The following is a 57671-nucleotide window of genomic DNA, read 5'->3' as shown; positions in this document are numbered from 1 at the left end:
GCAGTGGGATAAGGGCAAGCGCGTGCTGTTCTATGACAACCCAAAATACAAGGGCGCAACCGAGGTCCGGCTGTAAATGGTGACCCTCCATTTCATGCCCGCCTCCTAATGCTGAGTAGCCGGTGAACATGTATTCTCTCGACTCAGTGTGTATGCCAGCTTCGAAACGATTAAGATAAGAGTTGAATCGCGCTCTCCTTTCCAAGAAGTCAGCACTCCACGAAATTCGCGCAAGCCACCCGCTTTCGCCGACCTCAACCCAACCGATGTTCGCCTGATGTTTGCCCAATGTTTGCCTATACCCTCCGCCGTCTGACCCAATCCGGCTTTGTCCTGCTGGTGATGGCGATACTCGTGTTTCTGGGCGTGTACGCCATCGGTAACCCGATCGAGCTGCTCGTCAACCCGCAAGCCGACGAGGTGGAGCGGCTGCGCGCCACCGTGGCGCTGGGGCTGGACAAGCCGCTGTACCTGCAATTCGGCGTGTTCCTCAAGGGCGCGCTGTCGGGTGATCTCGGCCGGTCGTTCGTGTTTGGCGTGCCGGCGCTGGAACTGATTCTGTCCAAAATGCCCGCGACCATTGAGCTCGCGCTGGTGGCGATGCTGATGGCGGTCACGTTGGGCATTCCGCTGGGGCTGATCGCGGGACTGAAACCCGATGGGTTTATCGGCCGCAGCATCATGGCCGGCTCCATCGTCGGTTTTTCGCTGCCGACGTTTTGGGTGGGGCTGGTGCTGATCATGTTTTTCTCCGTTTACCTGGGCTGGCTGCCGTCCAACGGGCGCGGCGAGACGGTGAGCGTGCTGGGCCTGCAGGTGAGCTTTCTCACCTGGGATGGCATCACGCATCTATTCATGCCGGCGCTGAACCTGGCGCTGTTCAAGCTCTCACTGCTGATTCGCCTGACGCGCGCGCAGACGCGCGAGGCCTTGCTGCAGGATTATGTGAAGTTCGCCCGCGCCAAGGGACTTTCTCAATCGCGCGTGATCGGCGTGCATGTGCTGAAGAACATCATGATTCCGATCGTCACCGTGATCGGGCTCGAGTTCGGCTCGGTCATCGCCTTTGCCATCGTCACCGAATCGATCTTCGCCTGGCCGGGCACCGGCAAACTACTGATCGATTCCATCAACCAGCTCGACCGCCCGGTGATCGTGGCGTACCTGATGGTGATCGTGATGCTGTTCATCGTGATCAACTTCGTGGTCGATATCGTCTATTCATTTCTCGATCCACGGGTGCGGCTGGGGCAGTCGTCGGGGGCGGGGCACTGAGATGCAAACCCACGCACTGACTGTCGACGCACCGATAGCCGAAGAAACGCCGCTGCGCCGCGTCTGGGGCGAATTTGCGGAGTCGAAGCTCGCGTTGATTGGCCTCGCGATGTTGTTGCTGGTGATTGCGATTGCGCTCTTCGCGCCGTTCATTTCCCCGCAAAATCCGTACGATCTCGCGCAGATCGATCTGATGGACAGCAAGCTCGCCCCGGGCGAAAAATCCACGGCCGACAAGACCTACGTGCTCGGTACCGACGATCAGGGCCGCGATATGCTTTCCGCCATTTTCTACGGCGTGCGTATCTCGCTCGGCGTCGGTGTGGCCAGTACCGTTGTCGCCGTGTGTATCGGTCTCAGCTTTGGATTGATGGCGGCTTATTTCGGCGGGTGGGTGGATACGCTGATCATGCGGGTGGTCGATATCCAGCTCTCGTTCCCGGCGATCTTGCTGGCGCTGATCCTGCTCGCGGTTTTCGGGCAGGGCGTGGACAAAGTGATCATCGCGCTCATCACCGTGCAGTGGGCGTACTACGCGCGAACGGTGCGGGCATCGGCGCTGGTGGAAATGCAGAAGGAATATGTGGAAGCGGCGAAGGTGCTGTCGCTGTCGAAGACGCGAATCCTGTTCCGCCATCTGTTGCCCAATTGCCTGCCGCCGCTGATCGTGGTCGCGACCGTGCAGGTGGCGCATGCGATTTCGCTGGAGGCAACGCTTTCTTTCCTCGGATTGGGGCTACCGATCACCGAGCCGTCGCTGGGCTTGCTGATCTCCAATGGTTTTTCGTATTTGATGAGCGGGAAATACTGGATCAGTTTTTATCCGGGGCTTGCTTTGCTGGTGACGATCATGTCGATCAATCTGGTGGCGGATCAATTGCGCGATGTGCTGAATCCGCGGTTGAAGAAGTGATGAGCCGATCGCTAACTTCGCGTCAGGGAACTTCTATTAACCTCATTTCCGTTCGCCCTGAGGTATCGAAGGGCATTGCGGACGTAAGTGAATCAACGGCTTACATTGAGTGTGCTTCGATACCTCAGCACGAACGGGGAGTTATTCGAAGTTCCCGTCAGCCAAACACTAGCACTGGCGCGACTTTCGGAGCAATATTGCCTGAAACACCGCACCAGTGCTTGTGTTTGTCATTTTCGTGCTATGGGCCGCACCCATGAGTACCGTCCTGCAAGTCGACAATCTGCGCACGCATTTCTTCACCAAGGCCGGCATCGTGAAGGCCGTCGATGATGTTTCTTTTTCGATCGACAAAGGGCAAATCCTCGGTCTGGTCGGTGAATCCGGATCCGGCAAATCCATGACCGGTTACTCGATCATGGGGCTGATCGATCCGCCCGGCCGCGTCATCGAGGGCCGCATTGTGTTGAATGGCCAGGACGTGACGGCTTACCACAACGAGCAATGGCGGTCATTGCGCGGCAATCGCGTGGCGATGATTTTCCAGGACCCGATGATGACGCTGAACCCGGTGCTGCGCATCGACACGCAGATGATCGAGGCCATCACCGCGCACGAAAAAATCTCGCGGGATGCCGCGCGCGAGCGGTGCCGGAGCGCGCTTTCGCAAGTGGGCATTCCTTCGCCGGACGAGCGGCTGCTGGCGTACCCGCACCAGTTCTCGGGCGGCATGCGGCAGCGGGTGGCCATCGCCATCGCCCTCCTGAACAAGCCCGATCTCATCATCTGCGACGAACCCACCACCGCGCTCGATGTGACCATCCAGGGGCAAATACTTTTCGAGATGCAAAAGCTCTGCCGCGAATCCGGCACCGCGCTGCTGTGGATCACGCACGATCTTTCCGTCGTCGCCGGTCTCGCCGACAATGTGGCCGTGATGTACGCGGGCAAGATCGTCGAGCAGGGTGCAACCGGCGAGTTGCTGGATCATCCCCTGCATCCCTACACCAAAGGCCTGCTCGACTCGGTACCGAGCCGTAACGTCAAGGGCAAGCCGCTGAAACAGATTGCCGGCATGACACCCTCGTTGCTGAAGATCGGCGCTGGCTGTGCCTTTCGCGATCGTTGCGTGCGCCGCGCCAGCGAATGCGAAGCGGCACCCGCGCTCACTTGTCCCATTGGTGCTGAATCGCGCAAGGTGCGCTGTTTTCATCCACACGTTGAATCGCCAGCGGAATCGACGACATGAGCGAGCCCCTGCTGGAACTGAAAAATATTTCCAAGCGCTTCGAGAAAAAGCTCGATGTCGCGGGGCGGCTGGCGCGGTCATTGGGGGCCAACCTGCGCGAAGAAACCGTGCACGCCGTGGACCGCGTCGATCTGACGATACGCAAGGGCGAAGTGGTCGGGCTGGTGGGTGAATCGGGCTGTGGCAAATCCACGCTCGGGCGGGTGGTGGTGGGTTTGCATCATCAAAGCGATGGCGAGAAATTCTGGCGCGGCAAAAATGTTGCCTCCATGACCGGCGATGAAAGACGCGCCATGCAACTCGAGGCGCAAATGATTTTCCAGGACCCCTATGCGTCACTGAATCCGCGCTATCGGGTAGTGGACATTATCGGCGAGGCGCCGGTGGTGCACGGTATGGTCAGCTCCCGCGACAAGTCCTCCTACGTCGCCGACGTCATGCAACGCGTGGGGCTCGATCCGGTATTGTCGCGCCGCTTCCCGCATCAGTTTTCCGGCGGGCAACGCGCGCGCATCGGCATAGCACGGGCGCTGGCGGTGAACCCGAATTTCCTGGTTTGCGATGAAGCGGTCGCCGCACTCGATGTTTCGATCCAGGCCCAGGTGCTAAACCTGTTCATCAAACTGCGTGAAGATCTCGACCTCACGTATCTGTTCATCAGCCACGATCTGGGGGTGGTGCGGCATTTGTCCGATCGCGTGGTGATCATGTATCTTGGGCGCGTGGTGGAAACCGCGCTGGCCGAAGAGCTGTTCGCGCAACCGAATCATCCGTACACACAAGGCTTGCTCGCGGAAGTACCATCGCTGGTGGCGCGGAAGAAGGACTTTGTCGCCATCAAGGGCGAAATTCCGTCGCCGCTCAATCCGCCGACGGGGTGCCATTTTCACCCGCGCTGTCCGCACGCCGCATCGGTTGGCGGCAACAAGTGCGCAACCGAGCAGCCCATGCTCAAGGAAATCGCCGTGAATCGTTACTCGGCGTGCCACCTGAATCAATGAACATATTGGCGAATGTCATAGAATCAATTATCGAAAGCTGAATCTCATGTCTTTACTGACTACGTCCCCATTCCAGGCTTTTACGGCTACGTCTTCCCGAAGCACCCACAACCACGATGTACCGGTGGTATTTGATTCGCCGCACAGCGGTACGGCCTATCCTGACGATTTCGACACCGTCGTGCCAAGGCTGGTGCTGCGCCGCGCGGAGGACACGCACGTCGAGGCGCTATATGCCTCTGCGCCCGATCACGGAGCCGTGTTAATCGCCGCAAACTTCCCGCGCAGTTACATCGACGCCAATCGCTCACTTCTGGATATTGATGCCGCCTTGCTGGATGGCAATTGGCCGGGACCGATCAATGTCAGCCGAAAAACCGAGAAAGGCATCGGCCTGGTGTGGCGGCTGCTTGATACCGGTGAGCCGATCTATACGCGCAAGTTGACCGTAGCCGAAGTGCAGGCCCGGATTTCGCGCTGCTATGCGCCGTATCACAAGGCAGTGCGCGATGCGATCAATGGTGCGCACAAGCACTACGGCGCGGTCTGGCATATCAACTGCCATTCGATGCCGGCGACGTCGTCAGTCATTTCAGAAGAAGGGCCGGGTGTGGAACGTGCCGACTTCGTGCTCGGTGACCGCGATGGCACTACCTGTGCACCCGAGTTCACGACCTTCGTCGCGCTGACCTTGCGAGCCATGGGCTACGACGTCCGGGTCAACGATCCGTACAAGGGCGTGGAGTTGGTGCGTGCCTATTCTGATCCCGCTGCACACAAACATTCACTGCAAATAGAAGTAAATCGCAAACTGTACATGGACGAAAACAGCCGCGAGCGAAACTCGGGCTTCGACAAGCTTCAAGGCGACTTGGCGCGTCTCATCAGGGCCATTGGTGCCTTCGCTCGCGAACACCTGCCCGCTCGCGGACACCATCACGATTGCGGACACGACCATCACCACGACCACGATCACCACCACGGGCACAAACATCATGACCATTAAGCCGGGCGCCTCACCTTACGCCGTCGAACTGTCGCCACCAGATATTTCCGCCTATAAACAGGGCAACACGGGCATCGAATACATCACGACATTCGATTCCGGCAAGCCCGGGCCACACGTGATGGTCAACGCCATCACCCACGGCAACGAACTGTGCGGTGCGATTGCGATCGATCGCCTGTTCAAGATGAGTTTTCGTCCGGTGCGCGGCAAGACAACGCTATCGTTTGCCAACGTTGCGGCGTATCAACGCTTCGACAGGAACCTGCCGCACGCGAGCCGCTTCGTCGACGAAGACTTTAATCGGGTCTGGACGGCCGCGACACTGGACGGTCCGCGCCAATCGACGGAACTTGCCCGTGCGCGCGCCATGCGACCCATGATTGACCAGATCGACTATTTGCTGGATTTTCATTCGATGCACGATCCGCATGGCGCCGTGATGATTTCCGGCCCGCTGGACAAAGGCATTGATCTTGCCAGGCGTGTGGGCGTACCCGAATTTGTGGTGGCCGATGCCGGCCATGCCAACGGGACGCGGATGCGCGACTACGGCGGTTTCGGTGATCCCGCTTCACCGAAAGCCGCTTTACTGGTGGAGTGTGGTCAGCATTGGGAGAAGGCGAGCGAGTACCTAGCCTGGCAAACAGTTTGGCGCTTTTTGCGGACCCTTGACGTGGTTGATCGCGTTCAGGCTGATGCGGAAATCGACCAGGCAGCGGTGCCGGCACAGAAAATCGTTCGCGTCACGGACGCCTTGATTGCGACCTCGCTAGACTACAAATTTGCCGAGGGCCTCAAGGGACTTTCAATCGTACCTCGCCAGGGCGACCTGATTGCCAAGGACGCCGGTAGACCGGTGGTGGCGCCGTACGACAACTGTGTGCTGATCATGCCAACCCTGATTCACGTTAAACCTGGTCTGACCGCTGTTCGCATCGGGCGGCTCGAATAGCGTGCTGATTCGCCGTCTGCTTGCCCCTGATGCACGTGCATATTGGGAAACCCGCAATCGCGGCCTTAAGGAATTTCCCGACGCCTTCACCACAACGTATGAAGAAGGTTTCGCGACGTCGCCGGAGAAGCTCGCGCTGCGATTCGGCGGCGTCCATTCTGATGACTTTGTTTTGGGTGCGTTCACGGCGAGCGGCGGTCTTGCCGGTTGCACGGGGTTTCAACGCGAGCTGCGCCTCAAGAACCATCACAAGGGCACGCTGATTGGCATGTATGTCGTGCCCGAGTATCGCGGCCAACGCGTGGGACGGCTCTTGCTGGATCGGCTTATCGCTGAGGTTCGTTCCCTGGCGGGCATGGAGCAGTTGAATCTGACGGTGACCCATTCCAACGAAGGCGCCCGAAGGCTTTACCTCAATGCCGGCTTCATCACATTTGGTCTCGAAAAAAACGCCCTCAAGACCGGCGGCTGCTATTACGACAAGGAATACATGGTTCTGGCGCTGTAAGCGAGTCGGGCGTCAATCCGCCAGATTGCGCGCCTTATCGCCTTACTGCGCCGGCTCCTCGCCCTTCGCCGATGGGCGAATGCCTAGTTGCTTCAACTTGCGATAAAGATGAGTGCGCTCGAGCCCGACTTTGTCCGCCACGCGCGACATATTGCCTTCCTCGCGACGAATATGATGCAGGAAGTACTGATACTCGAATCGCTCACGCGCCTCGCGCAATGGCAAATCGAAAGGAATGCGCGTATGCGTGCCCTGGCGGTCGGTAAGATCGAGACCAAATTCCCGCGAAATGCGCCCAACATCTTCGGCCGTGATTTCACTGTTCAGGCTGGTCAGTGCCAGCGTTTTGATGGCATTCTGCAGCACCGGCAGATTGCCAGGCCAGTCAAGATTGCGTAGCGCATTCAGTGCACCGACATTCATTTGTCGCAGCGGACACTCATTGGCTTCCACCATTTGCAGCAGGATGGTACTGGCCAGCTCCGGTATATCCTCCGGATGCTCGCGCAGGCTGGGAATGCGTAACGTGACCCCCGCAAGCTGGGTGAGCAGGGCGCCGTCAAAATCACCACTCTCGGCCAACGGCAACAGCGGCTGCGCACCCGCCGCGACCAGGCGCACATTGAATTTATCAAGTTTGCCAATCAGTTGCAGCAGCCCCTTCTGTTCCTGCTTGTTCAGGCGTTCGACCTGATCGATGAACAACACGCCGTCACGCGCGTCGGTAAGGGGCGTAAACGGATTGTCCGCCAACCAGCCGTGGTCAGGCAATGAGATCCACGCGGTATTGCGCTGGTGAACCATGCGCGCCACCAGCTCAAATCCGCATCCTGCTTCGCCGGTAAGCAACAGTGGATTCTTCAGGCGGCCGATCTGCTCCAGCCGTTGTCGGAGTTCGACGATTATCTTTGCGCGGCCAAGATGCCCAAAGGTGAGCCCTGCCTTGGGAAGCGCCTTGCCGCCGGCCAGCGCCTTGCTGACCGTGGCAATCAGCTTCGGCAGGCTGATCGGTTTTTCCAGGAAATCGAAGGCACCGATACGTGTGGCTTCAATGGCGGATTCAATGGTGCCGTGCCCGGACATCATCACCACCGGCATCGTCAGCTGACCCGAGACCGCCCATTCCTTGAGTAAGGAAATGCCGTCCATATCCGGCATCCAGATATCGAGCAGCACCAGATCCGGCCGTGATTCTCGGCGCAGCGCGCGCGCAACCGCGGCATTTTCGGCGACCTTCACGTTGTAACCCTCATCCTTGAGTATTTCGGAGAGCAACTCGCGAATGCCGATTTCGTCGTCCACGACCAAGATATTGTTTGCTGTCATACGGGCTCCAGTACTGCCTTCATCATACGTCCAAGTCCCGCCCGGCGCGGTTCGATTCGATCAATCGCTCCGCCCGGATGGGGAGCACAATTTCAACGCGCGCGCCATGCGGCTTTACATTACCGATGGCAACAGTGCCACCGTGTTCATCAACGATCTTCTTCACGATCGCCAATCCAAGGCCGGTGCCTTTTGGCTTGGTTGTGACGTAAGGTTCGAATATGCGCTCAAGCATGTCATCACGTACTCCGCTGCCGTTATCCTCAACCGCCAGCGTGACGTTGCCATTGTCAAGTGTTGTTTCCATCAGCATTCGCGCACAAGCTGTCCCGGCCATGGCATCAAGCGCGTTCTGTGCGAGGTTGTGTATTACCTGCCGCAAAAGGGACGCATCGGCGAGGATATCCGGCATGTTCGGACTTAACCGGAGTTCGATTGACACATCCATGGACTCGTACAGCACGAGAACTTCACGTATCAACTCATTCAAGGAGACTTCGGCGGGAATCAGGCGGGAACTTCGCGAATAGAGGCTGAAGTCGTCAACCATGCCTTTCAACGCACCAACTTGCGCGATGATGGTATTGGTCGCGCGCAAGAGCATCTCCTGGTCTTCCTTCGGCAGTTTGGCCGACAGCTTGTGCTGCAGGCGCTCCGCAGAAAGTTGAATCGGTGTCAGAGGATTCTTGATCTCGTGGGCGAGTCGGCGGGCGACTTCGCCCCAGGCAGCGTCGCGCTGCGCTTGAATCATGCCGGTAATGTCATCGAATACGAGCACGAATCCGGAGTCTATCGTTGCCGGCAGCTTCGTGCCGCGTATCAGCAGCGTGCGCTTGCCATTCGGTCCCTCGTAGCTGATCTGCCGCTCCCAGGGTTTGTCGCGCGATGTCGACAATTGCGAAACCAGCTCTTCCACCAGCGGCGCGGCGCCCGACAATGCCGCCCCCCATTCGGGCAGCTTCATGCCTTTCAAAAGCTGCTGCGACAAACCCAACATCCCCTCTGCATTTCGGTTGATGGTCTTTACATACAGGCGCTCGTCAAGCGTCAATACACCGGAGGTGAGATTGCCAAGAATGGATTCAAGATAGGTTTTGCTGTTCTCCAGTTCCTTTTGCTTGTGCGCGACAACATCTGACGCCTCCGCCAACTGCCTGGTCATGGTGTTGAACGATTGCGTCAGGACACCGAATTCATCGCGGCTTTTCACCGGGTTCAACTTGGAAAAATCTCCCCTGGCGATGGCGCGCGTCGATTCAGCCAATGCCGAGAGCGGCTCCGACAGCCGCTCCGACAGAAGGAATGAAAGCGAAATCGCCGAAAATAGTGTGAGGAGCATTGCAAGCGTAAGTGTTAAGGCGAATAGCTGCTTCAAGCCCTGACGCTGTAGACCCAACTGCTGATAATCGCGTATTCCGGCTTCGACACTCTGCGCATCGGATGCGATGTTCCTGGGTGCAGCCTGCACCACCTGAAGTATCCGCGGTGCACCTTGCGCGGCGCGCGGTGCGACCGCCATTACCACGCGCAAATACAGCACCTTGTCAGACAGCGATTCGGCAGCCTTGACCGGAGCTTTTTGCAAGGCTTCCTTCGATTCGGGCGGTGTCGGCTTGTCGCTGAATAACCGGCCACGAGAACCGGCAAGTGCGAGCAATCTGCTGTCAGCCGCGAACAATGTCATTTCTTCAAATCCATATTGCGACCGCAACTCTTTCAGCATTTCTCGTTCTTCCGCCGTGCTTTCTGATAGGCGGAACGCCGCGTCCCGGCCCTTGCGCGCCAGCTCATTGAGGGAACTCTCAAGCGCGGTCTTGCCCAGGCTTAGCGCGCTCTCCAGCGCCTTGTCCACTGGCACGTCGAACCACGAGTCAATGGAGCGATTCAGGAACTGCACCGAGATGGCGTAAACCAGCCCTCCCGGAATCACTGCCATCAACGCAAACACGGCCATCAGCCGCAGCGCAAGCTTGGCGCCAAAGACGCGCGCGTTGAGCTTTCTCCACAATGAAAAAATCTGGTACGCGATCAATGCCAGCAGGCCTACCGTCAATGCGATGCCCACGCCGAAAAGCCAAGGGTATTGTTCGCTGAAAAAAGCGTTGTTGCTGCTCGCACGAAAGAGCAAACCGATCAGGGCAACGCCAAGTGCGACACATGCAAAGATGACGGCTCGAATCATGGTGTCACGTTCCACCGGTGCCAGTCAGACGCCAGGCTCCACTCTTTAGAGGTAATTACGTTCAATTGAAATGGCTTCGGCAATTGAGAGGTATCTAGTCTGAAACGCAGCGCCGCTTCATATTTCTCGCCGGGTTTTAGCTGTCCCTTTTCGGCCACCGTCCAGGAACGTATCCGCGAGAGCACTCGACGGACATCTTCGAACGAGGAGACATTCTGGGAAATCCCGGAGATCGCAATTCGATATTGGTCTGTCAGCGGCGCATACGATATTCGCCGGCCTCGGGTCGCGGAAATGACGCTCTGATCGAGCCAATACCAGCGTCCACGCGTCAGTTGAAATTCGACGATGAAATAAAGCGGCACGCCCTTGCGTACCGCCTCTTGCATACCGGTCGTCAGTTGAAGATCAATATCGGCTTCAAGCTGATATCCGTCGTCGGTGAGTTCCAGTTTTGCCGCCGCGATGCTCGCACTTTGCGCGCGCACTATCACTGGCATCAAAGTCAGGATCAGGCATGCGAACAGCCAAGCACGCATCGGTGGGGTCTTAACCCGTCTTCTCCAGTAACGCGTAATAGAATCCGTCGTGAACATGATCGGGGAGAAGTTGGCCGTCCTGGAATTCCGCGGTCACGGCGCCACCGGGCCCTGTTGCTTGAGGCAAGTGTGGCGGAAGCTGCAGTTGCCGTGCATTGGGTGTTTTTCGTTTGAATTGCTCGACGATATCGCGATTTTCAATTTGAAAAATCGAGCATGTGGCATATAGCAATCTACCACCATTGTCGAGGCAATTCCACAGGGCATTCAGCAGCCGGGATTGTTGGCGGGCAAAAGCGTATAGGTCAGACTCGCGTCGAATCCACTTAATGTCAGGGTGCCGTCTCACCACACCGGAACCGGAGCAGGGCACGTCAAGGAGAATACGGTCAAACGGTTTTCCGTCCCACCACGTATCGGGGAGACTCGCATCGGCAACTTTCATTGTCGCGGCAAGGCCAAGACGAGCGAGGTTTTCCGACACGCGCGCCAATCGACGTTTGTCGCTGTCGACCGCGAGCAAATCAACGTCCGCCAATTCCAGCAAATGCCCGGCCTTGCCGCCTGGCGCGGCGCAGGCGTCCAGCACGCGCATCCCGTCCGCTGGCGCGAGCATCAAGGCCGCCTGTTGTGCGCCCGCGTCTTGCACCGACACCATGCCTTCCTTGAAGCCCGGCAACTCATGAACCGGGACGGGTTTTCCAGCAGCACTGAACTGCCGGTGCCCTGTCGCGCTGACATGCCGTGTTCGGCAAGACGCTGAAGGTATTCCACAACCGTCGTCCGGCGTGAATTGATCCTTAACCACATCGGCGGGCGTTCTCGACCAGAAAGCAAAATGCTTTCCCAAGCCTGCGGATATTGCTTTTTGCAGAGTTCGATCCACCACCGTGGAAAATCATATTTCGCTGTATCCAGGCTGAATTGCTCGCGCCGGTATTTCTCGGGAGCACGCAGGAAATTCCGCAACACTGCGTTGACGAGCGGCTTCGCGCGTGCGAATCCTATCTGCTCGATTGCGGACACTGCGTGATCGACAATTGCATGGGCGGCCGCCTTGGAAAATTGTAGTTGCGATAGCGCGACAAGCAGCAAATGCCGTACCGGTGCATCGCTGACGGGTTGCGATAACAGCAAGTCGAGTTGTGCCGACAACAACCCGTAGTGCCTCAAGGTATCGAACGAAATGGAATGGACAGCGGCCCGCTCGTTTCCGGTCAATGTGCGCCTCTTGGATTGGACGAGTTCAAGGACGCGGTCGAGATTTTTTCCGGTCAATACCTGACCAACCACCTCTGCGCTGGCGGCCTGCACAGCGGTCATCCCGGCGGATTCCTCGGCGGTCATGAAAGCTGTGTCCCGGCGGCGACGGCTGTTCCGCGCAAGAACTCGCCGACTGGCATGCGTTTGCTACCGGGTTTCTGTACGGTTACCCAGCGCAGTTGTTGTTGACCACATTGAACGATGAGCGATTGCCGATCAACATGGACAATGGTTGCCGGGATCCGCGCAATGGCTCCGGTCGTATTGCCATCGACCACCTCTGCACGCCAGATTTTGATGTGCTCCTCCCCCAAGAGCGTTTCGCATCCCGGAAAGGGGTCGAAAGCACGAATTCGGCGCTCGATACTTGATGCGGTCTGGTTCCAGTCGATCCGTGCTTCGGCTTTTTCTATTTTTTTTGCGTAGGTCGCGCCGTCAGGTGGCTGTGGACGCGGCACTAATTTCGGCAATGTTTTCAGAGCCTCAACGATTGCCGATGCGCCTAATGGGACCAGCTTTTCAAACAATGAAGCGCTTGTCTCGTCCGGAGCGATGGCGATTTTTCTTTCCAGCAATACCGCTCCGGTATCCAGTCCGGCGTCCATTTGCATGATTGCAATGCCCGTTTCTGCATCGCCAGCCTCGATCGCCCGCTGTACGGGCGCGGCGCCACGCCAGCGGGGTAACAGCGAACCGTGAATATTCAGGCAGCCGAGCCTGGGCATATCCAGCACGGCCTGCGGAAGCAGCAGCCCATAGGCCGCCACAACCATAATATCAGCGCCTACCTCGCGCAGCATCGCTTGTACATTTTCATCTTTGAGCGTCTGCGGCTTTTCAAGCCTTAATGCGAGCCGTTCCGCCACTTGCGCGACCGCGCTTGAAACGAGTTTCATCCCACGCCCCGCCGGTCGGTCGGGCTGCGTCAGTACCATTGCGATGGCATGCCCCGCCTGATGCAAGGCGGTCAGTGCAGCAGCTGCGAAGGCCGGCGTTCCGGCAAATACCAGTTTCACTATTCAAGCTTTCCACAAACAAAAACGCCGGCCTCGAAGCCGGCGTTTTTGAATCAAGATTCAGACGATTTCAAGCACGCGCGGCAACGCGATGCCGTGGCGCCGAAACTTCGGCCTCGCGCTCAAGTTCCCTCTGCCGTTTCACCAGTTTATTCTTGATGCGATTGGATTTTAGCGGCGACAAATATTCCACGAAGACTTTACCGTCCAGATGATCGATCTCGTGTTGAATGCAAACCGCCAACGTGCCTGAGGCATTAATCGTGAAACGCTGCGCATCGCGGTCCAATGCCGTCACCATTACTGTTTCAGCCCGTTCAACCTTGTCATAAAAACCAGGCACTGAGAGGCAGCCTTCTTCATTGATGGCTGTGCCCTCTTTCTTGATGATTTCCGGATTGATAAACACGCGGAGCTGGTTTTTCTCCTCCGAGACATCAATTACCATCATGCGCTTCAATTCGCCAACTTGGGTCGCCGCCAGGCCTATTCCGGGCGCGGCGTACATGGTTTCGGCCATATCATCGACCAACCTTTTGATTTTGTTGTCGATTATCTTGACAGGCTCCGCCACACGGGCGAGGAGGGGATCGGGGTAGGTCAGAACGTCCAGAATGGCCATAATTGCTTGCGAATTGAATAAATTAGGTGCAGAATCTTCAGAGACAACATTAAGTTTGGGGTGCCTCTCCTGACTTCCAAGTCTAGTGGAAGTCGCCTCATCTGGCAAATGCGGGTGGCCGCTGCCCGATATGACGGGCCATCTACGAACCTCTCAATAAGTGAGATCCGCCATGAAGAAAAGCAAGCTCGCACTGGTCTTTGTCCTGCTGTTAGGGGGTTTCGTTCCCCAATCGGGCTGGGCACAGACAAACCCGGATGCCAAAACCGAGGCGGGCACTGGCAAAGTGGCCCAAAAAAAGAAGGCTGACACCTCGCAGATTGTCCTTGCCACGGACGCTCCGTCCATCTACACCGTGGTGAAGGGTGACACTTTGTGGGGTATTTCCGGTCGCTTTCTGAAGGATCCCTGGCGCTGGCCCGAAATCTGGAATATGAATCGCGAACAAGTCAAGGATCCGCACTGGATTTATCCCGGTGACATGATCAAACTTTCATTTGATGCGAACGGACGGCCGCAGTTGTCCGTTGTCTCCGGCGATGGCAGTGGTTCGGGTGCTTCCGGCGGTACCGTCCGATTGACGCCGCAAGTGCGGGTCGATCGGCTGGCGTTGGCCATCCCGTCCATCCCGTCAAAAGCGATCTCACCATTCCTGACGCTACCCCTCGTGATTGAAGAGGGTGCTATGCTCAACGCGCCAAAAATCGTAGCCGCGGAAGATGGGCGCGTCATTATCGGTGCCGGCAACACCGCCTACGCGGTCGGACTCAATCCCAATGCCGGCATCAAATGGCAGATTTATCGTCCGGGCAAGGAGCTTGTCGACCCCGTGACAAAGGAAGTACTCGGTTTCGAGGCCATTTACCTGGGCGATTCCCGCGTCAGCCGATTCGGCGAGAGTTCTACCATTGAGATTATCCGTTCCAATCAGGAAATCAATCGTGGTGATCGCCTTACCCCAACCCTTGAGGCGACGTTGCCTTCATACAGCCCGCGAGCCCCAGAAAAGCAGCTGAAGGGCTCGGTGATTTCGGTCATTGGCAGCGTTGAAGACGCCGCACAGTATTCGATCGTTGCGGTCAATCTGGGCAAACGCGATGGCGCGGAGGTTGGCCATGTCTTGGCGACACTTCAGCGCGGGGAAATCGTCAGCACGCAGGATGCCGTCGGTACCAACAGCCTCAGTTTCGAACTAAAGAACATGTTCGCGACGGCAGGAGCCGATGGTAGTGCCACAAAACCTGAAGATGGATCCGGTCGTACAGAGGTAAAGCTGCCGGATGAGCGCAATGGTTTGTTGTTCATTTTCCGGGTATTCGAAAAAGTCTCTTACGGACTGGTGATGTCCAGTCGCCGGTCGCTCAAAGTCGGCGACGTGGTACAGACGCCGTAACTGTCGATACGCTTTAGCGATACCGTATGCCGATACCCGCCTCGGGCTCCGAGCCGGAGGCTTGGATTTCGCTGCACCTGATCGCGGGATTGGGTGCGGAAAGCACCCGTCGCCTGTTACAGCAGTTTGGTTCTCCTGCCGCTGTCCTTTCGCAAAATTCGTCACATCTCGCGCAGTGGGTCGGGCCAAGAGTCGCCAGCGCCATTTCAGAGGGCGCGCCGGTCGATAAACTCTCGCTGGCCATGCGCTGGCTGGAAGCGGACGGCAACCATCTGCTCACCTTGGCTGACGATGATTATCCTGCTCGCCTGCTGGAAATCGCCGATCCCCCGGTAATTCTTTACATGAAGGGGCGCCGCGAGTTGCTGGCGGCGGCAAATACCGCCGGAATCGCAATCGTTGGTAGCCGTAATGCAACCCCGGGAGGTTTGCAGAATGCCGAAACTTTTGCGCGTGCGCTATCCGACGCGGGCATGACCGTCATTTCCGGCATGGCGTTGGGCATAGATGCTGCCGCGCATCGGGGTGGCATGGACGGCGCCGGCTCAACTATTGCCGTCGTAGGTACGGGCCTCGATCTTGTTTACCCTGCACGCAACAGGGCATTGGCTCACCAGTTGGCGGAAAAGGGCTTGCTAGTCTCCGAGTTTGCGCTCGGCACGCCGGCGCTGGCCAGTAATTTTCCGCGCCGTAATCGTATTATCAGCGGCTTGTCGCGCGGCGTTCTGGTGGTGGAGGCCGCGTTGGCTTCCGGTTCGCTTATCACCGCGCGTCAAGCGGGTGAGCAGGGTCGCGATGTGTTTGCGATTCCAGGTTCGATTCACTCGCCATTTTCCAAAGGCTGTCACCTGTTGATTAAACAAGGGGCCAAGCTGGTTGATGATGCAGCCGATATTCTTGTCGAACTCAAATTCGCGCCACAACTCCAGCCGCCGACCGCTTCTGGCAGTAACCCGACCACCGGCGAGGAAGAAATACTGACAGCCATGGGCTACGACCCCGTGACCATCGATGCGCTGGTCGCCATCACCGGGACGCCGGCCGAGAAGATCATGGCGCGCCTTACCGAGCTCGAGCTCGCCGGAGTGATCGCGTCACAACCGGGCGGAAAGTATCAGCGATTGGGGTAGGCGGTCTCCGTATAATCGTGCAATGGCCGCAAAATTTCCGGCACGCCGGAAGCTGCAAATCAACTCCACGCTTGCAGGAAACACGAAACCCTGCTTATCATTTGACCCCTTTTGCCGATTTTCCGGTCGGTCTCTTCCACGTTTGTAGATCCGAGTACCTTAATATATGGGCAAGTCCCTCATCATCGCGGAGAAGCCCTCCGTTGCCAACGATATCGCCAAGGCGCTCGGCGGTTTCACCAAACAGAAAGATTTCTTTGAAAGCGATGAGTACGTGCTCTCGTCGGCCGTCGGCCATCTGGTCGAGATCGGTATGCCCGAAGAAGAGGAGGTGAAGCGTGGCAAATGGACTTTCGCGCAGTTGCCGGCAATACCCTCGTATTTCCAGCTGAAACCGATCGAAAAGACCGAAGATCGACTGAAGGTTCTGTTGAAGCTGTTGAAGCGCAAGGATGTAGACGGGCTGATCAATGCCTGTGACGCGGGCCGCGAAGGTGAGTTGATTTTTCGTTACGTCATTCAATACGCAAAGGCCAAACAGCCGATCAAGCGCCTGTGGCTGCAATCCATGACGCAGGGCGCAATACGCGAGGGCTTCAAGAAGCTCGAAAAAGGCGCTATTTACGACCCATTGGCTGATGCCGCGGTTTGCCGGTCAGAGTCCGACTGGCTTGTCGGCATTAACGGTACGCGCGCCATGACGGCATTTAACTCCAAATCCGGAGGCTTCCAACTGACGACCGTCGGCCGCGTTCAAACGCCTACACTTGCGGTACTCGTGGAGCGTGAAGAGAAAATCAAGGCCTTCCGCTCGCGGGATTACTGGGAAGTACACGGTTCGTTCGCGGCGGCTGCCGGTGACTATCCCGGCCGATGGTTCGATGAGAAATTCAAGAAATCCGATGACGACGAAGCGCAAAAGGCGGAAAGGCTCTGGGACGAAAAACGTGCCCGCGCAATTGTCACCAAATGCCTCGGCAAGATCGGTGTGGCCGAAGAAGAAGCCAAGCCGACCACACAAGCTTCCCCGCTATTGTTTGACCTGACTTCCCTGCAAAGGGAAGCAAATTCGCGTTTCGGTTTCTCCGCCAAAACGACGCTGGGATTGGCCCAGGCGTTATATGAAAAACACAAGGTGCTGACGTATCCCCGCACCGATGCTCGCGCGCTACCGGAGGACTATCTCGACACAGTAAAAGACACCCTGAAGATGCTCAAGGAGGGCGAATACAACGTATCCGCCAAAAAAATCCTCGATGAGAAATGGGTGAAGCCGAACAAACGGATATTCGACAACACGAAAATCTCGGATCACTTCGCCATTATTCCGACGCAGCAGGCACCAAAGTCTCTTAATGAAATCGAAGCGAAACTTTACGATTTTGTCGTGAAGCGATTTTTGGCGGTGTTCTATCCGAGTGCTGAGTTTCTGCAAACCACGCGCATTACACGCGTGGAAGGCGAAGCATTCAAATCCGAAGGCAAAGTGCTGGTCAACCCCGGTTGGCTCGCGGTGTATGGCCGAGAGATCGACGACGATAGCAGTTCGTTGTCGGCCATCAAACCCAAAGAACAAGTGAAAGCAGTTGAAATCAAGTCGGTCGCCAACCAGACCAAGCCGCCCGCCCGATTCACGGAGGCAACCCTGTTATCGGCCATGGAGGGCGCAGGCAAGCTGATCGACGACGAAGAGTTGCGCGCCGCAATGAAAGAAAAGGGGCTCGGTACGCCAGCAACGCGCGCCGCGATCATTGAAGGCTTGCTTTACGAGAAGTACATTTACCGCGAGGGTCGCGAACTTATTCCGACCGCGAAGGCGACTTCGCTGATGATCGCGTTACACGGCCTGGGCATTCCAGAGTTGTATTCGCCCGAACTGACTGCCGAATGGGAGCAAAAGCTCGCGCTGATGCAGCAAGGCAAGCTCTCGCGCAAGAAATTCATGGCGGAAATTGTAGCGATGACGGAACGCATTGTTGCGCAAGCGAAGAATTTTGAGCACGACACCATCCCGGGAGACTTCGGCGCAATTACCGTACCTTGCCCGAAATGTGGCGGTGAAGTGCATGAAAACTACAAGAAGTTCCAGTGTCAGGCTTGCGATTTTGCGTTCTGGAAAATATTGGCCGGTCGCCAGCTCGAAACCCACGAAGCGGAAACGCTTCTGGTGAAAAAAGAAATTGGCCCGCTCGATGGTTTTCGCAGCCGGCAAGGTCGGCTCTTTTCAGCAAACCTTGTCCTGAACAAAGATTTTGCAATCGAGTTTTCATGGGGCGATTCTGCAAACGATGAGGACGGCGCCGGTCCCGATTTTACCGGGCAGGAATCGCTGGGACCGTGCCCCAAGTGCCAATCTCGCGTCTTTGAAACACCGAATGCCTACACCTGCGAAAAGGCGGTGGGTTCGACGCGAACATGTGACTTCCGGTCGGGACGAATGATCTTGAAGCGTCCCATTGCGCGCGAAGAAATGATGAAATTGCTGGAGACTGGCAAGTCACCACTTCTGGACAAATTCATTTCCAAGAAAGGCCGGCCATTTTCAGCATACCTGGTGCGCCAGCCCGACGGCAAGATCGGCTTCGAATTTGAAGAGCGCGTGCCGAAGGGTGGTGCCAAGGGCGGCAAAGCAGCGGCGGGCGCAAGCCCCGGTGCCTTGCGGGTTCTCGGAAAGCATCCCGTTGACGACCAGGTTGTTTCCATTTATTCGGGACGCTATGGTCCCTACGTCAAGCATGGCGCGACCAATGCAACCATTCAGGACAAGGACAAGGTCGACGCCCTCACGCTCGAGGAAGCCGTCGAACTTCTTGCTGAAAAAGTTGGTGCGCCGGTGAAGAAAAAAGCGCTCAAGAGCAAAACAAAAGCGGCCCCCAAGCCAGGCCGCCACGCGCCGCAAGAAAGCCGCGTAGCCCAGATAAGCATAACAAACGCTAGCATTGGCGCGCCTTCCGGTGTTTTATGCCCGGGAGCCCCGCCAGTGCTAGCCCGACTTCACCAACTCGCCCTTGATTTTGGGTTTTTTCTAGGGGAAGCGTTGGAGCTCGACGACTTCTGGCGCGACCGCCTGGAACGCTCGCGAGAGGGTACCGAGTGGCTGCCTGCGTTGAAGACCTTGGCGATGTACCGGCTGATCGATCCGGGCAGCGAATGGCGATTGCACCGGCAGTGGTACCAACGCAGCGCGATGGCGGACTTGCTCGGCGAAGACGTTGCGCTGGTAGCACCCAATACCCCGTACCACTGCCTGGACAAGCTGCTGGCGCATAAACAGGCTTTGTTCACGCACCTGACGCGGCGCTGGGAGGCACTATTACAAGCCAGCTTCGAGGTGTTGCTCTACGACCTCACCAGGACATACTTCGAATGCGACGTGCCCGCGACCGGCAAGCGCCATTTCGGCTACAGCCGGGACAAGCGCGACGACTGCGTGCAAGTCGTCATTGCGCTCATCGTCACTCGCAGGGATTCCTGCTGGCCTACGATGTGATGGACGGCAACACGGCCGACTTCACGACGCTGACCGCCTTCGTCGAGAACATCCAGACGCAGTATGGGCGCGCCGAGCGCATCTGGGCGATGGACCGGGGAATACCGACCTAGCAGGCGCTGGCAAGCTTACGCGTGAGCGACCCGCCGGTGTGCTATCTGGTGGGCTCGCCGAAGGGGCGATTGAACGTCCTGTAGCAGGCCTTCCCGGCCGGGCCCTGGGAGAAGGCGCGCGAGCAGGTGCAGGTCAAATTGATCGAGCGCGAAGGCGAGATGTACGTGTTGGCGAGGAGCGCGGGGCGGGCGGACAAGGAGCGCGCGATGCCTTGCTCATGAAGCTCGGCGCGGCGAAGAAAGAAGCGGGCCAAGCCTATGCCCTGATGGATATTACCCTGCCGCCGAAGGAGCAGCTTGCGCAAACCAACAGCCTCGTCTTTACGCTCAACCGTCTGAAGTTGCGCGTGGTGCGCCGGCGCGAGGGCCACTATCTGCTGCGCACCAATCTCACCGAACACGACCCCGCCAAGCTGTGGCAGTTCTACATCCAACTCACCGAGGTCGAGCAGGCCTTCAAGGAACTGAAGAACGATTTGGCGATCCGCCCAATCTATCACCAGAAGGACGAATGCATCGAAGCGCACATCTGTCTCCTTCCTGGCCTACTGCCTGCAAGTGACATGGAAGGCCAAGGTCAAACCTCTCGCCGGCGGGCTCACCCCCAGAGCCGTGCTTGAGAAGTTCGTTGCCATGCAGATGCTCGACGTGCACTTGCCCACGACAGCCGGGCGCGATTTGGTGTTGACCCGCCACACGGAACCCGACGCCGACCTGCGCCTGCTACTGGCGCACATGAAACTCAACCTGCCTGCTCAACCCCGCCGAAGATACGGATACCTCGCACCGAACCCACTCTCGCAGCCATGCCGGCGTAGTGAAGATCTTTGAACCATCACCGTAAATGAATCAATGAGTTAGCGCGGCCAAATGAGGAGAGTTGGTATAGTCGGGCTAGTGTTTGTAGCTTTTCGGCTGGTAATATTAAGCTTGGCCCTTGAGCAATTGTAGGGTGGGCAAAGCGAAGCGTGCCCGCGCAGATAATCGATGGTGGGCACGCTTCGCTTTGCCCACTCTACGCTCGTGAAGCGTCGCGCCATCAGACCCGCCTCAAAAATTCAAAGGACAATATTTGCCGCATGACGACAGCGAAAAACACCATGATCATCCTGCCTGACGGCGGCGCCATGCCGCGTCTCGGATTGGGCACATGGCGGATGGGTGAGTCGGCCCCCACGCGTCAGGACGAAATCCGCGCGGTACAGCATGCGATCGCCTCGGGGATCACGCTCATTGACACAGCGGAAATGTATGGCGAAGGGGGTGCCGAGGAAGTGGTCGCCGCGGCTGTATGCGGCGCCAACGTGGCACGTGATGAACTGTTCATCGTTAGCAAAGTGTATCCCTGGAACGCCTCCCGGCGCGGCACTATCGTCTCTTGCGAAAAGAGTTTGAAGCGCCTCGGCATCACTACTCTCGATCTCTATCTCCTGCACTGGCGCGGCGAACATTCGCTCGCCGAAACGGTGGAAGCGTTCGAACAATTGAAACGCGACGGCAAGATCCGCCGCTGGGGCGTTTCCAATTTCGATACCGACGACATGCGCGAACTGTCCACCGTCGCGGCACCAGGCGCCTGCGTGGTGAATCAGGTCTACTTCAACCTTGCCAAACGCTGGCCTGAAGCCACGCTTCTGTCGTGGCAGCGCAAGCATGGCATCGCGTGCATGGCCTACTCGCCGCTCAATCAGGGCTCACTTGCGCGCCATCGCGCGGTGAAAGCGGTGGCGGCTCGGCTGGGCGCGACGCCGGTGCAAGTGGCATTGGCGTGGCTAATGTCATGCCCGGATGTAGTGGCGATTCCAAAGTCGGCGCGCATTGAAGGCATCGACGAGATCGCGGGTGCGCGGGAACTCATTCTTGCGCAGGCGGATCGAGATGAACTTGAACGCGCTTTTCCTCCCCCGCATGCGTCGGCGCGCATTGAGACTACCTGATCAATTACAAAAGGAAAAGTCAAGTACTGGCGCGGCATTTCAGACTCTTTTGGCCTGCAGACTGCGCCAGTGCTAGTGTTTGGCTGACTTTCGCTATGAAAATGGTAACCGCGTTTGAATATTGGTTTCTGAACAAAAAGGCCCCATTTGACCGGCGTATTTAATCTGGTCTTGTCATGCGTCGGGAGCGGAATTGATGATCGCGGGAAAGTACGCCTGACTGAACTCCGGCGGCATTCGCCGCACGCGCCCACTGCTCAACTCAATACATATCAGCTCCCAGCGCCCACGCAGCACGGTTACCGCATCATTGTCACGGATCAGCTGAAAGCGGCGCTCCAGACTGAGTTTGCTGTCACTACCGACCAACCAGGTTGCCAGGGTCAGACGATCGTTCAATAGTGTCGGCAGCAAATAGTCATATTCGGCCCGTCGGATTGCCATGGCCCGATCCAGACGCTGATAGTCAGCTACAGTAAGACCATACTTTTCGGAATGCGCCCACGCAATTTGCTCACACCACCGAACATAAACCCCATTGTTGGTGTGATTGAGTCCGTCAATATCATCGGCCAGCGGCACGCGCGGCAAGGTGAATGGTTGTGGATAGTCCCAGGCCATGATCACTCGAGTTCTTCTTGTCGTTTCTTTGCGGTGGTGAATTGCTCGTCGAGCAATCTCGCCAACTCTTCCGCTTATCGATCGCCCGCCGGGACAGCAATAACTTTTGTGTTGGCGATGTACTCGGGCAATAGCTGATAATCCTCTGCAACTTCATCAGATGTCAGCAGTTTGCCCTCAACTTGGCATAAAAGTCTCTTGTTCCAGGGTTTACGCTCCTGTTCTCACGAAACAAATCATTTTGATGACATGCAATGATCCTCACTCCACCGTCACACTCTTCGCCAAATTTCTCGGCTTATCAACATCCGTCCCTTTCACCAGCGCGGCGTGGTATGCGAGCAATTGAACGGGAATAGTATGAACAATCGGCGAGAGCGTACCGCAATGCCGTGGCGCGCGGATGATGTGCACGCCTTCGCTTTCGGTGAAATGTGAATCGAGGTCAGTGAATACAAATAGTTCGCCGCCGCGCGCGCGGACTTCCTGCATGTTCGATTTCACTTTTTCGAGCAGCGTATCGTTCGGCGCGATGACGACGACGGGCATGCGGCTATCGACCAGCGCCAGCGGGCCGTGTTTGAGTTCACCGGCGGGATAGGCTTCAGCGTGGATGTAGGAAATTTCCTTCAGCTTCAGCGCGCCCTCGAGTGCGATGGGATAGTGAATACCGCGCCCGAGAAATAGCGCGTGCTGTTTTTCGGCGAAACGATCAGCCCAGGCTTTGATTTGCGGCTCGAGATTCAATGCTTGTTGGACGCCGCCTGGCAGGTAGCGCAGTTGCTCGATGTATTTCGTTTCGTGCTCTTTACTCAATCGCCCCTTCGCCTTGGCGAGCGCCAATGCCAACGTGAATTGCACCACCATTTGTGTGGTCATCGCCTTCGTCGAGGCGACGCCGATTTCGGGGCCGGCGCGCGTGTAGCACACTAGTTTCGAGGCGCGTGGAATGGCGGATTCGCGCACGTTGCAGATGGACAGCGTGGCGGTGTGGCCGAGTTCCTTGGCGCGCTTGAGCGCTTCCATCGTGTCTAGCGTTTCGCCCGATTGCGAAATGGTGACGACCAGTTGCTTCGGGTTAGGGATGGAATCGCGGTAACGATATTCGTGGCCAAGTTCAACGGTAACGGGCACGCGGGCGATGGTTTCGATCCATTGCTTGGCGACGAGGGCGGAATAGTAACTGGTGCCCGAGGCGAGAATCAGGACCGCATCAGCGTCACGAAATATTTCCGCCGCGCCGTCACCAAACAATCCGGGATGCACGCCTTCGGACACGACCGCCTCCATGGTGTCGGCCAGTGCGCGAGGCTGCTCGTGGATTTCCTTTTGCATGAAGTGTTGATACGGGCCGAGTTCTCTCGCGTCGTCGGTGATGTCGCTTAGCTTGATTTCGCGTGCGACGGCTTTGCCGGCGCGGTCCACGACCGTGATTTTTGTGCGCGTGAGTTCAGCGACGTCGCCCTCTTCGAGATACATCACGCGGCGCGTCTCGGGAACAATCGCGGACATGTCGGAGGCGATGAAATTTTCGCCCTTGCCTTCCACGCCGACGCCGATCAACAGCGGGCAGCCCATGCGCGCGCAGCACATGACCTCGGGTGCGGAGACGGAGACCACGCCAATCGCATAAGCGCCGTGAAGGTCGAGCACGGCGCGCTGTGTGGCGTCGAAAAGATTCTTCGATTCCTTGTAGTAGTGGTGCACGAGGTGCGCGATGACTTCGGTATCAGTTTGCGATTCGAACACGTAGCCCAACCGTTTCAGGTGCTCGCGTTGTTCTTCGTGGTTTTCGATAATGCCGTTGTGCACGACGGCGATCTCTTCATTCGAGACGTGCGGATGGGCGTTGGGTTCGGTGACGCCGCCATGCGTGGCCCAGCGCGTGTGGCCAATTCCAAGAACGCCGGTTAGACCTTCGGCGGCAATGCCCGCTTCCATTTCAGCCACGCGGCCCACGCGGCGCACCCGCTGGATACCGCGGTTCACAACAGCGATGCCGGCTGAATCATAGCCGCGATATTCGAGGCGCTTCAAGCCTTCGGTGAGGATAGGGACGATGTTGCGATTGGCGATAGCGCCGACGATGCCGCACATAAGTACCTCTTGAGTTCACCGGTCTCAATTTCGGTTGCGAAGTGAGAACCTGTTTGATCAAACCGATAGAGACATCGGCCACGCCTCCATTCTACAAGGCGACACTGAGCCTATCGGTGACGCTACTTCTTTTTTACCGGCCGCACCCAATCCGTTTTGCTTACTTGCGTCTTGGCGTTAAAAGTCAAGCCTCCGGGCGGCACATCTTTCCAGACGGTCGTGCCGGCCGCGATATCGGCCCCTTTGCCGATTGTGATCGGCGCCACCAGTTGCACGTCCGATCCGATATGGACGTTGTCTTCAATCACGCTGCGATACTTGTTGGCGCCGTCGTAATTGCAGACAATGGTGCCCGCGCCGATGTTGACTTTGCTTCCGACTGTGGTATCGCCGATGTAGGAAAGATGGTTGGCCTTCGAGCCAGGTCCAAATTCACTGGCTTTGACTTCGACGAAATTGCCGAGGTGAACATCATTGGCAAGCTTGGTGCCGGGCCGGAGGCGCGTGAAGGGGCCAATTCTTGCGCCGAGGCGCCGATCACCGCGCCATCAATGTCCGTGAATGGCAGGATCTCTGTATTGGCGCCTACCGAGCAGTTACGCAGGATGCAGTTGGCGCCAATGCGCGCGCCGACCGCAAGGTGGACTTTGCCTTCGAAGATGCAATTGACGTCAATGCTTACGTCGGTTTCGCAGCTCAATTGTCCACGCACGTCAATTCGCGCCGGGTCGGCGAACGTGACACCTTCTGTCATCAAGCGTTGCGCAAATTGGCGTTGAAACGTGCGTTCCAGTTGAGCCAGTTGATCGCGGCTATTGACGCCCACTACTTCCCAATCGTGCGCCGGATGGGGAGTTTCCACATCAACTCCTTCGGCGACGGCGATGGCAAGAATATCGGTCAGATAGTATTCGCCCTGCGCGTTTTTGTTGCCGAGTCTCGGCAGCCATTTGGCCAATAGCGCGGTCGGACAGGCGACAAAACCGGTATTGATCTCACGGATTTTGCGCTGATCTACCGTGGCGTCCTTATCCTCGACAATGGCACAGACGTTGCCACGCGTATCGCGGACGATGCGACCGAGGCCGGCGGGATTCTCGACTTCCTCGGTCAGCCACGCGAGTTTTTGTTGTCGCGCAGAGGTCACCAGGGCGGATAAAGTCTGTGCCGTAATGAGCGGGACATCGCCATAGACGATCAGCGTGACGCCGTCAGCGGGCAGTTGCGGCATGGCCTGCGTCACCGCGTGGCCGGTGCCGAGTTGCGGTTCCTGCTTGGCCCAAAGCAGTGGTTCGTTGTTAAATGCGGCACGCACCTTTTCGCCTCCGTGACCGTAGACCACGCAAGCGTGGTCAGGCTTGAGTTCCGCTGCGGTGGCAAGCACATGCGCGAGCATCGGCTTGCCGGCGATTGCGTGCAGCACTTTCGGGAGTGCGGAGCGCATGCGCGTGCCCTGTCCCGCAGCCAGAATGACGACGTTCAATACGGACGATGTGGAATTCAGCGGGGGGCTCATGTACTAATTATGCTTTATCCGTTGTCGCACTGAATCGGGGCGAAAAAAAGGCAGCGGGAAAATTATTCCGCTGCCTGGATGTGTTGCGCCTCTAAACCGTTACGGTGCCAAAAGTATACCGCAAAATTTACTTCTTTCGCAATTTCTGTATTGCTTGCAACTGCGCCGCCAATTGCGCGAGCTCCGCCACTACGATCGCACGCTCCTGGCCGCTTGCGCGGTTAGCAAGCGCTTCCTCTGCCGCCCGCTTGGCTTCCATGACTTTGACCTCGTCCAGATCGTGTGCGCGTATGGAGCTATCAGCGAGTATCGTCAGTACTTTGGGCTGGACTTCGAGAATGCCGCCTGAAACATAAACGACTTCCTCCTCCTCCTTGCCGACCAGCTTCACTTTCACCACGCCCGGCTTAATGCGCGTAAGCAACGGTGCGTGCTGCGGCAAGATGCCCAGCTCGCCAGCTTCGCCCGGGGCAATGACCATTTCGGCTTCACCCGAAAAGATCGCCTGCTCGGCGGAAACGATGTTTACTTGTAGCGTGTGTGCCATTTCAAGCTTTCTTCAAGGCTTGCGCCTTAGTTCATCGTCTTGGCTTTTTCGAACGCCTCGTCGATGCCACCGACCATGTAGAACGCCTGCTCCGGCAGCGCATCGCATTCGCCATCCACAATCATCCTGAAGCCGCGAATGGTTTCCTTGAGCGGTACGATCTTGCCCGGCGTGCCGGTAAACACTTCCGCAACGTTGAATGGCTGCGAGAGGAAGCGCTGGATTTTTCGGGCGCGCGCGACGGCAAGCTTGTCGTCCGGCGAGAGTTCGTCCATACCCAAAATCGCGATGATGTCGCGCAACTCCTTGTAACGCTGCAGCGTGGATTGCACACGACGGGCGACGGTGTAGTGCTCTTCACCCACAACTTGCGGATCAAGCTGGCGGCTGGTCGAATCAAGCGGATCCACCGCAGGGTAGATACCGAGCGAGGCTATGTCGCGTGACAACACAACGGTTGCGTCAAGGTGAGCAAACGTGGTGGCGGGCGACGGATCGGTCAAGTCATCCGCCGGAACGTAGACGGCCTGGATGGAGGTAATCGAGCCCGCTTTGGTGGAGGTGATGCGCTCTTGCAGCACGCCCATTTCTTCCGCTAAAGTCGGTTGATAGCCCACGGCGGAAGGCATGCGTCCCAGCAACGCCGACACTTCGGTACCGGCCAAGGTGTAGCGATAAATGTTGTCGACGAAAAACAGGATGTCTTTGCCTTCATCGCGGAAACGCTCAGCCATGGTAAGGCCGGTTAGCGCCACGCGCAAACGGTTGCCAGGGGGCTCGTTCATCTGGCCAAACACCATTGCCACTTTGGATTCGGCGAGGTTGTCAGCCTTGATAACGCCAGCTTCCTGCATCTCATGATAGAAGTCATTGCCTTCGCGAGTGCGTTCACCGACACCGGCGAACACCGATAAGCCACCGTAGCTTTTGGCAATGTTGTTGATCAACTCGAGCATATTCACTGTCTTGCCGACGCCAGCGCCACCGAACAGGCCAATCTTGCCGCCCTTGGCAAACGGACAGACCAGATCAATAACCTTAATGCCGGTGGGCAACAGGTCAACAGACGGCGAGAGTTCGTCGAACTTTGGCGATGGCTGATGAATCGCGCGACGCTCATCGGTTTTGATCGGGCCCTGTTCATCGATTGGACGACCCAACACGTCCATGATCCGGCCCAGTGTTGCCGCGCCGACTGGCACCGAGATCCCTGCGCCCGTGCCGGAAACCTTCATGCCGCGACGCAAACCGTCCGAGGAACCCATCGCGATGCAACGCACGATTCCGTCTCCGAGTTGCTGCTCGACTTCAAACGTCAGCCCTTCCTCAGCAAAGGACTTTTCGCTGGAAGGCTCCAGCGTCAACGCTTCATAAACCCGCGGCATGGCATTTCGCGGAAACTGGATATCCACCACTGCGCCAATACACTGAACGATTTGTCCGACACTCATTTTTTGCTCCGACGAAATATTGCGAATTCTGTTTTATGCCTCGATTAGACCGCGGCGGCGCCGCCGACAATCTCTGACAATTCCTTGGTGATCGCTGCCTGCCGTGCCTTGTTGTACGTCAGTTTCAGGTCGCCAATTACCTTCTTGGCGTTGTCCGACGCCGACTTCATGGCAACCATGCGCGCGGACTGCTCGGAGGCGATATTCTCCGAGACGGATTGATAAACGATCGCCTCGACGTAGCGCACCAGCAATTCGTCCAGCACGCTCTTCGCGTCCGGCTCATAAAGGTAGTCCCACGACGAATCGGGTGCACCCAGCTTCTCGCCGCTCAGTGGCAACAACTGTTCGCACACAGCTTCCTGCTTCATTGTATTGATGAACCTTGTGAAACAAAGGTAAACCGCGTCGATCTTGCCCTCGGCAAAAGCATCCAGCTGGATTTTGACGGGGCCGATCAGCTTTTCGAGGTGCGGTTTGTCGCCGAGGCCAACAACATGCGAAACCAGCGGTATGCCGTAACGCTGCAGGAATCCGAAACCCTTGTTACCGATTGCCGTGCCTTGCACCTTGGCGCCAGCGCCTTCCCATTCCTTGACCTTGTTCACCACGAGGCGCATCACGTTGGTATTCAAACCCCCGCAAAGCCCCTTGTCGGATGTGACCATGATCAGCCCAACGTTCTTTACTTCAGTACGCTTCTGCAGGAACGCGTGCTTGTAATCCGGATTGGCGTGCGACAGATTTGCGCAGACGCTGCGAATTTTTTCGCCATACGGGCGGGCGGCACGCATCCGTTCCTGCGCCTTGCGCATTTTCGATGCGGCCACCATCTCCATGGCCTTGGTGATCTTGCGCGTGTTTTCAACGCTTTTGATCTTGGTGCGAATTTCTTTGGAGCCAGCCATCTTTGCCTCTTAAGTCACGCCTGTGACAGCGCCTTAGTAGCTTCCGTTTTTCTTGAAATCCTGAATCGCGGCATGCATGGTTTTCTCGTCGTCAGCCGACAGGTTGTTGGCGACTTCGATGGAAGCGACCAGCGACGCGTATTTGGATTTCACAAACTCGCGCAGGCTCTTCTCGAATGACGCAACTTTCTTCATCTCCACGTCGTCCATGTAGCTGTTGCTGACCGCAAACAGCGATAGCGCCATTTCCCATACCTGCATCGGCTGATATTGCGGTTGTTTCATCAATTCGGTCACAAGGCGGCCGCGTTCGAGCTGCTTGCGCGTGGCGTCGTCAAGGTCGGAAGCAAATTGCGCGAAGGCAGCCAATTCACGGTATTGCGCCAGCGCCAGACGTACGCCAGCGCCTGTGTCTTTGCGCTTCATGATCTTGGTCTGCGCCGCACCGCCCACACGCGACACCGAAATACCGGCATTGATTGCGGGACGGATACCGGCATTGAATAGATCCGTTTCCAGGAAAATCTGGCCATCGGTAATCGAGATTACGTTGGTCGGCACGAAAGCCGACACGTCGCCGGCCTGCGTTTCGATAATCGGCAACGCGGTCAGCGAACCGGTCTTGCCTTTGACGGCACCATTGGTGAATTTCTCAACGTAAGCGGCGTTGACGCGCGCGGCACGTTCCAGCAAACGCGAGTGCAAATAGAACACGTCGCCCGGATACGCTTCGCGACCCGGCGGGCGGCGCAACAGCAACGATACCTGACGATAGGCGACGGCCTGCTTGGACAGATCGTCATAAATGATCAACGCATCCTGGCCACGATCGCGGAAATATTCGCCCATCGTGCAGCCCGAATACGCGGCGATGTACTGCATTGCGGCGGATTCGGATGCGGTGGACGCGACCACAATGGTGTAAGCCATTGCACCAGTCTCTTCAAGTTTACGCACCACGTTCACCACGGTCGATGCCTTCTGACCGATTGCAACGTAGACGCAGAACATGTCCTTGCCTTTTTGATTGATGATGGTATCGATCGCCACCGCGGTCTTCCCGGTCTGGCGGTCGCCGATGATCAGCTCGCGTTGTCCGCGACCGACTGGCACCATTGCATCAATTGCTTTCAGACCGGTTTGCACCGGTTGATCCACTGATTTCCGTGCGATCACGCCGGGCGCAACCTTTTCGATCACGTCGGTCATCTTGGCGTTGATCGGACCCTTGCCGTCAATCGGCTCGCCCAGGGAATTCACAACGCGGCCAAGCAACTCAGGGCCAACTGGTACTTCCAGAATGCGTCCCGTGCATTTGACGGTATCGCCTTCCTTGATGTGCTGATAGTCACCCAGGATGACCGAACCTACGGAATCGCGCTCAAGATTCAGCGCCAGACCAAACGTATTATTCGGAAACTCCAGCATCTCGCCCTGCATCACGTCAGCCAGACCGTGGACGCGGCAGATGCCGTCCGTCACCGAGATGACGGATCCCTCGGAACGCTTTTCAGCGGCAGCGGGGAGGTTTTGAATCTTGGACTTGATCAGTTCACTGATTTCAGCCGGGTTGATTTGCATCGTCAACTCCAATACTTAAATTTCAAATCTTCAGGACCGTCGCACTTTGGTGCGCCAGTATTCAATATCTATTGGGCAAGGCCTTTACGCCAACGCCGCCGCCATTTGGTCGAGTGTGTCGCGAACCGATGCGTGAATCACATCGTCACCCACCTGAACGCGCGCGCCGCCAATTAGCGACGCATCGACCTTTACTTCTGCTTCGACCCGCTTTCCATACCTCCGGGCGAGACCATCAACCAGCGAGGCCCGGTCCGCATCAGACAACGGAAAGGCGCTGGTAATGACGGCCTTGACGACCCCGTCGTGTTCGCGCTGCAGGCGCTCAAAGTGTTCGCTGATAAAGGGCAACAACGTCGCTCGCTGGTTTTCAATCAGCGAATTCGTCAAGTTCTGCAGCGTATCGGGTACCTTTCCGCCGGAAACGGAAAACAGCACGTCGGCTTTTTCTTTGGTGCTCACTTTCGGATTACCCAAAAGTGATGCCGCATCGCGCGTACCCGCGACCGCGCCAAGTTGCTTTAGCGTTTCTGAAAAGACCGCGACATCTTTCGCCTCGACGGCGGCGCGAAAAGCGGCTTCCGCGTAAGGGCGCGCGACGGTGGTCAATTCAGCCATTACAGTTGCGCTTTCAATTGCGTCAGCATGTCCGCGTGCGCCTTGGCGTCAATTTCGCGACTCAGAATTTTTTCTGCGCCCGCCACCGCGAGTACGGCAACCTGTTCACGTAACTGCTCCCGGGCTTTTTGCATTTCCATCTGGATTTGCGCTTGGGCTGCCTCGACAATCCGATCCGCTTCAACGCGGGCCTGAGCTTTGGCCTCTTCAATTGACGCAGCGATCTGCTTGTCGTTCAGCGCTTTCATGTCGGAGGCCTGATTGCGGGCCTCTTTCAGCATGACTGCTTTCTGCTTTTCGCCTTCGGCCAAAGCAGATTTGCCCTTTTCAGCTTCGGCCAAGCCAGCAGCAATCTTGCGGCTGCGCTCGTCAATAGCCGCCATCAGCGGCGGCCAGATTTTTGCTTTGGCAAACCAAATAAGCAGGATGAACCAGATGGCCATCCCGAATAACGTCGCATTCAGACTCATGGCGACGACTCCTTGTTGGGTCGGTGATTACTTGATGGCGGAAAGCAGCGGGTTGGCAAAGCCGAAGAACATGGCGATACCGACACCGATCAGGAATGCCGCGTCGATCAAACCGGCCAACAGGAACATGAACTTTTGCAGTTGCGGGATCAATTCAGGCTGGCGGGCGGCCGACTCCAGGAACTTGGAACCCATGATGCCAATACCCACGCACGCACCCAGCGCGCCCAGACCAATGATGAGGCCGATACCGAGAGCCATGTAACTTTGAACGACGGCGATAAACTGTGCCATTTTGTTTTCCTTTCGCTTATAAACGACGTGATTAATTAAGAATTACAGATTGAAATCGGGTTGCATCAATGATGCTCGTGTGCCATTGCGATATACACCGACGACAGCACCATAAAAATAAACGCTTGCAAAATGATGATCAGGATGTGGAACACCGCCCAACCCCACGACAGGACGATGGAGCCGGCGGTGTAAACGCCGCCAAGCATGCCGAGCAAGCCGAGCAACATGAAGATCAGTTCGCCTGCATACATGTTGCCAAACAGCCGCATGCCGAGCGAGACGGGCTTGGCAATCAATTCAATGATATTGATGGCGAGGTTGGGAATCCACAGGATCGGGTTGGCGCCGAATGGGGCAGTGAACAATTCATGAAGGAACCCGCCCGCGCCTTTGGCTTTGAAGCTGAAATAAAATGATGAGCGCGAATACGGTGAAGGACATCGCGAAAGTCACGTTCAGATCGGTCGAGGGCACCATTTTCCAGTGATATTCCTTAACTCCAACTAAATGCAGGATGGAGCCGAGAAAATCTATCGGAATCAAGTCCATCAGGTTCATCATGAACACCAGGACGAAAATGGTCAGTGCAAGTGGCGCCAGGAAACTGCGATCACCGGGAAATACATCCTTGACGGTGTTGTCGATGAACTCCAGCATGATTTCGATGAAGCTCTGAAATCGTCCGGGGACGCCGGAGGTGGCGCGTTGCGCGGCGAGCCAAAAAACGCCCAAGCCGATGACACCGACAATGACTGACATGATCAGCGAGTCAACGTTGATAGTCCAGAAGCCGCCATCGCCAACCTTCACTGTCAGGTTGGATAGATGGTGCGCGATATATTCGGATGGGGTAATTTCGGAACCGGACGCCATGATTTTTTATCGAATGATCAGTAAAGCCAACCAATGCCCCAACAGGGTCACTCCCATCGCGGCGATCAACCACCCCGCCACGAACCAACCGCTTGCCAGCGCCACCAACACAATCGTCAGTACCACAAGCACTTTTACCGCCTCTGCCAGCAGGTGCCTGCCTAACACCCGCCCGGCGGAAACCGCTGAAACCTTTGAGTCCCGCGCCAGCGCCGCGTAGACGAGACTCCCGGCCAATACCGCAATTGCGCCAATTAGTCCGGACAACGCCGCCGCTTGACCGCTTGCGAGTAGCGCGACAATAATCGTCAAGGCCGCCAACAAGGTTTGCGCAAGAATGACTTTTTGATATGTTCGCCCGAGACCATCGCGCAGCACGTGCATTTCCCCCGGGACAACAGATCTGCAAAAATCTCCCCGCAAAACCGCTCAATTATAAGCGGGGGACGATATTGGCGTCAAACCATTTTGCGGCACCGCAACATGTTGGGTATCTTTGGTAAGGACTTGATAAAAAAGCACTTTACCCAATTTGTAGCGATATACGTTTCTACCGGGTTCGGCCCAGTTGGTGTTGTCGCGCGACAGCGCGCACATGAAACACTAGGGTGGACGCCGGTTATCAGGGTTTTATTGCCTGGAAGCCGCGCCAGTGCTAGGGTTTTGGCGGCCGCCACCAAGCAAGGTTGATTTCCCTACTTGAGCTTGGTTCTCTCGAGAATGCCATCGAGGTGCTCGTGGCTCATGAAGTCGATCGACAACGTCCCCCTGCCCTTCTTGTCTGCCTTGATAGTCACGCGTGTGCCGAGCTTTTCAGCCAGCTCATTCTCCAGTCGGCGTGAGTCGGCGTCGGATGACGGCGTGGTTTTGTGGGGTGTTGGCGGGGCAAGCTCCGCCTTCACCAGGCGCTCGGTCTCGCGCACGGAAAGTGTCTTCGCGACAATCTGATGTGCGAGTTCAACCTGTTTCGATTTGCCTACCGCAAGAAGCGCCCGCCCATGTCCCATGTCCAACTTGCTCTCCATCACCATGTCCTGCACGGGTTTGGCAAGCTCCAGCAAACGAAGCAAGTTGGTCACCGCAACTCGCGAACGTCCCACCGCCTGCGCTGCTGCCTCATGGGTTAACTTGAATTCGTCAATCAGCCGCTTGATGCCGGATGCTTCTTCGATTGCATTGAGGTCTTCGCGCTGGATATTCTCGATGAGGCCGATACCTAGCGCATGTTCATCGGAAATGTCGCGCACTAACGCGGGGACCGTAACAAGCCCCGCAATTTGCGCGGCGCGCCAGCGGCGTTCTCCGGCAACAATTTCAAATTTGCCGGCTCTGGTTTGCCGGACCAAAATCGGCTGGACGATGCCGCGGTTCTTGATCGACTGCGCCAGTTCTTCTAGTGCCACCTTGTCCATGCGGGTACGCGGCTGATATTTGCCGGGCGACAGGTCGGCAACCAGGATTTCTCGCAGCTCACCCTCGTTGTTTGACGCGCCCGCCTTATTGCCGCCGAGCAGTGCATCCAATCCGCGGCCCAGCCCCTTAGGCTTAATCATGCTGCTTCCTTGATGGCGATGCCCTGACGTGTCAGCAATTCCCTGGCAAACGCGAAATGCGCCAATGCGCCTTTGCTGATGGGGTCGTGGAGGATGACGGGCTTTCCAAAGGACGGCGCTTCGGCAATGCGAATGTTGCGTGGAATCACGGTATCAAATACCTTGTCGCCGAAATGGCTTTTGATTTCATCGGAAACCTGATTCGTCAGTGATGAACGGGGGTCATACATGGTGCGCACCAGTGCCTCGATTTCGATATTCGGATTGAGGTTTGCCTTCACCTTTCGCAACGTTCCGACCAGATCAGAAAGCCCTTCCAGGGCATAGTATTCACACTGCATCGGGATGATGACCGAATCCGCGGCAGTCAGGGCATTCACGGTCAACATGTTCAGTGCGGGCGGGCAATCAATGACGACAAAATCATAGTCATTCGTCACGGGTTGCAACGCTTCCTTCAACCGGAATTCGCGCTGTGGAATATCGATCAGCTCGATTTCTGCACCAGCCAGTTCACGATTGGCGGGCAGCACATCAAAACCGCCCTCGGCGCGAATCCGCGCTTCGGCAACGCTGTATTCGCCGAGCAAGACGCCATACAGCGTTTTGTCCACGCCGCTCTTGTCGATGCCGCTGCCGGTGGTTGCGTTGCCCTGCGGATCGAGATCGACCAGCAGCACGCGCTGTCCATAATGCGCGAGCGTTGCCGACAGATTGACGGCGACAGACGTCTTGCCGACGCCGCCTTTTTGATTTGCGATTGCGAAAACCTTCATCGGCTGCCTAGACTTTCTGGATTACAACGAGATGGCGTTGGCCTTCAACACCGGGCACATTCAGAGCAATGACTTGTTTCGCGACGAACCCTACCGGAAGTCGGCTAATTTCATCGTGGGGATAGACGCCTTTCATGGCCAGCATCGCTCCGCCTACAGTACACAAATCACCGGCGCCTTCAACGAAGTCCTTCAGTTCAGCGAAAGCACGTGAAATCACACAATCAAACTTGATTGCTGGTTGGTAACTTTCTACCCTGCCCGTAACGACGTCGGCATTTTTCAGTCCAAGTTCACCAATCGCCTGGCGAACGAAGGTTGTTTTCTTGGCGATGGTGTCGAGCATCGTAACCCGCACTGCCGGATTTGTGATGGCCAACGGTATGCCAGGGAGCCCGCCGCCGGTACCCACATCGATGATATTTGAGCAGTCGCCGAGATGCGGAAGGACGGAAAGGCTATCCAGAATATGCAGACCGATCATGCGCTCGGGTTCCCGAACCGCAGTGAGGTTGTACACCTTGTTCCATTTATCGAGCAGCGCGATGTATTGCAGTAATTGATCGCGTTTCTCGACGTCGAGTCTCATGCCCAGGCTCTTGAGCCCCGCATCGAGGCGATCGCGAAGCTGGGGGGGGGGCGATAGTGTGAATCCTGTCATGGTCCCTGCGTCCTACGCCGACTTTTGTTCGGCGGCGCTTCTTGCGGCCGCAAAACCACGTTTTACGTGCACCAGCAGCAACGAGACGGCGGCAGGTGTTATTCCTTGAATGCGTGCCGCCTGCCCGACGGTTTCAGGCTTGTGTTGGTTAAGCTTGGATTGCACTTCCTTTGACAGGCCGTGCACATGCAGGTAGTCAATGTCGTGCGGTAGCCGCGTCTCTTCCAGGGAGCGGTTTTTCTCGACCTCATCTTGCTGGCGGTCGATGTAGCCCTGATATTTTGCGGCAATTTCAACTTGCTCCGTGACTGCCGAATCGAGTTCCGTGAATTCACCGACGCCCAGCGACATCAGCGCCGCATGGGAAACGTTTGGACGCCGCAACAAATCAAACAGCGAGTACTCACGCTCCATTTCCTGCCCTAGCACCCGATTCGCATCTTCAGCGATGAGCCTGGATGGATGCGCCCAGGTCGACTTGAGGCGTGCGGTTTCGCGCGCAACGGCTTCACGTTTTTCGCTGAACGCTTGCCAGCGGACATCGTCAACGAGTCCCAGATTCCGGCCAATTTCCGTCAGCCGCATATCGGCGTTGTCTTCACGCAATTGCAGGCGATACTCGGCGCGCGACGTGAACATACGATACGGCTCCGTGACGCCGCGGGTAATCAAATCATCAACCAATACGCCAAGGTAGGCTTCGTCACGGCGCGGGCTCCAACCGGGCTCACCCTTGCTGTACCGCGCAGCATTGATACCAGCGAGCAGACCTTGGGCAGCCGCCTCTTCGTAACCCGTCGTACCGTTTATCTGGCCCGCAAAAAACAGTCCGCCGATCGCTTTGGTCTCAAGCGTGGCTTTCAAACCACGTGGATCGAAATAGTCGTATTCGATTGCATAGCCTGGACGCAATATGTGCGCGTTTTCCAGCCCCGGAATGGAACGGACCAGATTCCATTGCACGTCGAATGGCAGCGACGTGGAAATGCCATTCGGATAATACTCATTCGTCGTCAGGCCTTCCGGTTCCAGAAAAATCTGATGGCTGGCCTTGTTGGCGAAGCGATGAATCTTGTCCTCAATCGATGGACAATAACGCGGCCCAACCCCTTCAATCACCCCGGTGAACATCGGGGACCGATCTAGGCCAGCCCGTATTGCGTCGTGGGTTTTCTCGTTGGTATGTGTGATCCAGCAGCTCGCCTGCGGCGGATGCATGCTGCGGGTACCCAGATAAGAAAATATCGGAGTCGGATCGTCGCCAGCCTGTTCCGTGCACTTGGAGAAATCGATGCTGCGCCCGTCAATACGCGGTGGCGTGCCGGTTTTCAATCGACCGACTGGTAACTTCAATTCGCGCAAGCGCGCAGCGAGCGTCGTTGCGGGGGGATCCCCGGCACGCCCACCGGCGCAAGTCTGCATGCCCACATGGATTTTTCCCGCGAGAAATGTACCCGCTGTCAGCACCAAGGACTCGGCGTAAAAGTGAAGGCCTACTTGCGTAATTATTCCCGTTGCATAGGGCATTCCATATAGGTCCTCGATGATCAAATCATCGACCGCTTGCTGGAAGAGCCACAGGTTGGGCTGATTTTCCAGACGCTTGCGAATCGCCGCACGATATAGGACGCGGTCGGCTTGGGCGCGTGTCGCGCGTACCGCCGGCCCTTTGCTCGCATTGAGCGTACGAAATTGGATGCCTGCTTCATCGGTTGCGATCGCCATCGCTCCGCCGAGGGCGTCGATTTCCCTGACCAAGTGCCCCTTGCCGATGCCGCCGATTGATGGATTGCAGGACATTTGACCAAGCGTTTCAACGGCATGTGTCAGAAGCAATGTCCGCGCGCCTGCTCGCGCGCTAGCGAGCGCCGCCTCAGTACCGGCGTGGCCGCCACCGATCACAATCACCTCGAATTTGTTGGGAAAATCCACCGCTCATGCCTTTGAATTGAACTGGTGGCAAACCAGCCAGCAGGAGGCGAATTCTAAGTCATCACGTTCGAAATGGCTATTGAAAAGACGCCAAGTCCGGCATCGCCATAGCAATATTTGCACAGAAAAAACGGGCAAGACCGATCGCCCCGCGAGCCCTTCGTATTCGGTTGTTCGCCGACATCATTTGCCAACGCAAAACCGACTGAATATCTCGCCCAGAAGATCATCGGGCGTGAATTCACCGGTAATCGAGGATAGCGCCATTTGCGCCAACCGCAACTCCTCAGCGAAGAGCTCGTACTGATCAGCTAGCGTTGACGCGGTTTCAATGTGGACTTCAGCGGCGGCAAGCGCTACCAGATGCCTTTCCCGCGCCAAGAACACGCCACCCTCATCCGGATGCCAACCCGCCGTTTCCAGCAACCATGCACGCAAGCTGTCGATACCTTCACCCGTCAAGGCAGAGACGAAAAGGCTAAAATTATTGTCTATTCTCGATGTTCCACGTGAAACCCCGGCGGGTCGATAAAGATCAATCTTGTTGTAAACCCACGCTGTGGGCAGTTTTGCCGGGAGCCGCTGCAAAATCTCCGCCTCGTTCCGCCCCGCCATTTCGCCCGCCTCGGCAATCAGCAGCGCGGCGCCAGCTTTATCTATGGCCGCCCAGGTTCGCGCGATACCAATTTTCTCAACCACATCATCCGTGTCTCGCAAACCGGCTGTATCGATGAGGTGGATGGGTACGCCTTCGAGATGAATGGTGGCACGAACGTGGTCGCGGGTGGTGCCCGGGATCGGCGTCACAATCGCTATCTCATCTCCCGCCAAGCGATTCAACAGGCTGGACTTTCCAACATTTGGACGGCCAATCAGCACAACCGTTAGCCCATCGCGAAGCACCACCCCCTGCCGCGCCTCCCGCTTCAATTTACTCTGCAAGCCCCGAATTCCCTCGAGTTTCACTTGTTGCGTCGCTCGGTCGGCGGGGTCAATTTCTTCTTCCGGAAAGTCAATGCAGGCTTCAACATGCATACGCAACTCCATCACCGCGTCACTGAGTTCATGCACGCGCGCAGAAAACTCGCCTGTCAATGTCCGCGCGGCGGACCGAGCAGCCTCTTCCGAGCCCGCCTCAATCAAATCGGCCACACTCTCAGCCTGAGCCAGATCCAGCTTGTCATTCAGGAACGCGCGCTCGGTGAATTCGCCCGGGCGCGCAAGACGGCACCCCAACTCCAGACAACGCCTCAATAGGCGCGCCATGACGGCTGACCCGCCGTGACCTTGCAGCTCCAGAACATCCTCGCCTGAATATGAGTGTGGTGCAGGAAAAAAGAGGGCAACACCCTGGTCGATGGCAATTCCAGCGTTGTCGCGAAAAGCGGCATAAGTTGCTAGGCGCGGTTCAATCATTCTACCCAAGACGCCCTGAATGAGAGATTTCACCCCCGGACCCGAGACTCTCACCACCCCAATTCCGCCACGCCCGACCGGCGTCGCGATGGCGGCCACGGTGTCTGGCGTTCCACGTGAAACCTTTTCGTTCATGATGAACATATTCTGGGGACCAACCCGCAATGTATCACGCTGCCACAAAGATAAAAGCCGCCCAGTTGGGCGGCTTTCTTGCGAAATGTGGCGCGGGCTATTTCTTGGCCACTACACTGGATTGCACCAATTGGGCGGTCGTCTTGTTGATATACCAAGTTTGCGCGATGCCCAAGATGTTTTGCATTGTCCAGTAAAGCACCAAGCCCGCCGGAAAGAAAAAGAACATGACTGAGAACACTATCGGCATCAACATCATTACCTTGGCCTGTACCGGATCGGGAGGGGTTGGGTTGAGTTTAGTCTGGATGAGCATAGAGGCGCCCATGATTACCGGCAATACATAGAACGGGTCGGGGGTGGAAAGGTCGGTGATCCACCCCAGCCATGGCGCATTGCGTAACTCCACCGCGCCAAGCAAGACCCAATACATCGCAATCAGAAACGGCATCTGTACCAGGATTGGCAAACAGCCACCCAGCGGGTTGACCTTCTCCGTCTTGTAAAGCTCCATCATGGCCTGATTCATTTTCATCTTGTCGTCGCCGTAGCGGGCTTTCAGGGCCTCTACTTTCGGCGCGAGATGCTTCATGTGGGCCATTGATTTACCGGCCTTCTGATTCAGCGGAAAAAACACTAGCTTCAGGAGAATGGTGAAAATGATGATCGTCCAACCCCAGTTGCCGATGATCTTGTTGATCCATGAAAGAACCGCAAACATTGGGTATGCAAGCACCGTTAACCAGCCATAGTCGACAACTAGGTCCAGGCCTGGCGCGAGCTGTTTCAAATTTTCCTGCTCCTGAGGGCCAACATAAAGTGGCATCGACACGCTCGCGCTCGATCCCGCCGCAATTTCACCCACCGGCACAATCACACCAGCAGAATAGAGATTGTCGTTTACTTTCTTGGTGAAATACTCGCGCTTGGCTTTGTCGCCGGGGAGCCATGCGGAGACGAAGTAGTGCTGAACCATGGCAATCCAGCCGTCGGTGGATTCCTTGATGTGATCCTGCTTGTGCTTGTCTATAGCAGAAAAGTCCACCTTCTGAAATTTCTTGGCTTCTGTATATACAGCCGGCCCCGTAAATGTGGCCACGCCAGTGAACATGTTGCCGGCGCTTTCTCCTTCTGGCGGGTTGCCATCGCGCAAGAATTGGAAATAGGCATTGGGCGAAATGGTCGCGCCTGAATCATTCTTGATCTCATAGCGAACGTCGATCACATAACTACCACGCTTGAAGGTCAATATCTTGCTAACCGTCAACCCATGAGTCTCGGAATTGATCAGCCTAACTTCGAGTTTGTCCCCGCCATCGAGCGCATATTTGTCCGCTGCGGCTGTCCACGTCGTCGTGTGATTCGGAAGGCCCGGACCCAAAATGCCTGATTGTGCAATAAAGTAAGCGCCCGCTTTATCCTGCAACAGCGTGAATGGCTTTGTCGCGTCACCCCGCGCTGGATGCTTTAGCAGCGTCACTTGACGCACGTCGCCCCCCTGTGTGTCAAGTTCGACCCTTAGCGTGTCTGTTGTGACAGAAATCCTCGTGCCCGTCGACGGGATTGCCAATACCGGCGCGCTTGGATTTGATGCACCGGCAGCCGGCCCAAGCGGCACCGTGGGAATCGGTACAGCAACGGCATCCTTGCCAACTGCTGGTACTGGGACGCCTGATTGAGCCTGTGTTGCCGATTGAGTCGTCGACCTTGCGGGTTGCCCATGTTTTTCCCAAGCTTGCCATAAAAGCATGCCGCTAAACATGAAAACAACCAGCGCAATAATTCGTTGCGTATCCATAAGCTCTCGATAAAACTCGGTTTGACAAATTGAAATGCTAGATCGCGGTTGCCCGTCGCTTCTTCTTGTCAGGGGACTGGGTCGTATCCACCCGGCTGCCAGGGATGGCAACGCAATACACGCCGCGTTGTTAGGTACCCACCCCGAAAAGCACCGTGCTTTCTCAACGCACCAATCGCGTAGTGTGAACACGTCGGCGTGAAGCGGCATTGTGACCCAAAATGGGGACTAAGCAGATACTGATAGGTGCGAACCACCCCGGTCAGTAGCCAGGCCAACGGCGACATTACCCGGCACGCACGGGAGTATTGTCCACATGTACGGTCAGCATGCCATGGACAGCGTCATCGAATAGGGTTGCAAGCTCCACGCGAAGATTGCTCCGCACGGTCGCATCCCGCCCATCATTCCTGGCTTTGTAATTGACAAGCATGTGCAATGGTGCCGCCGCAATACTATGGATCCTGAACCCCTCTCGCACCAGCCGCCTAATCCTGTTTCTGGCGACTGAAGATTTGAGCAATCGTTTGGGGATCGAAATAGCAATTTTGCTTTCGCCAGCCACCGCAACCGCAGAAACGTTGAGTACTCTCAACTCAAAATTAGTCCGATTCAGGCGCTTGCCGCGCTTAAGTAATGCAAGCACGCCAGCCTGATCCAACCGTTTTGCGGAGGGAAACGCGGATGACACGTTTGCAGTACTAATACGGGATTCGAGCGGCTGGTTTCGACTATACGGCGATGCGGGCGCGACCCTTCGCGCGGCGGGCATTGATAACACCGCGTCCTCCGGCAGTTTTCATGCGAACTAGAAAGCCATGGGTTTTCTTGCGACGGGCAACGGAAGGTTGATAAGTACGTTTCATGATGGTTCTCGTTTTTAAGGGACAGTGACATTGTTCCGGCCGAATGCCAAGCACCCAACCAAAAGAACTGAGCATTATCCTGTTTTTTCATACGCTTGGTCAAGAAAATACCACCGGCCCTGTCCCCCGCTTTGGCCCGTAACCGCTTCCACCATGTTCCCACTGGCGCACACGAAATTGACCATGCCAGACGCATTCCGCTTGTGGATAAGTCGCAACGTGAAACACAAAAAAGGGTAAAATTCGCTATCTGCACCGCCGTTGTTTTCTTTCGTTTCAATCTCTCCCCTTTTTCGTTCCTTCCGGTCCCTTCATGCACCCGTTTTGGTTATCTTGCGTCGACGTTTTTAAACAAGAGTTGTCGCAACATCAGTTCACCACGTGGATAAAACCCCTCCGGTGGGAACAGGATGGCGATAACTTCACGCTGGTGGCCCCCAATCGTTATGTGCTGCAATGGGTAAAGGATCGGGTACTTACGCAAATTGAGCATGCAGGCGAAAAATACTTTGCGCGCCCAGTTCGCGTTGACCTCGCACTCGAAGAGGCGGACATCGGTACCACTGACGTTTTTCCGAGGGACACCATCAAGTTAGACGAGGCCGAAGTGCCGGTAATCCATAACGCCAATTTCACCTCCGTTCCAACAACCGCCCCCTTACGCACGCCTGAACATCGTCTTAACCCAACTTTTACTTTCAACAGCTTTGTTGGCGGCAAGGCCAATCAATTTGCGCGTGCCGCTGCATCCCAGGTCGCGGAGAATCCCGGGCAAGCTTATAACCCGCTGTTTGTATATGGCGCAACCGGATTGGGAAAAACCCATCTGGTTCAGGCAATAGGCAATCAACTGCGGGAAAAGAATCCAAGAGCCAATATCCGCTATATCCACGCTGAACAATTTGTTACCGACGTGGTTCGCGCTTATCAGCACAAGGCCTTTGACTCATTCAAGCGTTCATATCACACACTTGATCTGTTACTTGTCGATGATATTCAATTCTTCGGTGGCAAGTCGCGCACCCAGGAAGAATTCTTCTACGCCTTCAATGCCCTGATCGAAGGTGGAAAGCAGGTTGTTATGACCAGCGATCGATTTCCCAAGGAGATATCGAATATCGATGATCGATTGATTTCCCGCTTCGGTTGGGGACTCACAGTTTCTGTTGAACCACCAGAACTCGAAATGCGTGTCGCGATCCTCATCAAAAAAGCGGAAAGCGAGGGAATGACGCTGGATGAAGATGTCGCATTCTTCATCGCTAAACATATCCGCTCCAATGTCCGAGAGTTGGAGGGGGGATTGAAACGCGTCCTGGCTTATTCGCGATTCAATAACATGCCGGTCTCTATTTCGTCGGCAAAGGATGCGCTAAAAGATTTGCTTGCGGTACTGAACCGACAAATTTCCATCGATAATATTCAGAAGACTGTGGCTGACTATTACAAGATCAAGGTCGCTGAAATGTACTCAAAAAAACGAGTTAGGTCGCTGGCCCGTCCAAGACAGGTGGCGATGGCATTGGCAAAAGAACTCACGCCCATGTCTTTGCCAGAGATCGGCGAAGCCTTTGGCGGTCGCGATCACACCACGGTGCTGCACGCCTGCCGCAAGGTGCAACAGTTAGTGGAAGCCGATCAGGGCATCGCCCGCGATCATGCGTTGCTGGTCCAAATTCTGCGCGGTTAAGTAAATTTCCTTTTCTCATTTGCCGTATAAGTACGTTGATATCATCTGATATGTACCTTGATTGCCTGTGGATAATCCTTCATTCGATGTGAATTTCAAATTTCTTCTTTATCTTATCCACTTTTTCACACAGGTTTAAACGCTTTCATCTGCCAGGTTTGAGTGATGCTAAGTATCTGAAATAAAAATAAATAGGGCCTTTATGGCCAAAAAGGTTAACCCTTAATTATTACTACTAGGTTTACTTATATGTTTACTATAAAAGCTAAGAACAACACCTTGTTGGGACCGCTTCAGTTTGTAACGGGCATAGTTGAGCGTCGCCATACTCTTCCTATTCTCTCCAACGTCCTGGTAGAGGTGAACGAACACAACGTGAACTTTCTGGCAACAGATCTCGAAGTTCAAATCAGGGCTAGCGCCAAATTGGATATGGCCCACAAACCTGGCAGTTTGACGGTGGGCGCGAAGAAACTGCAGGACATATTGCGGGCCTTGCCACACGATGCGGATACCACGCTCGAAACCAAAGAAAGCCGCTTGACCGTGAAAGCCGGCAAGAGCCGCTTCGCCCTTCAAACCCTGGCCGCCGCAGATTTTCCAAAGATCGCCGAAGCGAAAGACGAAGCGACAGAATTTTCCCTACCCCAGAAAGAATTCAAAAGAGTACTGGGACTCGTTCAATTCGCCATGGCGGTTCAGGACATACGCTATTACCTGAACGGTGTCTTGCTATCAACGGAGAGCGACATCTTGCGCGTTGTTGCGACCGACGGCCACCGCTTGTCGATGGCAAGCTACAAGCTACCGGAACCGGTCGCCAAGATAGAGGCAATCCTGCCGCGAAAAACAGCGCTCGAATTGATCAAGTTGCTGGATGAGAGCGACGATCCGATACAACTGAGAATGCATCAGAATCAGGTCAAGTTCAGTTTCGCGGGCATCGAGATTGTCAGCAAGATAGTTGAAGGCAAGTTTCCGGATTACACGAAGGTCATTCCGACCGGCTACAGCAATCACGTCACCATCAATAGAGCAGAGTTCCTGTCAGCTCTGCAACGCGCGTCGATACTCTCGAATGACAAGATTAGAGGTGTTCGCCTCGTATTTACGAAGGAATCGCTTTCCATCATCTGCAGTAACAACGAGCAGGAGGAAGCGGAAGAAAATCTGCCGATCGCGTATGACAAAGAGGCGATGGACATTGCTTTCAATATTGCCTATCTGCTGGATGTTCTCAATCACCTGACGAACGAAAATGTAATGCTATCGCTTGGCGAAGCAAATATGTCCAGCGCATTGTTCACTCAGCCGGGCGGTGACGAATTCAAATATGTTGTGATGCCCATGCGAATCTAGGCATCGCGACAGACGCAAAGGCCGAATACTCACGCGGCAAGAATATTTGCCAAACGCCGGAATGAACGCAATGACCGGCATTGCAAGAACAGAAAATAGACCAGGATCTCAATGTCAGCACCAAAGACGCAAGACGCAGCCGCTTATGATTCCGATTCCATCAAGATTCTCAAGGGACTGGAAGCCGTCCGTAAACGTCCAGGAATGTACATCGGCGACACCTCCGATGGCTCAGGGCTCCACCACATGGTATTTGAAGTCGTGGATAACGCAATTGACGAAGCCTTGGCAGGTTATTGCGACGACATCAAAATCACGATCCATTCCGATAACTCGATTTCGGTCATGGACAATGGCCGCGGCATACCGACCGGAATAAAAGAAGACGACGAGTTCAAGCGATCAGCAGCGGAAATCGTCATGACGGAATTGCACGCCGGCGGCAAGTTTGACGCTAATTCCTACAAGGTATCGGGTGGCTTGCATGGCGTCGGTGTCTCGGTCGTCAATGCGCTTTCTGAATGGCTGAAGTTGCGAATCTGGCGCGACGGCAAAGCGCATCAAATGGAATTTCGACACGGAGAACGCGTCGCACCCTTGGCTGTTGTGGGTAGTACCGAGAAACGCGGCACGGAAGTGCATTTCCTGGCGGCAAGAGAGACCTTCGCGCATATAGAATTTCACTATGAGATTCTGGCGAAGCGCTTGAGAGAACTTTCCTTCTTGAACAATGGCGTCAAGATCGAATTGATCGATCAACGTAACGGCAAGAGCGAGAATTTTGCTTATTCGGGCGGGGTGAAGGGTTTTGTTGAATACATGAATCGCAGCAAAACCGTTCTGCATCCGCGCGTCTTTCATGCGGTCGGCGAAAAGGAGGGGATGACGGTTGAAGTGTCCATGCAATGGAACGACAGCTACGGCGAGTCGGTACAGGTCTTCACCAACAACATTCCGCAACGCGATGGAGGAACGCATCTGACCGGCTTGCGGACCGCCATGACGCGGGTGATCAATAAGTTCATCGAAGAAAATGATTTTGCCAAGAAGGCCAAGGTGGAAACCTCGGGGGATGACATGCGCGAGGGGCTGACTTGTGTGTTGTCAGTCAAGGTGCCCGAGCCAAAATTTTCCTCACAGACCAAGGATAAATTGGTTTCGTCGGAAGTACAGCCGGTCGTATCAGAGGTGGTCGCCACAAAGCTCACCGAATACTTGCTCGAAAATCCCGCCGACGCTAAAACCATTTGCGGAAAAATTGTCGACGCCGCGCGTGCGCGCGAAGCGGCCCGCAAGGCACGGGAACTGACCCGTCGCAAAGGGGTACTCGATGGTGTCGGGCTACCAGGAAAACTGGCCGATTGTCAGGAAAAAGATCCCGCGCTCTGCGAGATCTACATCGTCGAGGGCGATTCGGCCGGCGGTTCTGCCAAGCAAGGCCGCGACCGTAAATTTCAGGCCATCCTGCCGTTGCGCGGAAAGGTGCTGAACGTCGAGAAGGCGCGCATCGACAAGGTTATTTCTTCCGAGCAGATTGCGACCCTGATCACTGCACTGGGCGCCGGTATTGGCAAGGATGATTTCAATCACGACAAACTTCGCTATCACCGCATTATTATCATGACCGATGCGGACGTGGACGGCGCGCATATCCGCACGTTATTGTTGACCTTTTTCTATCGCCAGATGCCGCAGTTGGTTGAGAACGGATACGTCTACATTGCGCAGCCACCGCTGTACAAGATCAAGATGGGCAAGGAAGAACGCTATGTAAAGGATGAACTCGAGCTGAAATCCGCGCAGCTAAGCAAGGCGCTGAATGATGCCGTTTTGAATCCAGGTGGGGGCAGCGCCGGCATTACCGGCGATGCGCTGGCCCATATTGCGAGCGAATTCCTAATGACCGATGCGGTGATTAACCGCCTCTCACGCACCCTTGACCCGGAAGTCCTGCGCGGTTTCCTGAATTGTCCGCGCATTGATTTGGGCAATGCAGAAAGCGCCTCAAAGGCAGCCGTATGGCTGAGCGACGCGGTGGGCTCAAAGACGATTGCCATCAAGGTTGAGCAGGATGAAGTACATGACGGGTATCGCCTGCGATGCGTCAAAACATTGCACGGCAACACCCGCGAAACGGTGATAGATTCCACATTGATCGAAACCGGCGACTATGAACAAATCGTCAAAGCATCCCTGATGTTGAACGGTCTGATTCGGGAAGGTGCCGAAATTCGCCGTGGCGAAAAGGTGCTTGCCGTTAAAAACTTCAGCGAAGCCCTCGACTGGCTGCTTAGCCAAGCCAAGGACAGCATGCACATTCAACGCTACAAGGGGTTGGGCGAGATGAATCCATCGCAACTGTGGGAAACCACCATGGACCCCAAAGTCCGCATCCTTCACCGCGTACAGATTGAGGATGCCATTGGTGCGGATGAGATTTTTGCGACGCTGATGGGCGACGATGTCGAACCGCGCCGCGCATTTATTGAAACCAACGCGCTAGTTGTCAATAATTTGGATGTTTGACATTAGGTTGTAGGTTCCCAGAAAACTTTTAAAAATTCCCACGACGTTTAATAAAATAGCGGGTTCAGAAATTGCATGAACAGAAGGGGCCCGGTTTTTCTAGGCCCCATTTTTTTGAGCCGCCAGCTGGAAAGAAGGAGAGAACCAAAATGTCGACAGCCATCGAATACAAGAACTTCGCCACCGATGTTGTTGCGCGAACGAAATTACCCAATTGTGCGCGATAACGGGCACCCGGTTTGCGAACCACAATTGCCTTCCAAACCAATGCATTGGCCCGGTTTTGGCTGAGTCGTCGGACTCGCGCAGCGCGGGGTAATCCGGATCGTGCAGATACATTTCATATGCGCCTTGAGAGGCCCGCCAGTGCTAGGGTTAGAATCAGCCGCGCAAAGTTGCAACAAGCTTTGCGGGCGCCTGCACCAGTTCGATCAGCACCCCCTCGCCGGCAAACGGAAAATCGGCACTGCTCTTCGGGTGAATAAAACAGATGTCATGGCCGCTCGCGCCTTTGCGTATCCCGCCAGGCGTAAAGCGCAAGCCCTGCGCGGTGAGCCACGCAACGGCCGTCGGCAGGTCATCAATCCACAGGCCGATGTGATTCAGCGGAGTGGTATGTACAGCTGGCTTCTTGTCGACGTCGAGAGGCTGCATCAAATCAACTTCGACCTTGAAGGCCCCGTGCCCCATGGTGCAAATGTCCTCGTCCACGTTTTCAGACACGCTGACAAAATTACCCGTCGCCTCAAGACCCAGCAGATCGACCCACAGTGATCGCAAGCGCGATTTGTCAGGGCCGCCGATGGCAACTTGCTGAATGCCGAGAACCTTGAAGGGCCGAGTTGCAGAGGCTGAATTTTCCATGGGAAATAGGTTTGAGTAGAGTTATGATCAATTGGTGCGTGGTGGAAGGCCGCTTGCATCGTGTTCAAACAAGTTGAGCAAAGCGCGGGCAGCTGATGAAGGCGCCACGCGCGCTTCGGCTACGTCCTGAAGCGTTGGTACCAGCGCATTACGTACGGCGGGGTGCTGATGAAAATCAGCGCGCAGGCGGGCGTGCACGATGTCCCACATCCAAGCCATTGCCTGCTGTTTGCGCCGCGCAGCGAATTCGCCGCTGGTCTGCCGCAAATGATGAAATTTTTCAACATGCGCCCAGAACGTTTCGAGGCCTTGGCCCTTCAAGGCGCTCAACGACATCACGCGCGTAAGCCAGTGGTCGGTGGCATGCGAGTCCTTGCCGTGCGAACTGAAGATACGCAGTGCGCTCGTGATCTGCGCCTCGGCACGGGTGGCCGCCGCCAGGTCGATATCAGCCTTGTTGATGACCACCAGATCAGCGAGTTCCATGACGCCGCGCTTGATCGCCTGCAGGTCATCGCCGGCGTTAGGCAACAGCATCAGCACAAACATGTCGGTCATGCCCGCTACCGCCGTCTCCGACTGCCCGACACCGACGGTCTCAACGATGACGACGTCGTACCCGGCCGCTTCGCATACCAGCATCGCTTCACGCGTCTTTTCCGCGACGCCGCCCAACGTACCGGAAGCAGGGCTGGGACGAATGTAGGCGGACTCGTGTACTGACAAGTGCTCCATGCGTGTCTTGTCGCCGAGGATGGAGCCGCCGGATACGCTTGACGAGGGATCTATCGCGAGCACTGCGACGCGTTTTCCCTTCGCAATCAAATACAGGCCCAATGCCTCAATAAAAGTTGACTTGCCGACACCAGGAACCCCGGAAATTCCGAGGCGCATGGCCTTTCCGGTTTCCGGCAACAAGATATTGAGCAGCGCGTCCGCGCGTAGGCGGTGATCGGAACGGGTTGACTCTAGTAACGTGATGGTTTTAGCCAGTGCGCGCCGGTCGCGCTGGCGGACGCCCTGCATCAGTGCCTCATCGGCGGAATTCACGGACGCAGGCGCTCAGGCTTTGGAAAGGTTTGCCTTGATCTGCTCGAGCACGTCTTTGGCGCTGGCGGGAATCGGCGTGCCGGGCCCGTAAATGCCTTTCACGCCCGCCTCGTAAAGCATGTCGTAATCCTGCCGGGGAACCACGCCACCGACGAAGACGATGATGTCCTTGGCGCCCTGCGCCTTCAATGCCTCGATAATGGCCGGCACCAGTGTCTTGTGACCCGCCGCCAGTGTACTTACGCCGACCGCGTGTACGTCATTTTCAATAGCCTGGCGCGCGCATTCCTCCGCGGTCTGGAACAGCGGTCCGATATCGACATCGAATCCCAGGTCCGCGAAGGCGGTGGCCACCACCTTGGCGCCGCGGTCATGACCGTCCTGCCCGAGCTTCGCGATCATCACGCGTGGACGCCTACCCTCGCTCTCGGCGAAGGCGGCGATTTCTGCCTTGAGCGCATCCCAGCCCTCGGCACTGTCGTAAGCGGCTGCATACACACCGGTCACCTTTTGAATATCCGCACGATGGCGTCCCCAGACCTTCTCCAACGCGTCGCTGACTTCGCCGACGGTGGCACGCACGCGCATGGCCTTGATGCTGAGGTCAAGCAGATTGCCTTCACCCGACTGCGCGCAGGCGGTCAGCGCAGCCAGCGCGGCTGTTACCGCCGGCACATCGCGAGAAGCCCTTAACAGCAGCAGCCTGCCAACCTGATTGTCGCGCACGGCGTGATTGTCAATATCGCGTGATTCGATGGCATCTTCCTTGGCGAGCTTGTACTTGTTGACGCCAACAATCACGTCCGCGCCCGAATCGATGCACGCCTGCTTCTGGGCCGCACTCGCTTCGATTTTAAGTTTCGCCCAGCCACTATCAACGGCCTTCGTCATGCCGCCCATCGCTTCAACTTCTTCGATGATGGCCCACGCGGTATCGGCCATGTCTTGCGTCAGTTTTTCCATCATGTAGCTGCCGGCCCACGGGTCGACAACGTTGCAGATATGCGTTTCCTCCTGCAATACGAGCTGTGTATTGCGTGCGATCCGCGAACTGAACTCGGTCGGCAATGCGATCGCCTCATCGAAGCTGTTGGTATGCAGGCTCTGGGTGCCGCCGAATACTGCTGCCATGGCTTCGATAGTCGTGCGCACGATGTTGTTGTATGGGTCCTGCTCAGTCAGGCTCCAGCCAGATGTCTGACAATGCGTGCGCAACATCAGACTCTTCGGGTTCTTCGCGCCGCACGCCGTCATGATCCGCCACCACAGGAGTCGCGCCGCGCGCAGCTTGGCGATCTCCAGGTAGAAATTCATGCCGATGCCCCAGAAGAAGCTGAGCCGCCCGGCGAAATCGTCGATATCCAGACCCTTGGCCAGCGCGGTGCGGACATATTCACGACCGTCGGCTAGCGTAAACGCCAGCTCCAGCGCCTGGTTTGCCCCCGCTTCCTGCATGTGATAGCCGGAAATGGAAATCGAGTTGAACTTCGGCATGTGGCTTGCGGTGTAAGCAATGATGTCGCCGATGATGCGCATGCTCGGTTCAGGCGGATAGATATAGGTATTGCGGACCATGAACTCCTTGAGAATGTCGTTCTGGATGGTCCCTGAAAGCTTGTCCTGCGCGACGCCTTGCTCTTCGGCGGCGACTACGTAGCCCGCCAATACCGGCAGCACCGCACCATTCATTGTCATTGACACAGATACCTTGTCGAGCGGAATACCGTCGAAAAGGATCTTCATGTCGAGTACGCTGTCGATCGCCACGCCGGCCTTGCCGACATCACCGGTCACACGCGGGTGGTCGCTGTCGTAGCCACGGTGGGTGGCGAGATCGAATGCGACGCTGACGCCCTGCCCGCCCGCGTTCAGCGCATTGCGGTAAAACTCGTTCGATGCCTCGGCGGTGGAAAATCCCGCGTACTGGCGAATGGTCCAAGGCCGTGCCGCGAACATCGTGGCGTGCGGCCCGCGCACGAAGGGCGCGAATCCAGGTAGTGTATCGCTGTAAGGCAGGCCTTTTCCATCGGCAGCCGTATACAACGGCTTGATAGTGATGCCCTCGGGGGTAACCCAATTTAGGTCAGCCAAGCGTCCACCGGGCGCTGATTTGCTCGCGGCCTTCTGCCACTCGGAAAGCGATTCAGAAAACGTCGGGGCATTGTCAGACATGCGGTGTTTCTCCGGTTTGGTCATAACCTGTTTCGAGACGCGAGGCGCGTCTCGTTGCATCTGCATCTCTTGGCAGAAACGTGACGAGATAAATTATAGCGTCATTGGGTAACGCTCCGGATTGAACCTGCTCGACGCGCTATCCCGCGCCAACCGCAGGCCTGCTGAGCGGGTTGCACCCTCATGTCTGGTGCGTTGTCGGAGAATTCGGGGTAATTTGATATTTTTTACCGTTATTCTGGTTGCGCATGGCAAGAGGGATAATAGGTTCGTCGCGTTCGCCTTGATGCCCGATGTGCATACCATTGAAAGAAAAATGCTAGATCGAATCCTGCCCCATCGCCTGCGAATCCTTTGGCTGCTGCTTCTCACATACGTCGCTTTCAACGCCGCCGTTCGTCTTGGCCTGGCGATTTACAACGGCGAGTCGAGCCCGCTCATGCCATGGCGGCTGCTGCCGGCGCTGGGAATCGGCCTGGCTTTTGATATTGGCACCGCCTGTTTCTTTCTCGCGCCGCTGGGATTGCTGCTGCTGGCATGGCCGAATGCCCGCCACCGGTCGCTGCGCATCGTCATGCTGGCGCTGCTGTTGCCGCTGCTGGGGCTGTTGGTGTTTGTCGGCTTTGCGGAATTCACTTTCTGGAACGAATTTGCCTCGCGTTTCAATTTCATCGCCGTTGATTACCTCATTTACACGAACGAAGTGATCGGCAATATTCGCGAGTCGTATAACTTGCCCTTGTTGTTGGGCGGCGTGGGTGCGATGACGCTCGCGTTGTGGTGGGTGCTGGCGCGATGGACCCGGCCATGGTGGGCCGGTGACCTTGCGACGCGCCGCCGCGTGATCACCGCGGTCATCCTGCTGGCATTGCCACCGCTGGCTGTATTTGTCCTGGATGCGCGTTACAAGGAGTTCTCGTCCGACGGGCAGGCCAATGAACTCGCCGGCAATGGCTACTTCGATTTCTGGCATGCGTTCTGGGCGAATGAAATCGACTACGACCGATTCTACAAAACCCTGCCGCGGACAAAAGCGATTGCGAGGCTGGCGAGCGAACTTGCCGCCAAGCGTGTGCCGGTCACCGTCACGCAGCGGCCATTCATTCGGGACGTCGTCAGCCCGGGCGTGCGCAAACCGCTCAACGTGGTGATGGTTTCAGTCGAAAGTTTCAGCGCTGAATTCATGGCGGCGTTTGGCAACAAACAGAACCTCACGCCTTACCTTGATCGCCTCGCCGAGGAAGGTATGCTGTTCACGCATCTGTATGCGACCGGTACCCGCACGGTGCGCGGACTGGAGGCGCTTAGCCTGTCGGTGCCGCCGACGCCGGGACATTCCATCGTCAAGCGCCCAGACAATGCCAATCTCTACACCATCGGCGAAGTGTTCAAGGACCATGGCTACGAATCGCTGTATCTCTATGGCGGCTACGGCTACTTCGACAACATGAATGCGTTCTATGCCGGCAATGGCTACACGGTGATCGATCGAACGGTGCTGAAACCCGAGCAGATACATTTCGAGAACATCTGGGGGGTCGCCGACGAGGATCTGTTCAGCCTCGCGCTGCGTGAACTCGATACCCGTCATGCGGCGTCGAAACCGTTTTACGCGCACATCATGACAACCTCGAACCACCGGCCGTTCACGTATCCGGAGGGCCGCATCGACATTCCCAGCAAAACCAGCCGCGAGGGCGGCGTGAAATATACCGACTGGGCCATCGGTAAATTTATCGAGCAGGCGCGCACCAAGCCCTGGTTCGACAATACCCTGTTTGTCATCGTCGCCGACCATACGCACAAAGGGCGCGGGCGCCAGGAATTGCCGCTGGAGAACTATCACATCCCGATGGTAATTTATGCGCCCAAGCATGTGCAGCCACGGAAGATTGAGACGATTGCGTCGCAGATCGATGTATCGCCTACTATCCTCGGCATGTTGAACGTGAGTTACCGCTCGCGATTTTTTGGCCAGGATATTCTGCTCGAAGGAACCGCGCACGAACGCGCATTGATGGCGAACTATCAAACCGTCGGCTACTACGAAAGTGGACGCATCGTCGAGCTCAAGCCAAATGCGCGCGTGCGCGTGGTCGATGCGGCTACCGGCAAGCAGGCGCCGATGGATGCGCTCTCCGAGCAACTGATCGATGAAGCAATCAGCTACTACCAGCTCGCCAGTGAAGCGTACCGTGCTGGAGACCTGAAGCGGTCGATGAAACACTGAATCGCCGGCGTCGTCGATTCTCTTTCGCGACTACGCGGCGAAAAACGCGACCTTCCGTGAGCGCGGCAATTTCTTCAGTGCTGCTTCCGCGCGTGACGCACTCGCACGATCCGGAAACGCCTTCACCGCGATGACCCGCCGCGGAGGATTGGCGCGGGTGTAACGTGCGCCGAACCCAAATACATGTTCGGCAAAGCGGCGTTCGAGATCGGTGGTGATTCCCGCGTAGTAGCTGCCATTTTCGCATTCGAGCAGATACAGAACCCATGCGAATGGCGAGCGTGTCTGGCTGGTGGTTTTGGTCCCGGGTTTCACGTATTTCATTGTCGCCGATATTGGTGTGTCACTGACTAACATCCACCGGGCAATCAGCAAATCGACAAGCATCCGGCTACAAACTCAGTCGCGAATATTGATAAACTTGGACATGCCTAGCCTGCAAAACTACAGCCGTCGCTTTACCCTCGATAACCTCGATATCCGCGGCCAGGTGGTACGCCTGACGGACGTCTGGCGCGATATGCACATCAGCCGACACTATCCGGCCAATATCAAGCAGTTCCTTGGTGAGATGGCCTGTGTCGCGGTGCTCGTCGGCGCGGGATTGAAACAGCCCGGCAAGGCGGCGCTGCAGATCCAGCGCAAACCGGACAGTGGTGGCAAGAACGCGATCTACACGGGTCCGTTGGCCGTTGTCGATTGCACCGAGTCGCTCGCCGTGCGCGGCATGTCCGCCCCGGATTTCAAGGACAGTGCCGCCACCTTTGCCCAATGGGTGGAAGGCTGCACGCTGGCCATGACGCTCACCTATACCAACACCACGCAGATCTACCAGAGCATCGTGCCGGTATCGGGCTTTACGGTCGCGGAGTGTTTTGAGCATTACTTCGATCAATCCGAACAGATGCCCACGCACCTCTGGCTGGCCGCTAACCAGACCGGTGCCGGCGCGCTGCTGCTGCAAAAGCTGCCGAATGCGGATATCAAGGACGCCGACGGCTGGGCACGCGTCGAGCAATTGGCCGCCAGTGTGAGCGACGCGGAACTGACCACGCTGCCGGCTGAGCAATTGCTGGCGCGGCTTTTTCACGAAGAAGACGTGCGCGTATATGAAGCCAAGCCCGTCACCTACGCCTGCAAACGCGATTCGCAGAAGGTTGAAAACATGCTGCGATCACTTGGCCGGGAGGAAGTCGAGGCGACGCTCGCCGAGCTGGGCTACGTCGAGGTCAAGGACGATATTTGCAACCAGATCTATCGGTTTGATGCGGAGGCAGTGAAGCGACTGTTTGCGGATTGAATTCGGGGTAAATGTTAAAACTCTAGCGCTGACGCGCCTCTCTGGGCATAAATGCGCCAGATGCCGCTCCAGTGCTAGACTTTATTGTCAATGAAGGCTATCAATAGCTGCGCGCTTACCGGCCGCGATGTCCAGACCATCCGCGGCTGCCATGTCCCCAATATCCCCCGCGCCCAAGCCCCCATGTATATCCAAGCGCCACGCCAAGTAGCGGATATACCGGCGAGGAGTAGTAACCGGGATAGTAATAGGGCTGCGACGGATAATAGGCCGGCTCCACATACACCGGTTCGCGATAGACGCGCTCCACCCGATCCACATACACCCGCTCCGGCGCCATGACGGCCTCCTGCAGCGTCGAATTGGCAAGCGTCTGCACCGCCGGCGTAACGTCCAGTTCAATGGTCGCGCCAGGCGGGAACGGCAATTGCACCGTGTGCTGCTTACCGGCGTATTCATAAACCACCTTGTAGCCGATGTTTCGATCCTCGGTCACCATTTCCGTGCGGCAGCGCTGCCGGCCATCGGCATCGTCCACGCAGGTCGAGCGCGGCTCAGTCACCCGCTTCGACACCGCTGTGCTGGAAAGCACCTTGCCTACCTCTTGCGCGGCCACCAAACCGGACATCAGGCCCGCTCCCGTTACCAGAACTGAAACCATTAGCAATTTTTTCATGATCGTCACCTTTCGCGTTGCGTGAACCTGCGCTTCATTGCCCGTGCCGACTCAATACTACGCAGATGTCCATTTTGACTCAGAAAAGCGCGCGGAGTTCGGTCGTCGAAACCGGAAATGTAAAAGGATGTTGCAGGAAGATGGGCGTGGGATTGCCCGGGATACTGGCGTGCAGGCCGCTTGCTGGTGCGATACCTCCAATTCCGGCGAATCGCAGGCTCTTTGCCCAGTGCCGATTCCACAGGTGCTATCGTATGATGATGGCGACATGACGAATTCACCGACTCCCAGCCTTCTGCCCATTCCTGGCACCGCCTTTGGTCACGGCCTGCGCAGCCTGTGGTCGCTCGACCCGGCCATTCACTTTCTTAACCACGGCTCGTTTGGCGCCACACCAAGGCACGTGCAGGCCGCGCAGTCGCGCTGGCGCGAGATGATGGAACAGGAGCCGGTGCGCTTCATGGTCGATACCCTGCCTGATGCCTTGCGTGCAGCCGGCGCGCGGCTGGCGGAATTTGTGGGTGCTTCGCCGTCGCGGTTGGCATTTGTCGAGAACGCCACTGCCGGCGTCAACGCCGTGCTGCGCTCGATACACTGGCAAGCGGGCGATCGCATCGTGCTCGCGAATCACGCCTATCCCGCCGTGAAGAACACGGCGCGCTTCTTCGCCGAACGGCACGGCCTCACAGTGATCGAGGCCAAGGTTCGCTGGCCGCTCGCGGGACCGCAGTCGATTGTCGATGCTTACGCACAGGCGCTCGAGGGCGGTGCACGGCTCGCCATCATCGACCATATCTTCTCGCCGCTGGCGGTGGTGACACCGCTTGATGCCATCGTTTCCATGTGCCGCGAACGTGGCGTGCCGGTTCTGGTCGATGGCGCCCATGCGCCGGGCATGTTGCCGCTATCGCTGGATGCGTTGAGTGACCAGGGCGTGGATTGGTACGTCGGCAATTGCCACAAGTGGCTGTGCGCGCCAAAAAGCTGCGGGTTCATCGTTGCCACGCCGGCGGGCCAGCGCGACTTGCACCCGGCGGTGATTTCCAATTACTTCGGCCTGGGCTTTGAACAGGAATTCGCCTGGACGGGGACAGGCGACCCCAGCGCACGGCTGGCGGTGACCGCGGCGCTGGAATTCATCGAGGCGCTTGGTATCGGGCGCTATCGCCAAGCGTTGCATGAGCAGGCAAGCGCCGCGGCGGCGCGCATCGCGGATGCATGGGGCGTGGAACCCGGCGCGCCGCCGGCGATGTTCGCGGGCATGGTCACGCTGCCCTTACCGGTCGATGAGCCAGCCAACGCAGAAACGGTCGCGAGATGGCGCCTGAAACTGCTGCGTGAACACAATATCGAAGTGCCCGTGATCGACATCAATGGCCGCCTTTGGCTGCGCATTTCCGCGCAGGTATACAACGAGCTTTCGGATTACGAGGCGCTGACACGGGCGTTTCGGTGATGCGGCAGGCGAGACTTCGCCGATTCGCGGTGCCGACGCCAGCACGCCTCAAAAAATGGGTATGCTGGGCACTACATTCTGAATCGAGACACTTATGACCACAACGCCTTCCACCGCTCTGACGGATGCCGAAATTGCCCACCTCGAATTCCTACTGGCTACGCCCGCATTCGCGAAGCAGTCGATGGGCCTCGACGAGATACAGGGCTTTGTCTGCGCGGTCATCAGCGGGCCGGTCAAAGTGAAGTCCGGGCAATGGCTGCCCGCCGTGCTCGGCAATCCCGAATACGAGAGCGCTGCGCAGGCGCAGGAAG

At 56.6% G+C, this 57671-nt stretch carries 50 protein-coding genes and 3 pseudogenes (2 of these 53 cut by a window edge); 21 read left to right on the top strand and 32 right to left on the bottom strand.

Annotated elements, in window-relative coordinates; all coding sequences use genetic code 11:
- From IPP88_04655 to IPP88_04620, 8 genes are all read left to right on the top strand, one after another.
- A protein-coding gene (locus IPP88_04655; protein ID MBL0122032.1) for a hypothetical protein crosses the window boundary here: on the top strand, positions 1–76 show its final stretch. 1127 nt of this gene lie to the left of the window's left edge; 76 of the gene's 1203 nt are visible here — the last part of the coding sequence; the start codon falls outside the window, past its left edge; it ends in the stop codon at positions 74–76.
- A 212-nt stretch (positions 77–288) separates the two neighbouring features.
- Entirely contained in the window at positions 289–1275 is a 987-nt protein-coding gene (locus IPP88_04650; GenBank protein ID MBL0122031.1) for an ABC transporter permease, read from the top strand.
- A 1-nt stretch (position 1276) separates the two neighbouring features.
- Positions 1277–2188, top strand: coding sequence for an ABC transporter permease (locus IPP88_04645; protein MBL0122030.1), 912 nt, complete (start codon positions 1277–1279; stop codon positions 2186–2188).
- A 256-nt stretch (positions 2189–2444) separates the two neighbouring features.
- Positions 2445–3437 (top strand): ABC transporter ATP-binding protein, encoded by a 993-nt coding sequence (locus tag IPP88_04640; protein ID MBL0122029.1) that lies wholly within the window; start codon positions 2445–2447, stop codon positions 3435–3437.
- The gene (locus tag IPP88_04635; GenBank protein ID MBL0122028.1) at positions 3434–4438 is read left to right on the top strand and encodes an ABC transporter ATP-binding protein; all 1005 of its coding nucleotides are present in this window, start codon (positions 3434–3436) and stop codon (positions 4436–4438) included. Before IPP88_04640 ends, IPP88_04635 begins: the two co-directional genes overlap by 4 nt.
- Before the next feature lie 46 nt (positions 4439–4484).
- Entirely contained in the window at positions 4485–5444 is a 960-nt protein-coding gene (locus tag IPP88_04630) for an N-formylglutamate amidohydrolase (protein MBL0122027.1), read from the top strand.
- Complete coding sequence (locus tag IPP88_04625; GenBank protein MBL0122026.1) at positions 5434–6399, top strand: succinylglutamate desuccinylase/aspartoacylase family protein; 966 nt, start codon at positions 5434–5436, stop codon at positions 6397–6399. The genes IPP88_04630 and IPP88_04625 overlap by 11 nt, the downstream gene beginning before the upstream one ends.
- Before the next feature lies 1 nt (position 6400).
- Positions 6401–6907 carry a GNAT family N-acetyltransferase gene (locus tag IPP88_04620; GenBank protein MBL0122025.1) on the top strand — a complete coding sequence of 169 codons (507 nt, stop codon included), beginning with the start codon at positions 6401–6403 and terminating at the stop codon, positions 6905–6907.
- A 42-nt stretch (positions 6908–6949) separates the two neighbouring features.
- On the opposite strand, the gene IPP88_04615 is transcribed toward IPP88_04620, so the two are convergent.
- The 6 genes and pseudogenes from IPP88_04615 to def form a co-directional block, all read right to left on the bottom strand.
- A complete protein-coding gene (locus tag IPP88_04615) occupies positions 6950–8233 on the bottom strand; it encodes a sigma-54-dependent Fis family transcriptional regulator (protein MBL0122024.1) in 1284 nt (427 codons plus the stop codon).
- A gap of 22 nt (positions 8234–8255) precedes the next feature.
- Positions 8256–10412, bottom strand: a complete 2157-nt coding sequence (locus tag IPP88_04610; GenBank protein MBL0122023.1) for a HAMP domain-containing protein — start codon at positions 10410–10412, stop codon at positions 8256–8258.
- Complete coding sequence (locus IPP88_04605) at positions 10412–11011, bottom strand: DUF4390 domain-containing protein (GenBank protein ID MBL0122022.1); 600 nt, start codon at positions 11009–11011, stop codon at positions 10412–10414. Before IPP88_04605 ends, IPP88_04610 begins: the two co-directional genes overlap by 1 nt.
- Positions 10965–12277: pseudogene (rsmB, locus tag IPP88_04600) on the bottom strand (16S rRNA (cytosine(967)-C(5))-methyltransferase RsmB). The gene IPP88_04605 and the pseudogene rsmB overlap by 47 nt, the downstream one beginning before the upstream one ends.
- 20 nt (positions 12278–12297) lie before the next feature.
- On the bottom strand, positions 12298–13233 hold the full coding sequence (locus IPP88_04595; GenBank protein ID MBL0122021.1) for a methionyl-tRNA formyltransferase: 936 nt from the start codon (positions 13231–13233) through the stop codon (positions 12298–12300).
- Positions 13234–13303: 70 nt separating this feature from the next.
- Positions 13304–13855, bottom strand: coding sequence for a peptide deformylase (gene def / locus IPP88_04590; protein MBL0122020.1), 552 nt, complete (start codon positions 13853–13855; stop codon positions 13304–13306).
- A gap of 172 nt (positions 13856–14027) precedes the next feature.
- On the opposite strand from def, the gene IPP88_04585 reads away from it, so the two are divergent.
- The 6 genes from IPP88_04585 (at position 14028) to IPP88_04560 (ending at position 21918) form a co-directional block, all read left to right on the top strand.
- On the top strand, positions 14028–15248 hold the full coding sequence (locus IPP88_04585; GenBank protein MBL0122019.1) for a LysM peptidoglycan-binding domain-containing protein: 1221 nt from the start codon (positions 14028–14030) through the stop codon (positions 15246–15248).
- A 26-nt stretch (positions 15249–15274) separates the two neighbouring features.
- Entirely contained in the window at positions 15275–16378 is a 1104-nt protein-coding gene (dprA, locus tag IPP88_04580; protein ID MBL0122018.1) for a DNA-protecting protein DprA, read from the top strand.
- A 166-nt stretch (positions 16379–16544) separates the two neighbouring features.
- A complete protein-coding gene (locus tag IPP88_04575) occupies positions 16545–19868 on the top strand; it encodes a DNA topoisomerase III (GenBank protein MBL0122017.1) in 3324 nt (1107 codons plus the stop codon).
- Between the two features lie 325 nt (positions 19869–20193).
- Positions 20194–20601: a hypothetical protein gene (locus IPP88_04570; protein MBL0122016.1), complete on the top strand. Its 408-nt coding sequence runs from the start codon at positions 20194–20196 to the stop codon at positions 20599–20601.
- Positions 20594–20812 (top strand): hypothetical protein, encoded by a 219-nt coding sequence (locus IPP88_04565; GenBank protein MBL0122015.1) that lies wholly within the window; start codon positions 20594–20596, stop codon positions 20810–20812. Before IPP88_04570 ends, IPP88_04565 begins: the two co-directional genes overlap by 8 nt.
- Before the next feature lie 269 nt (positions 20813–21081).
- Positions 21082–21918, top strand: coding sequence for an aldo/keto reductase (locus IPP88_04560; protein ID MBL0122014.1), 837 nt, complete (start codon positions 21082–21084; stop codon positions 21916–21918).
- Between the two features lie 174 nt (positions 21919–22092).
- On the opposite strand, the gene IPP88_04555 is transcribed toward IPP88_04560, so the two are convergent.
- The 21 genes and pseudogenes from IPP88_04555 to rpmH all read right to left on the bottom strand — a co-directional run bounded on the left by IPP88_04555 (position 22093) and on the right by rpmH (position 42034).
- On the bottom strand, positions 22093–22539 hold the full coding sequence (locus IPP88_04555) for an acyl-CoA thioesterase (protein ID MBL0122013.1): 447 nt from the start codon (positions 22537–22539) through the stop codon (positions 22093–22095).
- Positions 22540–22800: 261 nt separating this feature from the next.
- A complete protein-coding gene (gene glmS, locus IPP88_04550; protein MBL0122012.1) occupies positions 22801–24636 on the bottom strand; it encodes a glutamine--fructose-6-phosphate transaminase (isomerizing) in 1836 nt (611 codons plus the stop codon).
- Positions 24637–24758: 122 nt separating this feature from the next.
- A pseudogene (gene glmU, locus IPP88_04545) lies at positions 24759–26119 on the bottom strand (bifunctional UDP-N-acetylglucosamine diphosphorylase/glucosamine-1-phosphate N-acetyltransferase GlmU).
- A 160-nt stretch (positions 26120–26279) separates the two neighbouring features.
- On the bottom strand, positions 26280–26699 hold the full coding sequence (locus IPP88_04540; protein MBL0122011.1) for a F0F1 ATP synthase subunit epsilon: 420 nt from the start codon (positions 26697–26699) through the stop codon (positions 26280–26282).
- Between the two features lie 26 nt (positions 26700–26725).
- A complete protein-coding gene (gene atpD / locus IPP88_04535) occupies positions 26726–28150 on the bottom strand; it encodes a F0F1 ATP synthase subunit beta (protein ID MBL0122010.1) in 1425 nt (474 codons plus the stop codon).
- Between the two features lie 44 nt (positions 28151–28194).
- Entirely contained in the window at positions 28195–29058 is an 864-nt protein-coding gene (gene atpG, locus IPP88_04530) for a F0F1 ATP synthase subunit gamma (protein ID MBL0122009.1), read from the bottom strand.
- Between the two features lie 33 nt (positions 29059–29091).
- Positions 29092–30639, bottom strand: a complete 1548-nt coding sequence (locus tag IPP88_04525) for a F0F1 ATP synthase subunit alpha (protein MBL0122008.1) — start codon at positions 30637–30639, stop codon at positions 29092–29094.
- Between the two features lie 84 nt (positions 30640–30723).
- Positions 30724–31257: a F0F1 ATP synthase subunit delta gene (locus tag IPP88_04520; protein MBL0122007.1), complete on the bottom strand. Its 534-nt coding sequence runs from the start codon at positions 31255–31257 to the stop codon at positions 30724–30726.
- Complete coding sequence (locus tag IPP88_04515) at positions 31257–31727, bottom strand: F0F1 ATP synthase subunit B (protein MBL0122006.1); 471 nt, start codon at positions 31725–31727, stop codon at positions 31257–31259. Before IPP88_04515 ends, IPP88_04520 begins: the two co-directional genes overlap by 1 nt.
- Positions 31728–31754: 27 nt before the next feature.
- Positions 31755–32021 (bottom strand): F0F1 ATP synthase subunit C, encoded by a 267-nt coding sequence (atpE, locus tag IPP88_04510; protein MBL0122005.1) that lies wholly within the window; start codon positions 32019–32021, stop codon positions 31755–31757.
- Between the two features lie 65 nt (positions 32022–32086).
- Positions 32087–32897 (bottom strand): annotated as a pseudogene (atpB, locus tag IPP88_04505) (F0F1 ATP synthase subunit A).
- Positions 32898–32903: 6 nt separating this feature from the next.
- Positions 32904–33275, bottom strand: coding sequence for a hypothetical protein (locus tag IPP88_04500; GenBank protein ID MBL0122004.1), 372 nt, complete (start codon positions 33273–33275; stop codon positions 32904–32906).
- Between the two features lie 317 nt (positions 33276–33592).
- On the bottom strand, positions 33593–34450 hold the full coding sequence (locus IPP88_04495; GenBank protein ID MBL0122003.1) for a ParB/RepB/Spo0J family partition protein: 858 nt from the start codon (positions 34448–34450) through the stop codon (positions 33593–33595).
- A complete protein-coding gene (locus IPP88_04490) occupies positions 34447–35226 on the bottom strand; it encodes a ParA family protein (protein ID MBL0122002.1) in 780 nt (259 codons plus the stop codon). Before IPP88_04490 ends, IPP88_04495 begins: the two co-directional genes overlap by 4 nt.
- Before the next feature lie 7 nt (positions 35227–35233).
- Positions 35234–35887, bottom strand: a complete 654-nt coding sequence (rsmG, locus tag IPP88_04485; protein ID MBL0122001.1) for a 16S rRNA (guanine(527)-N(7))-methyltransferase RsmG — start codon at positions 35885–35887, stop codon at positions 35234–35236.
- Positions 35888–35899: 12 nt separating this feature from the next.
- Positions 35900–37819 (bottom strand): tRNA uridine-5-carboxymethylaminomethyl(34) synthesis enzyme MnmG, encoded by a 1920-nt coding sequence (mnmG, locus tag IPP88_04480; protein ID MBL0122000.1) that lies wholly within the window; start codon positions 37817–37819, stop codon positions 35900–35902.
- Positions 37820–38002: 183 nt separating this feature from the next.
- Positions 38003–39370 carry a tRNA uridine-5-carboxymethylaminomethyl(34) synthesis GTPase MnmE gene (gene mnmE / locus IPP88_04475; protein MBL0121999.1) on the bottom strand — a complete coding sequence of 456 codons (1368 nt, stop codon included), beginning with the start codon at positions 39368–39370 and terminating at the stop codon, positions 38003–38005.
- A 97-nt stretch (positions 39371–39467) separates the two neighbouring features.
- Complete coding sequence (gene yidC, locus IPP88_04470; protein MBL0121998.1) at positions 39468–41168, bottom strand: membrane protein insertase YidC; 1701 nt, start codon at positions 41166–41168, stop codon at positions 39468–39470.
- A 68-nt stretch (positions 41169–41236) separates the two neighbouring features.
- Entirely contained in the window at positions 41237–41446 is a 210-nt protein-coding gene (yidD, locus tag IPP88_04465) for a membrane protein insertion efficiency factor YidD (GenBank protein ID MBL0121997.1), read from the bottom strand.
- A gap of 8 nt (positions 41447–41454) precedes the next feature.
- Positions 41455–41859: a ribonuclease P protein component gene (locus IPP88_04460; protein ID MBL0121996.1), complete on the bottom strand. Its 405-nt coding sequence runs from the start codon at positions 41857–41859 to the stop codon at positions 41455–41457.
- 40 nt (positions 41860–41899) lie between these two features.
- On the bottom strand, positions 41900–42034 hold the full coding sequence (gene rpmH, locus IPP88_04455) for a 50S ribosomal protein L34 (protein MBL0121995.1): 135 nt from the start codon (positions 42032–42034) through the stop codon (positions 41900–41902).
- 313 nt (positions 42035–42347) lie between these two features.
- Here rpmH and dnaA point away from each other — a divergent pair, with 313 nt between their 5' ends.
- The 3 genes from dnaA to gyrB all read left to right on the top strand — a co-directional run bounded on the left by dnaA (position 42348) and on the right by gyrB (position 47609).
- The gene (gene dnaA / locus IPP88_04450) at positions 42348–43724 is read left to right on the top strand and encodes a chromosomal replication initiator protein DnaA (GenBank protein ID MBL0121994.1); all 1377 of its coding nucleotides are present in this window, start codon (positions 42348–42350) and stop codon (positions 43722–43724) included.
- A 249-nt stretch (positions 43725–43973) separates the two neighbouring features.
- Positions 43974–45083, top strand: coding sequence for a DNA polymerase III subunit beta (locus tag IPP88_04445; protein ID MBL0121993.1), 1110 nt, complete (start codon positions 43974–43976; stop codon positions 45081–45083).
- 111 nt (positions 45084–45194) lie between these two features.
- The gene (gene gyrB / locus IPP88_04440) at positions 45195–47609 is read left to right on the top strand and encodes a DNA topoisomerase (ATP-hydrolyzing) subunit B (protein ID MBL0121992.1); all 2415 of its coding nucleotides are present in this window, start codon (positions 45195–45197) and stop codon (positions 47607–47609) included.
- 381 nt (positions 47610–47990) lie between these two features.
- Here the strand turns inward: gyrB and IPP88_04435 are convergent, their stop codons facing one another.
- From IPP88_04435 to scpA, 3 genes are read right to left on the bottom strand one after another with little or no spacing between them, the layout of a single operon-like run.
- Positions 47991–48473 carry a VOC family protein gene (locus IPP88_04435; protein MBL0121991.1) on the bottom strand — a complete coding sequence of 161 codons (483 nt, stop codon included), beginning with the start codon at positions 48471–48473 and terminating at the stop codon, positions 47991–47993.
- Positions 48474–48500: 27 nt separating this feature from the next.
- Positions 48501–49499 carry a methylmalonyl Co-A mutase-associated GTPase MeaB gene (gene meaB, locus IPP88_04430; GenBank protein ID MBL0121990.1) on the bottom strand — a complete coding sequence of 333 codons (999 nt, stop codon included), beginning with the start codon at positions 49497–49499 and terminating at the stop codon, positions 48501–48503.
- Positions 49500–49535: 36 nt separating this feature from the next.
- A complete protein-coding gene (gene scpA / locus IPP88_04425) occupies positions 49536–51695 on the bottom strand; it encodes a methylmalonyl-CoA mutase (GenBank protein MBL0121989.1) in 2160 nt (719 codons plus the stop codon).
- Between the two features lie 328 nt (positions 51696–52023).
- Between scpA and IPP88_04420 the strand changes: the two genes are divergently transcribed.
- A complete protein-coding gene (locus tag IPP88_04420; GenBank protein MBL0121988.1) occupies positions 52024–53925 on the top strand; it encodes an LTA synthase family protein in 1902 nt (633 codons plus the stop codon).
- Between the two features lie 30 nt (positions 53926–53955).
- Here IPP88_04420 and IPP88_04415 read toward each other — a convergent pair whose 3' ends face one another.
- The gene (locus IPP88_04415) at positions 53956–54249 is read right to left on the bottom strand and encodes a GIY-YIG nuclease family protein (GenBank protein MBL0121987.1); all 294 of its coding nucleotides are present in this window, start codon (positions 54247–54249) and stop codon (positions 53956–53958) included.
- Positions 54250–54346: 97 nt separating this feature from the next.
- Here IPP88_04415 and IPP88_04410 point away from each other — a divergent pair, with 97 nt between their 5' ends.
- Positions 54347–55225 carry an Hsp33 family molecular chaperone HslO gene (locus IPP88_04410; protein MBL0121986.1) on the top strand — a complete coding sequence of 293 codons (879 nt, stop codon included), beginning with the start codon at positions 54347–54349 and terminating at the stop codon, positions 55223–55225.
- A 115-nt stretch (positions 55226–55340) separates the two neighbouring features.
- Here IPP88_04410 and IPP88_04405 read toward each other — a convergent pair whose 3' ends face one another.
- Positions 55341–55901, bottom strand: a complete 561-nt coding sequence (locus IPP88_04405) for a hypothetical protein (GenBank protein ID MBL0121985.1) — start codon at positions 55899–55901, stop codon at positions 55341–55343.
- Between the two features lie 337 nt (positions 55902–56238).
- Here IPP88_04405 and IPP88_04400 point away from each other — a divergent pair, with 337 nt between their 5' ends.
- Together IPP88_04400 and IPP88_04395 are read left to right on the top strand one after the other, a co-directional pair.
- Positions 56239–57357, top strand: coding sequence for an aminotransferase class V-fold PLP-dependent enzyme (locus IPP88_04400; GenBank protein MBL0121984.1), 1119 nt, complete (start codon positions 56239–56241; stop codon positions 57355–57357).
- A gap of 94 nt (positions 57358–57451) precedes the next feature.
- A protein-coding gene (locus tag IPP88_04395; protein ID MBL0121983.1) for a YecA family protein crosses the window boundary here: on the top strand, positions 57452–57671 show its beginning. The gene runs 443 nt beyond the window's last position; 220 of the gene's 663 nt are visible here — the first part of the coding sequence; it begins with the start codon at positions 57452–57454; its stop codon lies off the right edge, out of view.

This window comes from Betaproteobacteria bacterium, from assembly GCA_016720925.1.
Lineage (GTDB): Bacteria > Pseudomonadota > Gammaproteobacteria > Burkholderiales > Usitatibacteraceae > UKL13-2.
This window is presented reverse-complemented; position numbering and strand designations above follow the sequence as displayed.

Excerpts from the sequence above, each read along its gene's own strand:
- IPP88_04650 (MBL0122031.1), top strand. The coding sequence starts at position 289 with ATGTTTGCCTATACCCTCCGCCGTCTGACCCAATCCGGCTTTGTCCTG.
- IPP88_04645 (MBL0122030.1), top strand. The coding sequence starts at position 1,277 with ATGCAAACCCACGCACTGACTGTCGACGCACCGATAGCCGAAGAAACG.
- IPP88_04640 (MBL0122029.1), top strand. The coding sequence starts at position 2,445 with ATGAGTACCGTCCTGCAAGTCGACAATCTGCGCACGCATTTCTTCACC.
- IPP88_04635 (MBL0122028.1), top strand. The coding sequence starts at position 3,434 with ATGAGCGAGCCCCTGCTGGAACTGAAAAATATTTCCAAGCGCTTCGAG.
- IPP88_04630 (MBL0122027.1), top strand. The coding sequence starts at position 4,485 with ATGTCTTTACTGACTACGTCCCCATTCCAGGCTTTTACGGCTACGTCT.
- IPP88_04625 (MBL0122026.1), top strand. The coding sequence starts at position 5,434 with ATGACCATTAAGCCGGGCGCCTCACCTTACGCCGTCGAACTGTCGCCA.
- IPP88_04615 (MBL0122024.1), bottom strand. The coding sequence starts at position 8,233 with ATGACAGCAAACAATATCTTGGTCGTGGACGACGAAATCGGCATTCGC.
- IPP88_04605 (MBL0122022.1), bottom strand. The coding sequence starts at position 11,011 with ATGTTCACGACGGATTCTATTACGCGTTACTGGAGAAGACGGGTTAAG.
- def (MBL0122020.1), bottom strand. The coding sequence starts at position 13,855 with ATGGCCATTCTGGACGTTCTGACCTACCCCGATCCCCTCCTCGCCCGT.
- IPP88_04585 (MBL0122019.1), top strand. The coding sequence starts at position 14,028 with ATGAAGAAAAGCAAGCTCGCACTGGTCTTTGTCCTGCTGTTAGGGGGT.
- dprA (MBL0122018.1), top strand. The coding sequence starts at position 15,275 with ATGCCGATACCCGCCTCGGGCTCCGAGCCGGAGGCTTGGATTTCGCTG.
- IPP88_04575 (MBL0122017.1), top strand. The coding sequence starts at position 16,545 with ATGGGCAAGTCCCTCATCATCGCGGAGAAGCCCTCCGTTGCCAACGAT.
- IPP88_04560 (MBL0122014.1), top strand. The coding sequence starts at position 21,082 with ATGATCATCCTGCCTGACGGCGGCGCCATGCCGCGTCTCGGATTGGGC.
- IPP88_04555 (MBL0122013.1), bottom strand. The coding sequence starts at position 22,539 with ATGGCCTGGGACTATCCACAACCATTCACCTTGCCGCGCGTGCCGCTG.
- glmS (MBL0122012.1), bottom strand. The coding sequence starts at position 24,636 with ATGTGCGGCATCGTCGGCGCTATCGCCAATCGCAACATCGTCCCTATC.
- IPP88_04540 (MBL0122011.1), bottom strand. The coding sequence starts at position 26,699 with ATGGCACACACGCTACAAGTAAACATCGTTTCCGCCGAGCAGGCGATC.
- atpD (MBL0122010.1), bottom strand. The coding sequence starts at position 28,150 with ATGAGTGTCGGACAAATCGTTCAGTGTATTGGCGCAGTGGTGGATATC.
- atpG (MBL0122009.1), bottom strand. The coding sequence starts at position 29,058 with ATGGCTGGCTCCAAAGAAATTCGCACCAAGATCAAAAGCGTTGAAAAC.
- IPP88_04525 (MBL0122008.1), bottom strand. The coding sequence starts at position 30,639 with ATGCAAATCAACCCGGCTGAAATCAGTGAACTGATCAAGTCCAAGATT.
- IPP88_04520 (MBL0122007.1), bottom strand. The coding sequence starts at position 31,257 with ATGGCTGAATTGACCACCGTCGCGCGCCCTTACGCGGAAGCCGCTTTT.
- IPP88_04515 (MBL0122006.1), bottom strand. The coding sequence starts at position 31,727 with ATGAGTCTGAATGCGACGTTATTCGGGATGGCCATCTGGTTCATCCTG.
- atpE (MBL0122005.1), bottom strand. The coding sequence starts at position 32,021 with ATGGCACAGTTTATCGCCGTCGTTCAAAGTTACATGGCTCTCGGTATC.
- IPP88_04495 (MBL0122003.1), bottom strand. The coding sequence starts at position 34,450 with ATGATTAAGCCTAAGGGGCTGGGCCGCGGATTGGATGCACTGCTCGGC.
- IPP88_04490 (MBL0122002.1), bottom strand. The coding sequence starts at position 35,226 with ATGAAGGTTTTCGCAATCGCAAATCAAAAAGGCGGCGTCGGCAAGACG.
- rsmG (MBL0122001.1), bottom strand. The coding sequence starts at position 35,887 with ATGACAGGATTCACACTATCGCCCCCCCCCCAGCTTCGCGATCGCCTC.
- mnmE (MBL0121999.1), bottom strand. The coding sequence starts at position 39,370 with ATGAACGAAAAGGTTTCACGTGGAACGCCAGACACCGTGGCCGCCATC.
- yidC (MBL0121998.1), bottom strand. The coding sequence starts at position 41,168 with ATGGATACGCAACGAATTATTGCGCTGGTTGTTTTCATGTTTAGCGGC.
- rpmH (MBL0121995.1), bottom strand. The coding sequence starts at position 42,034 with ATGAAACGTACTTATCAACCTTCCGTTGCCCGTCGCAAGAAAACCCAT.
- dnaA (MBL0121994.1), top strand. The coding sequence starts at position 42,348 with ATGCACCCGTTTTGGTTATCTTGCGTCGACGTTTTTAAACAAGAGTTG.
- IPP88_04445 (MBL0121993.1), top strand. The coding sequence starts at position 43,974 with ATGTTTACTATAAAAGCTAAGAACAACACCTTGTTGGGACCGCTTCAG.
- gyrB (MBL0121992.1), top strand. The coding sequence starts at position 45,195 with ATGTCAGCACCAAAGACGCAAGACGCAGCCGCTTATGATTCCGATTCC.
- IPP88_04435 (MBL0121991.1), bottom strand. The coding sequence starts at position 48,473 with ATGGAAAATTCAGCCTCTGCAACTCGGCCCTTCAAGGTTCTCGGCATT.
- meaB (MBL0121990.1), bottom strand. The coding sequence starts at position 49,499 with ATGCAGGGCGTCCGCCAGCGCGACCGGCGCGCACTGGCTAAAACCATC.
- scpA (MBL0121989.1), bottom strand. The coding sequence starts at position 51,695 with ATGTCTGACAATGCCCCGACGTTTTCTGAATCGCTTTCCGAGTGGCAG.
- IPP88_04415 (MBL0121987.1), bottom strand. The coding sequence starts at position 54,249 with ATGAAATACGTGAAACCCGGGACCAAAACCACCAGCCAGACACGCTCG.
- IPP88_04405 (MBL0121985.1), bottom strand. The coding sequence starts at position 55,901 with ATGAAAAAATTGCTAATGGTTTCAGTTCTGGTAACGGGAGCGGGCCTG.